Raw genomic sequence first — 57,671 nt, forward strand, 5'->3', positions numbered from 1 at the left:
ACACGGGGCTGGACTGGTACTCTGGCGACGACGTTCTCAACCTGCCGTGGTTCTCCCTCGGCGCGATAGGTGTGATCTCCGTGATTGCGCACGCCGCACCAGGGTTGATGAGAGAAATGGTGACAAGCTTCGAGGAAGGCGACCTCGCCCGAGCTCGGGAAATCAACGCCAACACCATGTGCGTGCTTGCTGGACAGCAGGCCGTGCTTGGTGGAGTGACATTTGCAAAGGCAGCCCTGCGCTTGCAGGGCATCGAGGTCGGAGACCCCCGTCTGCCCATCGTCGCACCCGACGAGAAGCAGCTGGAGGCGCTGCGACGTGACATGGAAAAGGCTGGAGTCCTTTAAGTATGAATGAATCCCGTAACCGCTCCCGCAAGGTGTCCCGCAAGGCGGGCCCGCCAGAGGCTGGCGACCAGCAACCGGTGTTCCAGACCCCGGACACCCCGCCCGCCGACAACAATGCCGATGCCGGCAACGACCGTGGGGGCCGGGATAACCAGGGCTCCAACAATAACGGCGGCGGCAACGGCAAGAACGACAACGGCGGCAACGGTGGCGGTTCGAACAACGGCGGTAACCGCTCTGGCAACAACCGCGGCGGAAACGGTGGCAACGGCGGAAATGGCGGCGGTGGCAACAACCGTGGCCGTGGACGCGGACGTGGCGGCCGTGGGGGAGGCCGCGGTGACAACCGCCGTAACCCAATGAAGTCGATGCAGGGTGCGGACCTGACGAAGCGTCTGCCCGCCCCGCAGAAGCCGGCAAACGGTGCGCTGCGTATTTACGCGCTCGGCGGCATCTCTGAGATCGGCCGCAACATGACCGTGTTCGAGTACAACGGCCGCCTGCTCATTGTGGATTGTGGTGTGCTCTTCCCGTCTTCGGACGAGCCGGGTGTGGATCTCATCCTGCCGGACTTCGGTCCGATCGAGAACAAGCTGGATAAGGTTGACGCGCTCGTGGTCACGCACGGGCACGAGGACCACATCGGTGCGATTCCGTGGCTGCTCAAGCTGCGCCCGGACATCCCGATTTACTCCGCGCGCTTCACCAACGCGCTCATCGCGGCCAAGACCCGCGAACACCGCCAGAAGCCGAAGCTGCACGAGGTCAACGAGAAGTCGGAGATCACAGCAGGCCCGTTCAACCTGCGCTTCTGGCGCGTGGGCCACTCGATTCCGGACTGCCTCGGCGTGGTGATCAAGACCGGTGCCGGCACCGTATGCATGACCGGTGACATCAAGCTGGACATGACCCCGTACGACAACAAGCCGACGGACCTGCCCGCGCTGGCCCGCTACGGCGACGAGGGCATCGACCTGTTCCTCTGCGACTCCACGAACGCCACCATTCCGGGCATCTCCAGTTCGGAGGCTGGCATCGAGGAGACACTGATCCGCCTAGTCCAGGGTGCGAAGCAGCGCGTCGTCCTCGCATCCTTCGCCTCGAACGTGTCCCGCGTGCAAATGGCGATCAACGCTGCGGTGGCGTCGGGCCGCAAAGTCGCGTTCAACGGCCGCTCCATGATCCGCAACATGGAGATCGCGGAGAAGATGAGCATGCTCAAGGCTCCGCGCGGCACGATCATCCCGATCGAAGAGGCCGCGAAGATGGCCCCGCACCGCGTCATGCTCATCACCACCGGTACGCAGGGTGAGCCGATGGCGGCGCTGTCGCGCATGTCGCGCCGCGAACACCGCCAGATCACGGTGCGTGACGGCGACCTGATCATCCTGTCCTCCTCGCTCATTCCGGGCAACGAGGAAGCGGTTTTCGCCGTGATCAACAACCTCGCCCAGATCGGTGCGACGGTGGTGACCAACGAGGACGCCCACGTTCACGCGTCCGGTCACGGCTATGCCGGTGAGCTGCTGTTCCTCTACAACATCGCCCGCCCGCGTAACGCCATGCCGGTCCACGGCGAGTGGCGTCACCTGCGTGCCAACAAGGAGCTGGCAATTGCGACTGGCGTGAAGCCAGAGAACACTGTTCTGGCGCAGAACGGTGTGGTCGTGGACATGGTCGACGGAAAGATCACGGTCGCTGGCCAGTACCAGGTTGGTCACCTCTACGTCGATGGCACCACGATGGGCGATGTCGACCCGGATGTTCTGGCAGACCGCACTTCGCTGGCATCCGGCGGTGTCATCTCCATTACCTGCCTGATCGACGACCGCACCGGCAGCCTGATCGAGAAGCCGAAGGTGTCCACCACGGGTCTCATCGACGATGATCGTGGTGTCGTCCCGGTCATCCAGGAGCTGGTGGAGACCACCATGTCTGACCTGGCTGCGGAGGGTGAGAATGACCCGTACCGCATGGTGCAGCAGCTGCGCCGGCGCATTTCCCGCACCATCGAGCAGAAGTACAAGCGCGAGCCGGTCATTTTGCCGACCGTGGTGCCGATGAACACCGACGACATCACCCCGGCGTCGCCCGAGGAGATCGCGGAGTCCCGCGAGTCGCTGTAGACGAGCATTGCTTATCGACGCGCCCTGCCGTAGTAACGGCAGGGTTTTTCCTTGTCATCTGGGCGCTAAATGCGCACAGACTCGCCTGCCCCAGCCGCGCTAGGCTGGGGCGCATGTCGTTTCAGCAAAAAGAACGCGAGAAGCTCGCCGAACTCATGCTCGAGCTCGGCCCCGACGCCCCGACTTTGTGCGAGGGCTGGACTACCTATGACCTAGCAGCCCACCTGTTCATCCGCGAGCACCGCACGCACCTCGCGGGTGGGTACGTCGTATCGGCCCTCAAGGACCTGACTCGATCTGCACAGGAGAAAGCCAAGCAGCAAGAGTCGTATGAGCACTTGGTCAACGAGTGGGCGGCGGGACCACCGCTGCACATCAAGCCTCTGGACAGTTTCATGAACGTCTCTGAGAACTTCATCCACCATGAGGACGTGCGCCGCGGTTCCGGCACCGTAGAACCGCGTGAGTTCTCTCGCGCGGTCGAGACGAAGTTGATGGGCGCAGCCAAGATGATGGGGAAGATGGCTCTGACATCCTCCGACGTGCCGGTGGTGCTCACCCCGCCGAACCACCCGCCCGTCACGCTCGGCGGCAAGCGCGGTGTCGCTGAGCAAGGCGACCGCGTCGTGCGCGTGAAAGGCGAGCCGGGTGAGTTGCTGCTCTGGGTCACCGGCCGCGACGCCGTCCAGGTCGAAATCGAGGGCAACGAGGCGGACATCCAGGAAGTCAGGCGCCAGTTCTAGTCTTTAGGCTTGACGCTCATTCTCAACCATTGAACCGCTGTAACCGGTGTGGCGTATGTGACTTGAGGTGTGCTGGCCATTAACATGGTGTCCATGTCTGTCACCAGTACCCAGCGCCGCGGCGGCGCGCGAGACACCGGCGGAACTCGCCCGTACCGCGGCCGCTCTACGTCCGATTCCACCGGCTCCACACGTGCAGCCGACACCGCCAACGAGCGTGTCGGCTCTGCTGTCGGCGCCGTCGGGCGCGGGCTGGGCAACGCTGCTCGCGGGGCCACCAGCTCATTCCGGGCCGTTGGTGGGGGAGCCAGCGGTGGGCGCGGCCGTAAGCGCCGCGACGAGAACTTGCTTGACGACGATCAACCCACCACCGGCCGCGGATCCCGCGCCTTGACCCCTGAAGAGGCATACGCCGACGAGACCACCCCGAAGTCGACACGGCGCAAGCGGACGACGCGCGACACTTCTCCCGCAACGGAACCGGCAGCTGATTCCCGTTCTGCTGACGCTGATTATGCCGACGACGCTGTGGGGCTCAACGGCCGACGCGTTGACGCGATCGGCCTTGTACTCATCGGCCTAGCGGCGATCCTTGGCGCTTCGGTGTGGATGGACATTGCCGGCCCGGTCGGGGCGGCCATTGCGAACGGGACCCACTGGGTCATTGGTGCCGGCGCTCTCGTGCTGCCCGTGATCCTCGTCTGCGTTGCCATCGCGATCATGCTCCGCCTGGGGTCGAACGCGTCCGGGCGCGCGCACAGTGGTCTGGGTCTGACCATCATCGGCATCTGCATGCTCGGTCTGATCCATATCTTTGCTGGAACGCCCGAAACATGGGAAGGTCGACGCGTCGCCGGCGGTGCGATGGGCGCTTTCGTCGGTGGCCCGCTCAGCGCAGGCTTCAGCCCGTACGTCGCTGTGCCGCTGTTGATTCTCGTCATCGTCTACGCCGCGCTGTTGGCTACGGGCATTACGGTGCGTGAATCCTTCGACTACATCCGCGCACTGTTCCGCAGCATCGCTGACAATGCGCGCACGCCCGACCCGGAGGACGACCTCGCCGAGGATGACATGTACGGCCATGTCGAAGACGACCTCGAAAACATCGCCGAGGGTCGCTCACGCCGCCCGCGCGCGTCCAGCGCTCGCGTAGAGCCCACGCTTTTCGACGTCCCCACCGACAGCAACTTCGACGACGACTACGACGACTACGACCAGGTCGACCGTGGCGCCGGCGCTAACCGCACCCAAGTACTGGACCCGCAGGCAGAACCACCGCGGAAGAAGCGTTCGACCCGCAAGAAGGTCGCTGTCGCACCGACCACCGTGGACGACGACATCGAGGGCACTGACATTGACGGTGCCGACACCCACGCAACGGACACCGCTGACGCTGCTGACTCTGCAGACCCTGTCGCGCAGTCGCGCGAGCAAATGCGTCAGGCGATCATCGCCCGCTCCGGCATTGATGCGTCGGCTGTGCCCGCATCTACTCCGAACTCGGAGAAAGAAAAGGCGCAGTCCGGACAGACCGGCAAGGGTGACACTGTTGACCAACCTCAGGCGCGTGAGCCGGAGACGTGGTCGCAGACGGATTACACGGTGCCGTCGACAAGCTTGCTCGTGGCAGGCCAAGCGCCGAAGGCACGCACCGAGGCTAATGACCGGATGATCGAGGCGATCACCGACGTGTTCGAGGAGTTCAATGTCGACGCGCGCGTGACCGGGTTCTCGCGTGGACCGACAGTCACGCGGTATGAGGTCGAGCTCGGCCCCGGTGTGAAGGTCTCCAAGATCACCAACTTGCAGTCCAACCTGGCGTACGCTGTGGCAACGGACAACGTCCGTTTGCTCACCCCGATCCCCGGCAAGTCCGCCGTGGGTATTGAGGTCCCGAACGCCGACCGCGAGATGGTCCGCTTGCGCGACGTGCTCGAAGCGCCGAATGTGCGCGGCGACCATGACCCGATGCTCATCGGCCTGGGAAAGAACATCGAGGGCGATTTCGTCTCCGCCTCTGTGCAGAAGATGCCGCACCTGTTGGTGGCTGGCTCAACCGGTTCCGGTAAGTCGGCGTTTGTGAACTCGATGCTGGTGTCACTGCTGACGCGCGCGACGCCGGAAGAGGTGCGCCTGATCCTCGTTGACCCGAAGATGGTCGAGCTCACCCCGTACGAGGGCATCCCGCACCTGATCACCCCGATCATCACGCAGCCGAAGAAGGCAGCCGCCGCGCTGCAGTGGCTCGTGGAGGAGATGGAGCAGCGCTACATGGACATGAAGTCCGCGCGCGTGCGCCACATCAAGGACTTCAACAAGAAGGTCCGCTCCGGCGAGCTACAGGCGCCTCCGGGGTCCGAGCGTGAAATGCGTCCGTACCCGCTCATTGTCTGCGTTGTCGACGAGCTGGCCGACTTGATGATGACCGCGCCGAAGGAGATCGAGGATTCCATTGTCCGCATCACCCAGAAGGCGCGCGCGGCGGGCATCCACCTGGTGCTGGCCACGCAGCGTCCGTCTGTCGACGTTGTCACCGGCCTGATCAAGACGAACGTGCCGTCGCGCCTCGCCTTTGCCACGTCTTCTCTGACGGACTCCCGCGTCATCCTGGATCAGGGCGGCGCCGAGAAGCTCATTGGTATGGGTGACGGCCTGTTCATCCCGCAGGGCGCTGGCAAACCGCAGCGTCTGCAGGGTGCGTTCGTGTCCGACGAGGAAATCCAGGCCGTCGTCGATGCCGTCAAGGAGCAAGGCGAGCCGCACTACACCGAGGGTGTCACCGAGGAGAAGGCCGCCGAGAAGAAGGACATTGACGAGGAGATCGGCAAGGACATGGACGACCTCCTCGAGGCCGTCGAGCTTGTGGTCACCTCCCAGCTCGGCTCCACGTCCATGCTGCAGCGCAAACTGCGCATCGGCTTTGCCAAAGCCGGCCGCTTGATGGACCTGATGGAAAGCCGCGGCGTCGTCGGCCCGTCCGAGGGTTCAAAGGCCCGCGAGGTGCTGGTCAAGCCGGAAGAGCTGGACACCATCTTGTGGATGATCAAGGGTGCGGATCCAGCAGACGCGCCCAAGGAGGTGCTCGAGGAGCAAGCACTGCAGGAGGAGAGCTCCTCCGATGCTGACTCCGTTTCGAACGACGGCGCCGACACCGATCCCCAGACCGTGAAGGCCGCCTACAATCCGACCGGTGGAGCATTCTAAATGGGAGTCGATGGCTCCCGTCTGCGGGTGTCGGTCGTTCTGTTCGACGATGTCGAGCTACTAGATGTCGCCGGACCTGTCGAGGTTTTTTCCAAGGTCGACGACATCGAAGTGGAGATGCTGTCGGCGGACGGCGCGTCTGTTACAACCTCCCAAGGGGTTCGCCTAGGTGTAGACGGGGAACTCAGTGCGAAATCTGGAGACGTCCTCTTCGTCCCCGGGGGTCTGGGTACCCGCCAGCTCGTGAAAGACGAGAGTTTTCTGACCGACTTGAAGTCTTTGGCCGCCGATTCGCAGATCTTGATGTCGGTATGCACCGGTTCGGGACTATTGGCGGCCGCCGGGCTACTCGAAGGATACGCTGCAACGAGCAATAAGAATGCGTTCGCCTGGGCGACCACGTTCGGCAGCGCTATCGAATGGCGTCGCTCCGCACGGTGGGTTCATGACCGTGATCGGTGGACATCGTCGGGAGTCACTGCCGGAATCGATATGGCGGCCGCCTTCATCGCGCATCGTTTCGGCTTTGATGCCATCGCTGAGGTTGCGGGCTCGATTGAGCTGCGACTTAATCTTGACCCCGAGGATGATCCGTTCGCTGTTTAAACCACAGTGCAGCGGGCCAGGGCGTGTGGCGGCCGCGACGATCAAGTAGGGTTGCTTCCTGTTGGAGGGGAGTACCCCGAAAGCGCCTCGGATCGTCAACACGGTTCGACGGGCGGCCGTATGGTCGCGCGTTGCCCGGTCCAGGCGGCCCGCCGTCGCAACGCGCAGGTGGGGGAGACCTCCGGTCCGTACCCGTTTTGACCGGAGGTCACATCATGCACGTCCCTTTGTGGATCTGGCTTGTCACGTCGGCAGTCATCCTCGGCTTCTTCATCTTTGACTTCGTCTCCCACGTCCGCACCCCGCACGAGCCCTCCATGAAGGAATCGGGTGGTTGGGCTGCGTTCTACATGACCATGGCGGCGATCTTCGGCGGCATTGTCTGGTGGCAGTGGGACGCGGAGCACGGCGTGCAATTCTTCACCGGTTACATCACCGAGCTGTCGCTGTCGGTGGATAACCTCTTCGTCTTCGCGCTGATCATGGGCGCCTTCAAGATTCCACGCGCGTACCAGCAGAAGGTGCTGCTCATCGGAATCGTCATGGCGCTCGTGTTCCGCCTGATCTTCATTCTGCTGGGCGCTGTGATCATCTCGGCGTGGTCGTGGGTGTTCTACATCTTCGCCGCGTTCCTGCTCTACACGGCGATCAAGCTGGTGTACGACGAGGCCACCGATCAACCGGAGACCGACCCGAACGACATGCTGGTGGTCAAGACGCTGCGCAAGGCTATTCCGGTGACGCAGTCCTACCACGGCGACAAGCTCATGTCTGTCACCGAGGCAGGTAAGAACGCCGTCACCCCGCTGTTCGTGGCCCTGCTGGCGATCGGCTTCATCGACGTGATGTTCGCCTTCGATTCCATCCCAGCCATCTTCGGTATCACCACCGAACCGTTCCTCGTCTTCACCGCAAACGCTTTCGCGCTGCTCGGCCTGCGCCAGCTGTACTTCCTGCTCAACGGCCTGCTGGACAAGCTGGTGTACCTGCCGTACGGCCTCGCTGTGGTGCTCGGGTTCATCGGTGTCAAGCTGCTGCTCCACGCCCTGCATGAGAACAACCTGCCGTTCATCAACGGCGGCGAAGGCTTTGCAGTGCCTGAGATTGGCACGGTCACCTCGCTCGTTGTGATTGTCGGCGTGCTGGCCATTACCGCCATCGCTTCTCTGATCAAAGAACGCCAGATGGTCAAGAACGGCGAAAAGGACCCGAACGGCCCGCAGTTCCACATCGATTACGACGACCACGGCAACCGCCGCAAGGTCGACCCGGACGGCAACCACCTCGAGTGGATTGATGACCCTGCGACGTCCGGCAAGGGCGACCACACCGCCACTGGATCGCGCGACACCGGCCACCTCGACGTCTCACGCGGCGGCCAGCAAGCGTAACCGTCGCAGGCGGAGCTAGAACGCGTTGATCACCGGGTTCCACTCGCGGATTTCCCGGTCTGCGAGCGCTCCCGCCTCGGTGTAGGGGTCCGCGGCGAGAATCTCCTCGAGAGCCGCCCGGTCCGCCACGCGGAAGAGAATAAGCGACTGGGCGTCGCCCTCGAACGGCCCGGCCGCGACCACGATGCCGTCGTCCTTCAGGGCGGTCATGTAGTCGCGGTGGCGTGGGCGGGTGGCGCTGATGAGCGAGCGCTCACCATAGGTGTAGGTCACTGCGTAGTACTTCATGGACCCCGAGTCTAGGGATGTAGGGTTAGAACTGTGACCGAACCAGCACCCAAACAGTCCAACTGGAACCTGCCCAACATTCTGACCTCGCTGCGTATCCTGTTCACGCCAGTTTTCGCGTGGCTGGTGCTTTCCCAGCAGTGGTGGTGGGCGTTCGGGGTGTTTGTCGCACTCATGATCACCGACAAGCTCGACGGGGACATCGCGCGTTCACGGGGGCTGATCACGGACTTCGGCAAGATCGCCGACCCCATCGCCGACAAGGCGCTGATGATCACGGCGCTGGTCACCTTGAACATCGCCAGCAACCTGCCGGTGTGGATCACCGTGGTCATCTTGGTCCGCGAACTGGGGATCACGTTCTGGCGGATGTGGATGCTCCGGCAAGGCAAGGTGGTCCCAGCGTCGAAAGGCGGAAAGCTCAAGACCGTCCTGCAGACCGTCGGTGTGGCTATGTACCTGTGCCCGCTGCCTGGCTGGATGGACATTCCGACGCTGGCGGTAATGCTCATCGCGGTCGCGGTCACCGTGGTCACGGGCGTGCAATATCTTGTCGACGGTGCGCGGGCCAACGCAGCAGGTAAGGCCTCCGCATGACCCGCTCCCTAGTCCCCCGGATCGAACAGGTCGATGTCGAGCGCAGCGTCCAGATTCGTGTCGCGGAGGCACTCGCAGCCGACATTATCGACGCGCTGCGTCGGCGGAAAGAAACTCTGGCGCTTTGCGAATCTCTCACGGCCGGGCTGGCCACCGCCACCGTTGCCTCCGTGCCGGGCGCGTCCGATGTGCTGCGCGGCGGCCTGGTCACCTACGCGACAGACCTGAAGGAAACACTCGCCGGTGTGCCCGAGGCGGTGCTGGATCTGCACGGCCCGATCCACTCGGCGACGGCACGCCACATGGCGCGCGGCGCGAGAACAGCGTGCGGTGCCAACTGGGGCGTAGCGCTGACCGGCGTCGCAGGACCCGACAGCCAGGACGATCACCCCGTGGGAGAGGTGTACATCGGGGTATCGGGGCCGCGGCGTACCGCCGCGACGAGAGCCGCCGGCATTCTCGCGCTCGACTACCCGAACGCGGTGCGGTACTCGCTCGTCCCGTGGTCTGCGACCCCGCAGCGGGTCGTGGCAGGGAACCGTCAACAAATTCGCGAGAACGCTGTGCTCGCCGCCATGTTCGCCCTGCGCTATGAAATCGAGGGTGTGAGCAGGCGCTAGACTGTCGGGAACACGACGGGAACAATATCTGCCGACCAACCGTTGAATAACACGATGGCAACTACAACAACGCTCAAATACCAGCCCGCACATGCTGCTCCGGTGGAGCAGCCGGCGACGTCGACACGCATTCGTGAACCGCTGCTGCGTGAGGCGCTCGGCATGTCCCTGCGCGCTTTCCGTGCAGATAAGGGAGTGACCCTGCGCGAACTGGCCACGCAGGCGCGCGTGTCGCCGGGCTACCTCTCCGAGCTCGAACGCGGCCGGAAGGAAGTCTCCTCCGAGCTGCTCGCCTCCGTGTGCCTGGCGCTTGATACCACCGTGTCCGATCTGCTGCTCGAGGCAGCAGCGAACCTGTCGCTGCAGGCGATGGCCGACGAACTGGCTCACACCCCGCCGGCAGCCGCCGAGGTCTAAGCGCTGCCTGTTCGCCGCGTTCTCCCGCGCACGGCTGGCACCACTCGGCTACCATGTAGGCGTTAAAGATTCTTTAGACATCGCCGCAGAAAGGCTCGAACACTCATGGCTAACCCGTTCACCAAGTTCTGGAACTACCTCATGGCCCTCTTCGATAACAAGATCGAGGAGAACGCAGACCCGAAGATCCAGATCGAGCAGGCGATTGGCCAAGCCCAGCGCCAGCACCAGGCCCTGAGCCAGCAGGCAGCTGCCGTGATCGGCAACCAGCGCCAGCTGGAGATGCAGCTCAACCGCCGTCTGGCGGATGTCGAGAAGCTGCAGGCGAACACCAAGCAGGCGCTGCAGCTGTCCGACAAGGCACGGTCCGAGGGCGACATGCAGAAGGCCACCGAGTACGAAAACGCGGCCGAGGCTTTCGCCGCCCAGCTGGTCACCGCGGAGCAGGGCGTGGAGGACACCAAGGTTCTGCACGATCAGGCGCTGCAGCAGGCACAGCAGGCTAAGCAGGCCGTCGAGCGCAACTCCATGCAGCTCCAGCAGCAGGTCGCTGAGCGCTCCAAGCTTCTGTCCCAGCTGGAGCAGGCCAAGATGCAGGAGAAGGTCGCCGAGTCCCTGCAGTCCATGAACTCCATCACCGGCGGCAACCAGCCGAACCTGGACCAGGTCCGCGAGAAGATCGAGCGCCGCTACTCCAACGCACTCGGCCAGGCTGAACTGGCACAGAACTCCGTCCAGGGCCGCATGGCTGAGGTGGAGCAGGCAGGCATCCAGATGGCCGGCCACTCCCGTCTCGAGCAGATCCGCGCAGAAATGGGCGGTGGCGCTCTCGAGTCCGGTCAGCAGCAGGCTCTGCCGCAGGCCAACCAGGCGCCGAGCCAGCAGCCGCAGATTCAGGGTGGCTACCAGTCCAACACCGATGCGCCGGACGTGTCTAGCGATGCTGTCGCAGAGCGCATGCGTGAGCTGCGCGGCGATCACTAAAAACCCCTGCGGCGAAGCCGCTAATCGACGGCTCCTCGCGCCATGAGCGCCTCACCCGTGAGCTGAGCGCGGCGAACGCTGCGGATCACCAGCGGAGTCCCGAAAGCCAGGAGCGACGTATTCGCGCCCCTGGCTTTTCGCGCGTCTAGGGACTCATTGGCGGTGTTGAACAGCAGCGGGATCTGACGGATGGTCAGGGCGATAGCCAGGCTGATCGTGTCCACCGGCACCCCGATGCGTGCGAGCGGCGCCATGTTCGACTCGAGGGCCTCCATGAGTTCCTCGATGGTGGTCGTCAGGGTCAGCAACGTGGCCGCCATGAAGGTGGCAATCAGCCCGACCAAGGTGGTGAGCATGTTCATCCACCCGTTCTGCCACCACATGAATGCGCCGAGGAACGCCATGATCGGCAGGACCGGGGCGACTTGCCGCCATGCTGTGTCCACCGGAATGCCGGCAATGGCGTAGAAGCCGAAGATGCCAGCAAGGACACCCAGCGCATGCCACGGCTGGGTGGGCAGCCACACCACGAGGATGATGAACACGACGAGCGCGACGAACTTCGCAGTTGGGGACGCGCGGTGCAGCAGTGTGTCGCCGGGCACGTAAACACCGAGCGGGAGTTCTCGCAGGCTCATGGCGTGCGCTTCATCAAATCGCGGTAGAACGCGATCGCATCAGCGGGTGCGCCGTCGTAGACGAGCTCGCTGTCGTTGATGCACAACACGCGGTCGAAGTTGTCGAGCATCTCCAGGTCATGCGTGACGACGATCAACTGCTGGTCCAACCCCTCCAACTCCTGAATAATCCGGCGCCGGTTACGCAGGTCCAGAAGGGTGGTTGGTTCGTCCGCGATGATTGTTTCCGGTTCGATGACGAGCACCGCGGCTAGCGCGAGCATCTGTTTCTCGCCGCCGGAGAGGGTGTGGGGCGAGTTTTCGGCGCGGTCGCCAAGCTGGAAACGTTCCAGCATCTCGTCGACTCGGGCGTTGACCTCCTGTTTGGGCAGTTTGAACCGGCGCAGAGAGAAGGCGATGTCGTCGCGGACCCGCGGCATGACGATCTGGGCTTCGGCGTCGGAGAAGATGAACCCTACCCGGCGGCGGATGTCTTTGCCGTGGGAGTGGGTGGCTAGTCCGTCGTAACGCACGGCGCCCGACGTCGGCTCAATGAGACCGTTGACCATGCGCACCAACGTCGACTTGCCTGAACCGTTGGAGCCGATGATGCCGATGCGCTGCTCAGACAGTTCGAAGGACAGCGGCTGGAGAATGACCGAGCCGTCGTAGGCGACGCACGCGCGGTCGAACGTGATTGTGGGCACGGTGCACGCCTAGCTGCGGCGCAGTTGCGGGAATGCCGCGTGGACAGCAAGCGCGATGGCGATCATGACGGCGAGCTTGCCCAAGTCGGGGAGAACGAACGCCCCCTGGGCGGCGATCGCCGCGCCGAAGCTCATGTCCGCGCGCCACATCATGCCCAGCGAACCGAAGAGGTACTGCAAAGCGAGGGCGACCACGCCGGCGAGAATGAACATGGCCACGGTCGCCCCCTTCTTTGCCCAGGGGGAGCGGTAGGCGATCAGGCCGGCGACGAAGGCACTGATGAGGTAACCGACCAGATAGCCGAATGTCACGCCCGCGAAAGCTTGAATGACGGTGCGGCCGCCGGCGAGAACCGGAAGAAAAAGTCCCACGAGAAGGAACAGGCCGGTGGCAAGGAACCCCCGACGGGCACCGAGGACGAGGCCGGCGAGGATGGTGGCGGCGTTCTGCAGGACAATCGGCACACCGGCAGCGCCGACCGGGATGGCCAAGAAACCGAGCACGGCGATCAGGGCGGCGAAGACTGCGACGTAGGCGATGTCGAGCGCGGCGGAAGAGCTGCCGGTGCCGCGGGCAGAAGTGTCAGTCGTTGTCGTCATGGACAACACAATAGCGGACCCAATTGAACACCGTTCAAGAGGTGCTGCGCGGGGAACCCTGCGTTAGCTCGCTGCGGCGTACTGCACGGTGCCGAAGAGCGCGTCCATTGCTCCGTACGGATGCTTCGTGTTCGTCCGCGGGTAGCCCCTCGGTGAGACGTACACCGGGCGGCCCGCGCGGATCTCGATGCGGCCGCGCTTGCTGATGTGGGGATCATCGTCGTTGACGCGGTTGTGGTACTCGCAGACGATGGCCAAGTTGTCAATGTTGGTGACACCGCCGTTTTTCCACGGGTCGACGTGGTGGACTTGGCAGAGGTCGGCGGGCATCCGGCAATCCGGGTTCGCGCAGATAGGCTGAGTGATTTTGGCCAGGGTGCGCTGCTTCTCCGACGCGAAACGCAGGTCCCGGTAATGGTTGAGCGGGCCCTCGGTTGGGTGGAACAGGGCGGCCTCAAGGCCGTAGGCGGGATTCTGGAAGTACTGTGCCAGGAAGTCCTTGCCAGTGATGGTGGTGCCGTCGGTCAAGCCTAGGAGGACGTCATCACCCTTGCCGGCGTGAATCTGCGCCAGGTCAGGGGCGGGGACGATGATGGTCGGCCGCGGTGCCGCCTCGGGGACTCCTGCGCCTGAGCGCATCAGCTCTTCGAAGGCGTCGGCCATCTGCGGCGCGGCCGGCAAATCGCGAGAAATGTTCGAGCGCAGCGTCGCTTCGAGCGCCGCCATGACGTGCTCGCAGGCGGTGATGACTGCCGTGCGCATCCCCTTGACCGATGCGCCGAATGACACGCCCTTGCGCGGGTTGACTTCTTTCGCCGGAAGAATCGCCTTGGCGTAGCGCGCCAGCCCCGCACACGTTGTTACGGTGCTGGCAGCCGCAGCGATGAGCTTTGCCCGGAACCCGGCGCGCTCGACGTCGGAGGTGACGTGCTTGATGGAGCGTTCGATCTGGGCGAGCATGTCGACGCACACCCCGCCCGACCGGGCGGCGTCGGCGGCGTCGCGCTGCGCCACGGCTAACGACGACGACCGTGCTGGCCCGTAGTAGGCCGCATGCACCAAGGTCAGCTCGGCTACCCGGGCTGGTGCAAGGCCGGCCGCGAGGAAGGCATCGCGGTCGAAACCCGCGAGGTCGTCCACCCCGATGCTGGTGAGGAAGTCAAGTAAGTTCACGCCCTCACGCTAAGTGGGCCTCACCATGGCTGGCAAGGGATGTTTGCGCACTACAGTGAGCAAACTCAAAGAAAGTGTTCCGTTGCCGGGCAGTCTTATAAGGGGTTGGGCAATGGCCGTCGATAAGCGAACGGCGGTGCGCGTATCCTTGGCCGCATGCGCTTGACGGAATTCCAGCAGCTAATCCACGACGAGTTCGGTGACGCGAAAGGCCAGTGGGTCGTGTCATCCCACGTCTTTCCCGGGGTGGGTAAGACGGCGGAGGAGCTGATCGAAAGTGGAGTCGATCCGCGCTACGTGTGGGAGGGGCTGTGCGAGGCGTTTGACGTGCCGGAAGAGCGCAGGTGGGGCGTGGATAAGCCAGGGGAGTGACGCGACGGAAACTTTCTTTTCGAACATTCGTGCGTGTATGTTCGAAACAATGTCCGTTGCCGAAGTAGATTGAGTTTCTGACAACGGGGAACCGGAAACGGGTCTTCGGCGGTCTAACGAAATATGCAGACCGCAACCGACCCAGATAACAGCACAGACAGCAAAGTTATTAGCGAAAGGACTGACCACGCGATGGCGACGAAGAAGAAGGCAAGCAACACAGGCAACGACCGGCAGAACGCGCTCGACGCGGCAATGGCCATGATTGAGAAGGACTTCGGCAAGGGCGCCATTATGCGCCTGGGCGACGATAACCGCCCGCCGATCCAGGCGATTTCCTCCGGCAACACTGCCGTCGACGTGGCGCTGGGCATTGGCGGGTGGCCGCGCGGCCGCATTGTCGAGATCTACGGCCCGGAGTCGTCCGGTAAGACCACGGTGGCGCTGCACGCGATCGCAGAGGCGCAGCGCGCGGGCGGCATCGCAGCGTTCATCGACGCGGAGCACGCGCTGGACCCGGAGTACGCTAAGAAGCTCGGCGTGGACACCGACAACCTGCTGGTCTCCCAGCCGGACACCGGTGAGCAGGCGCTGGAGATTGCGGACATGCTGGTGCGTTCCGGCGCGATCGACATGATCGTCATCGACTCCGTCGCCGCCCTGACCCCGAAGGCTGAAATCGAGGGCGAGATGGGCGACAGCCACGTCGGCCTTCAGGCCCGCCTGATGTCTCAGGCGCTGCGCAAGATGGCCGGTGCGCTGTACAACTCTGGCACCACCGCGATCTTCATCAACCAGCTGCGCGAGAAGATCGGCGTCATGTTCGGCTCGCCGGAGACCACCACCGGTGGTAAGGCCCTGAAGTTCTACGCGTCCGTGCGGTGCGATGTCCGCCGCATCCAGACGCTCAAGGACGGCCAGGACTCGATCGGTAACCGCACGCGCCTGAAGATCGTGAAGAACAAGGTTTCCCCGCCGTTCAAGGTCGCCGAGTTCGACATCATGTACGGCGAAGGCATCTCGCGCGAGTCGTCGATCATCGACATGGGTGTGGACAACGGGATCATCAAGAAGTCCGGTTCGTGGTTCACCTACGAGGGCGATCAGCTGGGCCAGGGCAAGGAAAAGGCGCGCGTCTTCTTGAAGGAGAATCCGGAGCTGGCGAATGAGTTGGAGCGCAAGATCTTCGAGAAGCTCGGGGTGGGCGAGTTCGCTGGTCAGGACCAGCTGTCCGACGACCCGGTGGACATGGTGCCCAACATCGACTTCGACGACAATGAAGCCGACGAGCTCGCCGGCGCCGCTCAAGAGTAGTGCCGGACTATCCCGCGCCTGACCCGGAGAAGCTGCGCAAGCTGCAGGAAGCGCTCGACGAGTATGCGGCGGGTCAACACGCCCCGCTTATCGACGAAGCCCACGAGAAGGAAACCTCGCGCATCCGCGAGAAAGCACTGCGGTTGTTGGACCAGCGCTCCCGCTCACGCCACGAGCTGCGCGAGCGGCTGGTGGGCACGGGGCCAGAGCCGCAGTTCGAGCCGGACCTCATCGACGAGGTGCTGGGCGCCTTGGAGTCGAGCGGGCTTATCGACGACGCATCCTTCGCCCACGAATGGGTCCGCCAGCGCGCTACTGCCCGGGGCAAGTCCGCTCGCGCCCTTGACCTCGAGCTGCGGAACAAGGGCGTTGCCGAGCCGCTGCGTGCCGAAGCGCTCGCGCAGATCACGGCCGAGGATGAGGAAGCTCAGGCGCGGGCCGTCGCGGAAAAGAAAGTCCGCGAAGTGAAATCAGCGCCGTTGGATCGCGCCGAGTACGACAAGGTGCTCCGCCGCGTCGTCGGCGTGTTGGCTCGTCGTGGGTATAACTCGGAGCTGACCATGCGCGTTGCGCGGGAAACGCTCGACGCGCGCATCGCTGAGGTGGGCTGAGCCCGGGCGACGCCGGCAGTGCTAGTTCAGGAAGGACATGTCGCCCGGGGTGTCCGCCTGCACGGCGGCGTCGGAGGCAAGGTGCTCGTCGACGAAGCGGTCGAAGGAACCGTCTTCGTGCATTTTCTCCAGCGCCTCATTGACGGCTGAGACGCTGGCATCATTGTCGCGGGGGAGGCCGAGGCCGTAGTGCTCGTCGTTAAGCGGTGCGCCATCGCGCTCCAACGGGACGAGCTGGAACACCCCTGGCTCGTGCGCGGAGAACCCGGAGAGAATCGCCGCGTCGGTGGACAGGGCGTCGACCTCCCCGGCGCGCAGAGCGTCGAGGCACGCGGTGTAGCTGTCGTATTCGGCAAGGACCACGCCCGGAATGTCCTCACGCAGTGTTTTCGCGGCCGTCGTGCCGGTGACAAAGCACAGGTTCTTGCCGTCGAGCGACTCCAGCCCCGTGATGTGAGACCCGTCCACCGTGAGTAGCGCCTGGTGGGTCAGCAGGTACGGCCCGGCGAAGGAGACCTCCTCGGCACGCTTGGCGTCGATGGAATAGTTCGAGGCGACCATGTCCACGTACCCGTTGTCCAGCAGTGACGCACGTTGGCCGGGCGGGGTCTCGCGCCATTCGATCTCGGGGTGGTCCCACCCGTTGTCGTCGGCGATCGAGTTGATCACGTAGGTGGCGATGTCGATGTCGAGGCCGGCAGGGGAGCCGTCGTCACGCATCATGCTCAGACCGGGATTTGTGAACGCGGAGCCCACATCGACGCGGCCGGATTCGATCTGGGACAGAAGATCCTGATCATCCGGCGAACCGCACGCACTGAGTCCACTGACTCCGAGAACCGAGACGAGCGCGGCAGCAAGGTGGATCGAGCGCATGAGACCAACGTTACGCGGTTAGGACTCTCTCGGTGCGCGGAATACACTGTGTCACCGTGACACTAGCGACGAGCACCGTAAACGGAACCAGCCAGCACCCCCGCACCTACGAGGTGCGCACGTTCGGCTGCCAGATGAACGTGCACGATTCCGAACGGCTGTCTGGCCTGCTGGAAGACGCTGGATACGTCGCGGCGACTGACGACAACGCCGACCTGATCGTCTTCAACACCTGCGCCGTCCGCGAAAACGCTGACAAGCGCCTTTACGGCACGCTGGGTGCGCTGCGCGACAAGAAGCGGCACCACCCGGGCATGCAAATCGCGGTCGGCGGATGCCTCGCGCAGAAGGACCGCGACACGGTGGTGGAGAAGGCGCCGTGGGTTGACGCGGTGTTTGGCACGCACAACATGTCGGCGTTGCCGGCACTGCTTGACCGCGCCCGTGTTGAGGAGGAGGCGCAGGTCGAGGTCGTCGAATCCCTCGAAGTCTTCCCCTCGGTGCTGCCCGCGAAACGCGAATCGTCCTACGCCGGCTGGGTGAGCGTGTCGGTGGGGTGCAACAACACGTGCACGTTCTGCATCGTGCCGTCGTTGCGCGGCAAGGAACAGGACCGCCGCCCCGGCGACATCCTGGCAGAGGTGCAGGCGCTCGTGGACCAGGGTGTGTCCGAGGTGACGCTGCTGGGCCAGAACGTCAACGCGTACGGCGTGAACTTCGTCGACCCGGACATGCCGCGCGACCGCTCGGCGTTTTCGAAGCTCCTGCGCGCGTGCGGCGAGATCGAGGGCCTGGAGCGGCTGCGGTTCACCTCCCCGCACCCGGCGGAGTTCACCTCTGATGTCATCGACGCGATGGCCGAGACGCCGAACATCTGCCCGCAGCTGCATATGCCTTTGCAATCCGGCTCCGACAAGGTGCTCAAAGACATGCGCCGGTCGTACCGTTCGAACAAGTTCCTCGGCATTCTCGACGAGGTCCGCGCGAAGCTGCCGCACGCGTCCATCACCACGGACATCATCGTGGGTTTCCCGGGTGAGACGGAGGAGGATTTCCAAGCGACGCTCGACGTCGTCGAAAAGGCACGGTTCACCTCGGCGTACACCTTCCAGTACTCGCCGCGCCCCGGCACGCCCGCCGCGGAAATGGACGGCCAGGTTCCCAAAGAGGTCGTCCAGGAGCGTTTCGAGCGCCTGCTCGCCCTGCAGGAGCGGATCAGTTACGAAGAGAACCTCAAGCTCATCGGCACCTCCCAGGAGCTTCTCGTCCAGGAGACGAACGAGAAGAAGGCGGACCGCGCGCAGAGCACGCGACTGTCCGGGCGCGCACGCGACGGACGGTTGGTGCACTTCGACGCCGGTTCGCTTATCGACGCCGTCCGCCCCGGCGACATCGTCCACACCACCATCACTGACGCCCGTCCCTTCTATCTGATCGCGGACTCCCGCGTGACGGCGCACCGCCGCACGCTCGCCGGCGACAACTCTGAGGCCGGCCAGGTGCCCACTACGGCGCCGGTCGGCGTGGGGTTAGGCATGCCGAAGATCGGAGCGCCGGTAGCTGCGCCCGCTGCAGCTGGCGCGGCCGACGCGGGCGGGGCATGCGGGAGCTGCGGATAGGAGGATCATGAGCAACCCGACGCAGACCGAACTCGCCCAGCAGGAGAAGCACTCCGCTGACACCCTCGATCTAGGCTGGCACCAATGGCTACTGGTCGGTGCGATCGTTGTTTACGTGGTGTCTCTGTTCCTACCCTTCGCTGGCGACACCACGGGCCTTCAGATGCTCACGTTCACCGAGGCGGACGGCATGTCGATCGCGGTCACGGAGCGGCTATTCACCATGTTATCGTTCCTCTGCTTGATCGTCTTCACGCTGCTGACGGTGATCCTGCGGCGCACGTCGTTAGCCTTGCTGGCGTGGATGGCCGGTTGCGTCGCGTTAGTCATGGCGCTGCTGGGCTTGTGGCTGCGCCAGACCAGCTCGGCAGCCGCCGCGGGGGTGACATCTGGGGCCGGTATTTACGTGGCAATCCTCGCGGTCATTGTGGCTATTCCGGTGCTGTCGGTCGCCTGGATGCGCCGCACTCCCGAGCAAAAACGCCTGGAGGAGCAGCGGCGCGAGCAGACGGAGTTCAACCCCGTCGCTGATCTGCAGACGGATGCGGCGACGCAGGCCGTGCGGCGCACAGACGGCGCGGGCTCCATTGTCGACGACCGCCGCCAGCGGGCAGCCCAGCGCCACCGTCAAACCGGGCACGCGCACGACTAAATAGGGGCGGGACGCAGTACGCAGAGCATAGGCTCACCGCCCGGGATCGGTTCAACCACCGCAGCATCGGGAACTTTTCATGCTGACGCAGCATTCCACTTCCAGAGTGTGAATGGTCGGAGTGCAGCGTGAACGAGCAGCGAAGAAGGTTAGAGAAGCCGACATACGGTGGCGGTACCGACACCCGTCCGGAGTACCGCATTACCCCGAACGGGTTGGAGCCTCCGGGCAAGCTGAAGCCGTGGACCATGTTGTACATGGGCAACATGGTGTTGCACCGACCCATGGGCCTAGCGTTCATGTACTGCTTTGCTGCGGGATTGCCCTACGTCGGTAATTCTGGGTGGTTGGGTTTGACCTACGGTGGTGCGCCGTCGGAGCCTGCGGCCGCGAATCTAGCGGAGACGATCTCCTTCTGGGCGGGTCTCCTCGGCATTTTGCTCGTGATGCTTGTCGCAGCGAATTTTCGGTTCTACTTCCTCATCGTCACAACGACACTGACGTGTGCTGTTTCCACTGCATGCTGGTGCATCGGCGCATTGCAGCGATTCGCCGAGTCGATGAGTAACCCATCTTCTGCGGCAGCCAACCAGGTGCACATTGGTTACTTCCTGCTGCCCGTGCTGACGGCGAGCCTCACACTGATGCTCGGCAGCGTGTGGAAGGGATGCGAATGGGCCACCCGTCCGAACGGCAACCAGTTGTACGAGCGGAACCGCTATGCGTGGGACCGCCGCTACTTCAAGATGGATGAAATCAAACGGCCTTTCGAACGGGTCCCGCGTCGTGAGGTCGGCGGCAAGCGATGGCTGCTTCTCGGATGTGTGGGCGCGTTCGTTTTCTTTCTGTCCGCACCGGTGGTGGATGGCTTGAACACGTTTGATGTCTTTTCCGTCGTGGGCGATAACCAGCCCATTAGCAGTACCGGAATCGAGCTGATATTCCTCGTACTTGCCATCGTTGGAGTCGTTGGTTTTGGCATGTGGGTGGTTCTGAGCAACCGTGCCGGCAATGCCGTTTACTGGGCGTGGTTGTTGTCCTGCTCAGCTCAGTGGTGGTGGATGTTCGGCCTTGTCATACAGGAGAAGGAAGGCTGTACCGGCGGAACAGGGAGCTGTTACGACTACGGGTACTACTGGCTATTCTTCACATCTATCGCTGCGTCGATTGTTCTGTATCTGATCAACAACGACCGCGATGCCCACGAGTCTGCGAACGCCCAGTGGCGCCAGGCACAACGACACGAAACGATGATTCGGTTCAACGTCTACCTCGGGTAGGCATCGTTCTGCGGTTCTACCGGGGCACTGGAATCTTTGTCTTACCTGTGCTGGGTTCGCACAGGCAGCCGGAACTCGTCGGGTGAGGCGTGGCGCCAGGCTTCGGACCATTGGTCGGGGGCGTCGTCAAGCAATTGCCCGGGCTCGAGCCAGTCGAACAGTGCCTCGTAGGAAAGCGTGACTCCGGGCTCGATGACTTTGCGCAGCATCGCTGGGGTGAGGTCGTCCGGGTGGGATGCGCCGCACGCCGCCATCATGGTGGTGGCTTGGCGTACGGTGGCCTGCTGGAAACGCTGCACGCGTTGGGCTTTGAGGTCGACGTCGATGGCGCGCTGGCGCCAGTTGCTCTGGGTGGCCACGCCGGAAGGGCACTTGCCGGTCTGGCACTTCTGGGCTTGGATGCAGCCGACGGCCATCATCATTGCGCGGGCTGAGTTGGTGTAGTCCGCACCCTGGATAAGTCGTTTGACGATGTCGTTCGACGCCGCCACCTTGCCCGACGCGCCGAGCTTGACCTTGTCGCGCAGATTCGTGCCGACGAGCGCATTGTGCATCATCTGCAAGCCCTCGGTCAGCGGGAGCCCCATGTGGTCCTCAAACTCGAGCGGGGCGGCGGCGGTACCGCCTTCCGCGCCATCGATAGTGATGAAGTCTGGCGCGGTCCCCACCTGCTCAATTGCTTTGCAGATTGACAGCACGTCGATCATGGAGCCGACGCACATCTTGAAGCCGATCGGCTTGCCGCCGGAGACCTCCCGGATGTGGGCGATGAACTCGATCAGCTCGACCGGGGTAGAAAAGACACGGTGACGGCTGGGGGAGAGGCAGTCCTCGCCGACGGGGATGTCGCGCACGCGGGCGATCTCCTCGGTCACTTTCGGGCCGGGCAGCATGCCGCCGAGGCCGGGTTTGGCACCCTGCGACAGCTTCAGCTCGATCATCTTCACCTGGTCGATCTGCGCGATGTCCTTGAACTTCGCCTCGTCGAAGCCGCCGTCTTCGGTGCGGCAGCCGAAGTAGCCGGTGCCCAGCTGCCACACGATGTCACCGTTGTTCTCCAGGTGGTATTCGCTCAGGCCACCTTCGCCGGTGTTATGGGCGAATCCGCCGAGCTCAGCACCCTTGTTCAGCGCGCGGATGGCATTGGCGGACAGTGCGCCGAAGGACATGCCAGAGATGTTCATCAGCGCCATGTCGTATGGTTGCGAGCACTCCGCACCACCGATGTTCACCCGCGGCGGGTCCTCCGGCACCTCCGCCGGGACCACCGAGTGCACAAGGTACTCATAACCCGCCTGCGACACTTCCCTCTCGGTGCCGAAGGACCGTTCCCCATCGGTGCCGTCGGCGCGCTGGTTGATCACTTCACGGGTTTGCGCGTCGAACGGTTTGCCGTCGGCTTCGCCCTCGATGAAGTACTGATGGATCTCCGGGCGGATCTCCTTTGCCAGGTAGCGCGCGTGCCCCAGCACAGGGTAATTGCGCAGAATGTTGTTTTTCGGCTGGATCAAATCGTTCGCAGCAAGGCCCGCGGCCGCGGCCGCCACAGCGCCAGCCACTGTTTTGCCCGGGTTGCTGCCTACAAGTTTGCTTATCGACGAAAATCGCTTACCCACTAGCCATCACCTTCAATGATCACGGGATTGTTCCGCTCACCAACGTACCTATTCGCCGCTGCGCTGTCTGAGGAGCAATTCCCTCGCCTAGGAAAGAGGTCTGCGGAAAAGTTGACGTGCCCGATGCGTCCCGAAACTGCGCTCGCTGGTCAGAGCGTTGCGGATGGGTAAACGGAAATCCAGTTTGTCAACTTTTCCGCACGTGCTTCTGCCACGCGGTCGCATACGAGATGATGTCGGGAGACAACGGCCCGGGAAGCCGTGCAGCAGGTTCGCTGTCGGCAGGGTAGGAGGCATACGCTGTCTCGACCTTCGGCCATTCGGTCTTCGCGGCAGCGAGGAGATTTTCAAGCATCCGCTTTGCGGCGCCCTGGCCCCGATACTCGGGAAGCACGTAGATGAGCCCGAGCTCCATGAGTCGGTCGTCGTCGACATCGTAGTGGACGGCTTCTGCCATCCCGATCACTTTGCCATCAGGGGCGTGGGCGACCGCGGTGAGTTGGGTCCCGCCCCGGTCCATCAAGCGGGCGCTCGCGTCACGGAGACGCTGCTCAGTCCAATTGATCGAGTCGAGGATGAGGTCACCGCGCGGATAATCCCGCGAAGAACCGGACAACAATGCCCGCAGCGATGGTAGGTCATCAGGGTTGAAGCCCATGTTGCGGACAACGGAGATGCCCGGGCCTGCTGCCTCCGCCGCAACCGCGCCCAGCGAGAACGTCGCCTGCGCCTCGTGGTACGCAGCTGAATATCCGTGACTGGTGAGACTCAGTTCGGGTTCAACTAGAGGCTCGCCCGAGTGCGTGACCCACACTTGCCGGATGGGGCGGTCGAAGGAGGCGGAAAGGGCGTCGATAAGCGAAAGGGCGGCGACCCACGGCTCACGCGGAACGGGCTCTCCGGACCCGGGGACGGGCGCGACGGCGGCGTCGAGAGTGACGGTCGCTTCGATCACGCGTGTGTCCTCGAGTAGGGGCAGGGAGATGAAGACCCACGCGGCGATGTCGGCGAGATCGTCGACATGCACCTCCGGATATCCGAGCGGGCCGAGCGGACGCGGTGCCTGCAGGTCAGTTAGCGCGAACAAAAAAGCCTCGGACTCCGCGGAGCCCTCGAGGCGCTTCGCCATGTGGGCGGCGCTCACGCCGGAGTAGGGGCTGCCGGTGATGTCCTGGATGGCGAGGGTCGCTGAGAACACATACGCGCCCACGACGTCGCCGGAGTCGCGGCCGCCGTGGGCGTAGATGAGGGGAGTGAGCAAGCTAGTCGTTCAACGCCTTCGCGGCGACATCAGCGAACTCCTGCCACTGCTCCGCCTGCGCGCGCAGCTCCGCGGCCTGCTTTGCATTGCCCTTGGCTTCGGCGGCGTCGGCCTTGGCGCGGAAATCGTCCGCCTTGACCTGGAACTGGTTGGCCTTGTCCTGCTGGACCGGGTTGGACTTGCGCCACTGGGCTTCCTCGGCGTCGGACACGCGCTGCTCGATGTCGCCGATCTTGTCCTCGTATTCGCGCATCTTATTGCGCGGGACGTAACCGATCGCGTCCCATTTCTCCTGCAGCTCACGGAGTTTAGACTTGGCGGCGCCGAGGCCCTTCTCCGGGTCAATCAGTGAGTCGTACTCAGCGATGAGTGCATCCTTGGCCTGCGCGTTGGCTTCGTACTCGCGGTCGCGCTCGTCATTGACAGCGTTGCGGGCAGCGAAGAAGTGGTCCTGAGCGGCACGGAAGCGGTTCCACAGCTTGTCGTCGACGTCGCGCGGGGCGCGGCCGGCAGCCTTCCACTCCGTCATCAGGTCACGGTAGGCGCGGGCGGTGTCGTTCCAGTCGGTGGAGTCCTTGAGCTTCTCGGCACGCTCGATGATCTCCTCCTTCTTCGCCTTCGCGGCGGCGCGGCCGCGGTCAAGTTCGGCGAAGTGGGCGCCACGGCGGCGGTTGAAGGAGTCGCGGGCCTTGGAGTAGCGCTTCCACAGCCCGTCATCGGTTTTGCGGTCGATGCCGCGGATGGTCTTCCATTCCTCGAGGATGTCGCGGATACGGTCGCCGGCTGCCTTCCACTCAGTGGAGTTCTCGGCCAAGTCTTCGGCCTCCGCGGCGAGGGCTTCCTTGCGCTGAATAGCCTCGGCGCGGCGAGCCTCTTTGGCTTCTTTCGCCTTCTCGCCGGCGGTGTCGGCCTCCTCCAGGAGGGTTTTCAAACGTGTTTCAATCGCGTCCAAGTCACCGACGACAGCCTGCTCATCGAGGGAGCCGATGAGCAGCTGCGCCTGGGTGCGCACCGAGTTCGCGTCTTCCGGGCGGGTGCGCAGGCGGTTTTCCAGCACGCCGACCTCCGTGGACAGATCAGCGAAGCGCTGGGCAAAGTGCTTTAGGCCCTCCTCGGGGCTGCCAGCCTGCCAAGAACCGACGGCGCGTTCAGCACCGCCGCGGATGACGTAGACAGTGCCGTCTTCATCCACGCGACCGAACTCAGCGGCCTTCGCGGTGCCAGCGGCAGAAGCGGGCACAGGGCTCGGCGTGGACGGGGCACCAGCGGGAGCAGCGGGACGTGCACCAGGGCGCGGGCCGGGCTTCGGTGCCCGAGAAGGCATTGCGCCGGGGGAGGGAACCGGCGAGGGCCGGTTGTTCTCAGGGGTGGGGGGCTGCGTCATAGTGGGCCGTCCTTTCATCCTGTGCCGCGCGTCGCGGCTGCCGTTATGCCCCAAAACAATACCGCGACGGGGAGCGCAATGTAACGGTTCGGCGCACACGCACTCTTCTATAGGGTGAGGTTCATGCGCGGTTTCAATCTGCTTGTCGTTCCGGGGTCCCCAGCAGTAGTCGCTGAGCTGTCTCCGCAGGATGCGGCGGGGCGCGCAATCGTAGCCAAAGCTCGCGAGCTGACCGAGGGAGATACCCGCCCGGTTGAGATCGTCGGTTCGCGCGATCCGCGGTGGCGCACCGAGCACACTGGCAGCTTCCGTGCGTGGGGTGCTGATGTGCACGTCGGAGGCGGCAACTACCTGCCGGAACTCATCGCACGCTACATCCTGCCGGGCCGCACCATTGGGGATTCCCGCGAGCACATCCAGCCGCTCAACCCCGACGCGCTCACCGTGGTGGTCGTCGATGGCTCCGCCGGACTCACTCCCCGCGCACCCCTTGCGCTTATCGACGGCGCCACCGACACCCACGACGCCATGACCGCCTTCCTTGACGGCACCGGCGAACTCCCCGCCGATCTGCCCGGGGTGATAGAGCAGGGGTTGTGGGAGGAGCTGGGGGCGTTGAAAGCGTCGAAAAGCGTGCTGTCAAGCGATGACACGCTCGGCGTTGGACGCTTCCTCGCGGCGTGGGAGGTTCACGCATGATCAGGCCTATCGCTGTCGTCGGCCCCACCGCGTCCGGGAAATCTGATCTCGGGCTGGCTCTCGCGCACGAGCTCGGCGGGGAAGTGGTCAACGTTGATTCCATGCAGCTCTACCGTGGCATGGACATCGGCACGGCGAAGCTGTCACTGGCTGAACGTGAAGGGATCCCGCACCACTTGCTGGACATCTGGGATGTCACGCAGACCGCATCCGTTGCCGAGTATCAGGCACGCGCGATTGAGGTTGTCGACGCCATCGCTGCGCGGGGCAGGGTTCCCATCCTCGTCGGCGGTTCGATGATGTACGTCCAATCGCTGATCGACGACTGGCAGTTCCCGCCGACCGATCCCGCCGTCCGCAATAAATACGAGCAACGGCTGGAAGACGTTGGTGTGCACGCGCTCCACGCAGAATTGGCTGAAGTTGATCCAGAGGCCGCGGCCATCATTGAGGACAACGATCCGCGCCGAACGGTGCGTGCGCTGGAGGTCATTGAACTGACGGGCAAACCGTTCCAAGCCTCGCAGCCGCCAAAGGATGCGGCGCCACGGTGGGCCACGCGGATTCTGGGGTTGCGGACGGACGCGGAGTGGCTCAACCCGCGCATCGATAAGCGCACCGAGTTGATGTTCGCTGCCGGGTTCGTCGACGAGGTGCGAGGGTTGATCGCCGAGGGACTGGTCGCGGAGTCCACCGCCGGCCGCGCGATTGGCTACTCGCAGGTTCTCGGCTACCTTGCCGGCGCGATCACCCTCGAGGAAGCTCAGGAGCGGACCGTCACGGGGACCCGCCGCTACGTGCGCCGGCAACGTTCCTGGTTCAATCGCGACAAGCGCATCACCTGGCTCGACGCCTCCACAGCCGACAAGGGCCGCGAGGCGATCCTCACCGCCGCGCTAGACTCGCTGGCGTGAACGAGAACACCCCGCAGCCGCAGACGACCCAGGCACCGGAGAACCTGTCCACCCTGCCGTTCATCAAGGCGCACGGAACAGAGAACGACTTCGTGGTGCTTATCGACGTCGACGACCAACTAGAACAACTCGGCATCCTCGACGATGACCTTGTCGCCTCGCTGTGCGACCGGCGTGCCGGCGTAGGAGGCGACGGATTCCTGCGCATAGTGAGCTCGGATGCTCACGATGCGCAGGGTGCGAACGGCAACCGCTGGTTCATGGATTACCGTAACGCCGACGGCTCCATCGCGGAAATGTGCGGAAACGGCATCCGCGTGTTCGCCCACGTCCTCGTCGCCCAAGGCTTGGAGCAGGCTCGCCAGTTCGACGTGGACACCCGCGCCGGGGTCAAGCACATCACCATCCACTCCCTGACGGGGGAGGACCCGAACGGCTCGACGCACGCAGTCGTGGAAGTGGGCATGGGCCCCGTCGGCGTGACCGGGGTATCCACAGGCCGCATGGGGGACTTCGAATTCGCTGGACTAGGCGTGGATGTGGGCAACCCGCACCTCGCTGCCGTCATCCCGGGTTTGACACCTGTGCAGCTGGCGGAGCTGGCCTTTGAGCAGCCGGCCTTCGACCACGAGTTCTTCCCCGAGGGCGTGAACGTGGAGATCGTCACCGACCCTGAAACCGCCGGCGGTGAAATGCGCGTCGGGATGCGTGTGTGGGAGCGCGGCGTCGGCGAGACCCGGTCGTGCGGCACGGGCACGGTCGCTGCGGCACGGGCAGCGCTTGCCGATGCCGGCGTGGAGAACGGCACCATTACCGTTGACGTTCCGGGCGGCACACTCACCATCGCGATCAATGACGGCGAGGCGACGATGACGGGGCCGTCTGTCATTGTCGCGCGCGGCGAGGTCTCGCTGAAATCGCTGCGCAAGGACTTCACGTAATTAGCGCATTGCGCGTTGGAAGAACGCGACAGCGTCCGTCTTCTCCTGCGTGATGTTGGTTAAGTCGGCTTCGAGCAGAGCGATGTCCTCCAGCGTGGGCGCGCCGGGCGGGCTGTCGACGTCGGTGCGCACAGGCAGGTAGTTCAGCTCCGCGGCGGTGGTCTGCCCTTGGCGGGAGACAAGATAAGACACGAGCCGCTGGGCAGCCTCGCGTGACGGCGATGCCGCAAAGACCGCCGCGGGCTGGGTGATGTACGGGGCGCCGTCGGCGGGATAAACGGCCTTGATGGGGGAGCCCTCGTCGGCCAAGTCGCGCACACGGTAATCAGTGACGATGCCGATAGGGTGGCCGCCAGCAGCGACCTCTTCTGCGACAGGGCCAGCGGACTGCGCGATCATCGGGCGGTTTTCGCCCAGCTTGTTCACCCAGTCTTCGCCGAGCTCGGGAGTCTGCAGCCACACCGCCGCATTGAACGCGGTGGCGCCGGACACTGCTGGGTCGCCGAGCACGATCTCGCCCTTGTACTTCGGGTCGGTCAGGTCGCCCCAGGATGTGGGAGCCTCGTTCTCCGGGACCCGGTTGGAGTTGTAGGCGATGATGGTGGGCATCATGCGGGTTCCTACGTAATAACCGTCGTCGTCGATCGCCTCCGGCAGGATCGCGGTGAGGTCGATATTGGTCAACTCCGCCAGGTCGCCCTCCTGCTTGTACACCTCGAAGGTGGGGGCGTCGGCGCACCACAGCACGTCGCCCTCGATCCCGCCGGTGGCTTTCTCGGAGGCGACGCGGGCGACAAGCTCGCCGGTTCCTGCGCGGTACATCTTCACCTTGATGTCGGGGTTGAGTTCCTCGAACTCGCGGATCGCGATGTCCGCCTTCGCTTCCGGCTCGGAGGTGTACAGGGTGATGGTGGTGACGCCGTTGCGCATGTTTGGCGAGCGTTCGCCCTCCGCGGGCGGTTCGGCGCAGGAGGACAGGAACGCCAGTGACGTTGCGAGAACGGCTGACACGAGCGAGGTGCGGCTGCGGGCGAGGTTTGCAGAAAAGGTCACGGTGCGGTCCTCTCGTCGGCGGCGGTCCTGTCATCCACCGGGTAGGCGAGTACCCGTTCTGTGCGCACACCGACGGTCTCGCCAATGCGCGGGCGTCGGCCGCGGACCCTGGCACGGAAGGTTGTGCCGTCGACATCGAGGGTGCCGGAGTGCCCGTCGAGCTCGAACAGAGCGGATTCGATCGTGCCGCGCGCGGCATACGGGTCGGAGGAGTCGACGACGCGGACGGCAGCTGGCAGGACCGCGATGTCGATGACCTCGCCGAGATCCTCCATTCGGCCGCCGACGGTTACCAGATTGGATTTATGGAAGCTCATAGCCGGGTCCTGGCTGACGTATTCGAATCCGTTGCGGCGAGCGCGCAACACGGTCGCGTCGGAGAAGAACTGTGCGACCCAGGCCGTGGCGGGTGCGGAGTAGAGCTCATCGGGGGTGGCGACCTGTTGAAGTTGCGCATCGGCAAGCACTGCGATGCGATCGGCCATGGCCAGGGCTTCGCCGCGGTCGTGCGTGACATGCAGCGTGGTCAGTCCGTGGGTGCGAGTCAGAGCCACAAGTTCACGCCGCAGCACGTCGCGTAAGGGTTCGTCGAGGGCGGAGAGGGCTTCGTCGAGAAGCAAAACGCGCGGATCGCCCACAATGGCGCGCGCGAGCGAGACGCGCTGACGCTGGCCGCCGGACAGGGCGTCCGGTTTGCGTTCCTGGAGGCCGTCGAGTCCCACCAGTTCAAGTGCGTCGGTGACGCGGCTTGCGCGCTCACGCTTATCGACGCCCGCCCGCACCAGCGGGTACTCCACATTCTGGGCGACAGTCATATGGGGCCACACCGCGTGCTGCTGGAAGACCATGCCCATGTGGCGGTCCTCCGGCGGAATGCCGGTCATGTCCTTGCCGCCCACGTAGATGGAACCGGAGCTCGGCTCGACGAACCCTGCGAGGGCCCGCAACAGCGTCGTCTTGCCCGAGCCGGACGGGCCGACGAGCGCGAGGAATTCGCCGGCTTCGATGTCGAGGGTCACATCGCGCAGGCCCTGCGTGCCACCCGGGAACGTGACGCTGACGGTGTCGAAACGGATGTCTTCCACGGTCTACCTCCTAGCGGATGCCGAGCCACGGGAAATGCCCGCGCTGGCGAGGACGAGAACGATAAGCCCACCGAGCGTGAACATGAACGCCAGCGCGGAGGCTTGGTTATAATTTCCGGCTTGCTGCAGGTTGAACAGTTGCACACCGAGCGTGGTGGTGCCGGGAGCGATGAGCAGGACCGAGACCGTCAACTCGCGGATCGCGGTAACGGCGACAAGGACGGCACCCGAGACCGCGGCGGGGATCGCCATGGCACCCGAGGTGTTGAAGATGGCGCGCAGCGGCCCCGCCCCGGAGATACGCGCGGCCTCTTCCATGGCGAGTGGAGTGCTTTTCAACGGCGCGCGGACTGCCTGCAGCACCGTGGCGGTGTAGGCGCACAGGTAGGCGGCGAGAATGATCCACGGGGTGTTGTAGGTGCCGGTGTAGCGGCTGATGATAAGCCAGCCGACACCGATGATGAGCCCCGGAAGGGCGGTGGGTAACAGCGTCACCAGGGTCAACAGGGTGTTGTCGCGGCTAATGGTACGGGTGACGAGGATGCCGATGAGCCAGCCGAGCACACCGCACAGCACCGCCGCGGTGAGCGACATCCACAGGGAGTTAGCGAAGCCGTCGATGACGCGCGGGTTCTGTAGGGTGCGTTCGAAGTTGCGCCATGTCAGCGTCTCCCACGTTAGCGGCACACCCGGAGCGGGCAGGAGAGCGCGGTAGATCAACCCACCGACGGGTAGCAGGGTCACGGCGAGGCCAGTAATCCAGGTGGCCACTGTCACCGGCCACGTGGCGGCGCCGAGCTCGAAACGCAGCGGTGCGCCAGCGTTCGTACCGGAGCTGGCGGCGCGCTCGGCGACGATGTAGTCCGCGATGACTGCCAAAATGCCCATCACCAGCAGCACAACACCGATTGTGGACACCACCTGCAACGGGTTAGGCACCGTTCCGGATTCGACGAAGCGGTACACCATCGTGGCCAACGTTTCGAAGCGGGCAGGTGATCCGACCAGGGCCGGAATGCCGAAGTCCCCCAGGTTGGACACGAACGTCAAGGTGAACGCGCTGAGCAAGGCTGGGCGGACCAGCGGCAAGGTGATGGTGCGCAGGGTGGTCCAGGTATCAGAACCTGACAGGCGCGCAGCGAGCTCTAGATCGCGCGGGATTTTGCGCAGCGCAGCGGCCATGATGACGTAGACGATCGGGTAGGCGTGCAGCGTGAGCAGAAAAATGACGCCGTCAGCACCGTAGATGTTCCAGATCGGTCGATCGAAGATGGCGTTGAAGCCCTGGTTGCGGCCGAAGAGCTGCAGCCACGCGATCGCGCCGACAAACGGCGGCACAAGCAGCGGGGACAGCAGCAGCAACCGCGCCACGTGGGCACCGGCGATGGTGGTGCGCTCCACGATGACGGCGGCAAGCGTTCCCACGACCACCGCGAACAAAGACGACAACAGCGTCGAGTAGAAGGAGTTCCAGGCCGCCCGGCCAAGACCTGATTCAATCAGGACGGGGATCTGGTTTCCGCCCAGAGCAAGGCCCACCACGAGGTACAGCGGCGCGATGAAGAATCCGGCGGCAATGAGCCACATTCCGGCCCGGAATAGCTTGGGCATTGCTCAAAGATACAACATGCCCGCCTGCCACAGCAGCGCTGTGCAGGAGTTCTATGCAGGCCCGTAGTCGCGCGCGGCTCGGCGGGCATCCGTCCACGACTCAGCAAGGTCCGCTGCCCGCTGGTCAGCGATGGAGAGCATGCGTTCGAGGGAGGTGCGGTCGAGATCGTCGCTCAGCAAATGCGTGTCAACGCGCGCGAGGAAACGCTTCGCAGAGCTGCGCCGCAAGTGGAAATCTTGCACCTCCGCGAGCCGCGAATGCGGGTTGGCCAGCTCGGGGTAGTGCAGGGTGCGGTCGGCGAGAGCGTCTGTGGAGGGGCCTTGGAGCAGGTCGTCGTACTCGCCCAGGACCTGCTCGATGTCGTCGCGCGCGACACGCAGCGATGCCCGGAGGGATTCAATCTCCGGGTCGGTGGTGCTGTTGCAGAAACCGATGAACGCGACGGCCGCGACGACACCACCGAGGATCAGCCCTAGCCAGCCGAAGCGTGCTCCGAGCAGGATCGCCACAACCAGCGCGAGGGTGAGCCATATGGCTGCCTCGACGCTGCGTCGCGGTTTGTGGTTCTGCGCCATCACAATGTCACTGGCCGGGTTCTTTTTAGGGGGACTAGTGGCCGCCGCAGCCTCCAGAGCCGCATCCGCAAGCGCCGCCACCGCAGCCGCGACCGGTGGCCATCATGACGGAGCCGGATAGGACACCGGTGCCAGCGATGACGGTGTTGCGCTCGGGCAGCGTGTCCGCGTTGGGGAGGACCACATCGAAGGGGAACGCGCCGTCGACAGAGACGTGGATGAACTGCTCACCGGTGAGCATGTTGGTGCGGTACTCGGATTCCAGCACGCGGGCAGAGAACTGGGCACCTGCATCCGGGCTGGCCGGGGCTCCCGTGGAGACGATCTCCGCACCCTTCGAGGTGATGGTTCCCATCACCCCGCCGGTCTCGGACAGGTAGTGATCAACACTGTCGTACCGTGCCACGTCCATCCCGAGGATGGTGAAGCCCATTTCCTGCCAGGTGAGGGTGGATTCGTCGACAAGCAGCGGGCCCTGGGCGATGTTGGCCGTGACGGAGGTGAGCACCGTGCCGGTGGGATCGATGATCTCGCAGAACCCGACGACATCCGTGACCATGGTGACGTTCGCGTACGTGCGGGTGGTGGAGTCGAAGCCGGCGAATGTTGCGAACGGCTCGACTGCCAGGATGTTCAGCTGCGCTCCGGAGATGTCGGCGAACTGGATGAGCTGGCCCCCGCGGACCTCGCCGGTAACGGCAAGCTGATTCGAGGCGATCGCCGCCTCCACCGCGTCCTGCCATCGCGCATAGTTCATGCCGATGCTGGAAAGATCCGTGCTGATCGCTTGAGTCATGTCTCCAGATCCTACAACTGCCGTCAAAGAATCCCGCATACGGAGGGAACAAGCTGGATGGCTGGGTTGTTGAGGTAGAAAACTACTGTGCAACAATAAGGACTCAATGACCACTTCTTCGCACGCAAGTTCTCAACCCAGCCATGACGAGCTGCTCGCCCAGGCTTTCCGCCACAATGCGCCGCAACCGACCGATCGGGGCCGCGACGAGGCCCATGAGCCGTCTGTCGGCACGCTGGACTTGGCCGAACGCAATGCTTTTCGGCGTGTCACCCGCGAGACCGAAATCCGCTCCGAAGAGCACAAGGATGTCTACGAGGTTGAGTACCGAAAGCTCCAGCTGGAGCAGGTCATCCTCGTCGGCGTGTGGACGGAAGGGACGACGGCCGAAGTCGAGGCAAGCATGACCGAGCTCGCGGCTCTGGCTGAAACCGCCGGCGCTGAAGTGGTAGAGATGATCTACCAAAAGCGCGACAAGCCGGACCCGGGCACCTACGTCGGTTCCGGAAAGGTGAGCGAACTACGCGACATTGTGCACGCCACCGGCGCCGACACCGTCGTGTGCGATGGTGGTCTCTCGCCGGGCCAGTTGGTGGCGCTTGAGGAAGCCCTGAAGATCAAAGTCATCGACCGCACCATGCTCATTCTGGATATCTTCGCCCAGCACGCGAAGTCCAAAGAGGGTAAAGCGCAAGTGTCCTTGGCGCAGATGGAATACCTCTACACCCGTACCCGTGGTTGGGGTGGCAACCTGTCGCGTCAGGCTGGCGGCCGGGCAGGCTCCAACGGTGGTGTGGGTCTGCGTGGTCCTGGTGAGACGCGTATTGAGGCCGACCGTCGCCGTCTGCGCACTGACATGGCTAAGCTACGCCGCGACCTTTCCGGGATGAAGACCGCCCGCGACATCAAGCGCGCTCAGCGCCAGCGCTCGACGCTGCCGAAGATCGCCATCGCCGGGTATACGAACGCCGGCAAGTCCTCGCTAATCAACGCGATGACCGACGCTGGGGTGCTCGTCGAAGACGCACTGTTTGCCACCCTGGATCCCTCCACGCGACGCGCCGAGCTTGCTGACGGCCGCACCGTCGTCCTGACCGACACTGTCGGCTTCGTCCGCCACCTGCCCACGCAGCTTGTCGAGGCGTTCAAGTCCACCCTGGAAGAGGTGGTCGGCGCTGACCTCATGCTCCACGTTGTCGATGGCTCCGACCCGTTCCCGTTGAAGCAGATCAAGGCCGTCAACGATGTCCTGGCGGAGATCACCCGGGACACGGGCGAGGAGATTCCGCCGGAGATCATCGTGGTGAACAAGATCGACGAAGCGGACCCCGTCGTGCTAGCCGAGCTACGCCACGCGTTCGCGGATTCGAAGCACAATGTCGTCTTCGTCTCCGCCGTGACCGGCGAGGGGATTGACGAGCTTGAGGGCCGGATCGAGATGTTCTTGAACACTCTCGATGCCCACGTGAAGCTGCTCGTCCCGTTCACCCGCGGCGATGTTGTCTCACGCGTCCATGAGGAGGGCACTGTGCGCAGCGAGGAGTACAACGAAGAGGGCACGCTTATCGACGTCCGCCTGCCCCGCGTCCTCGCCGAGCAGTACGCAGAATTCGTCGTAGCGTAGAACCGAGTTAGTGGTCTGGGTCGGTTCGGACTACGTCGATGCCGTGTTCAGACAGCTTCTGCACCACCTCATCCGAAGCGTCCGCGTCAGTGATGAGCACGTCGATGCTGTCGAGCGGGGCGTAACTGACTACCGCTTCCTGGCCGAACCGTGCGGAGTTGCAAAGAACCACGACCTTCTCAGCGTTGATCACCATTGCCGACTTCACTGCGGCTTGTTGGGCATCATCCGTAGACAGGCCGTGGTTGACGGTGAGAGCGTCGGCATCGATCACGGCGACCTTTGCCCGCATCAACGCGAGCGTACGCAAGGTCGTGTCACCAGCGGTGGACTGTGCCGCGTAGTTCACGGAGCCGCCCAGGAGCTGAACATGTGTACCGGCTGTGCTGGATAACTCCAGGGCGACAGGAATGGAGTGCGTGACAAAGGACAACGCCGCTGCGTTGCCGGTGCCGCTTGATGTCACCGCCTCTGCGAACGATTGGGCCACATGCACGGCCATTGCACCGGAATCAACGAACACGACGCCATCGTCTGGCAGGTGCGCCAAAGCTGCTCGAGCGATAGAGGAGCTCGCCCGAGAGGCCGATTGCGAGCGCGGGTCAGCAGACTCCACATGCCCGTGGGAGGCGGTGAGCTGGCATCGCTCTTCGGCGTTCATGGGTCTTCCTTACCTGCTCAAAGGGGACATGGTCTAGAGCTTACGGAACACGGAGACAACGAGCCCCATGATTTCAGCATCATCCCCCTTGATCGGGGCGAAGGCTTCGTTGTGGGGGAGAAGCCACACACCGGAGGAATCCCTGTGGAACTCCTTCACCGTTGCTTCCCCCTCAATAAGCGCCGCGACGAACTGACCTTCCTCCGCTACCGGCTGGGTACGCACGGCAACCCAATCGCCGTCGAGGATGCCCGCGTCGCGCATGGACTCACCCACGACTTGGAGCAGGTAGAGATCACCGTCGCCGACGAGTTCTTCCGGCAGAGGGAAGTAGCCGTCGACGTTCTCTTCAGCGAGAATCGGGTTGCCCGCAGCAATCTGCCCGACGACGGGGATGTAGCGCGGCGGTGCCGCATCGTCCGGTTTCGGATCAGCCTTGCGCTTCTTCCGGCCATTCTCCGGCAGGTGACGCAGATCAACGGCGCGGGGCTTGTTCGGGTCGCGGCGAAGAAAGCCCTTCTTCTCCAATTCCTTGAGCTGGTAGGCCACAGACGACGTTGACTGAAGGCCGGCGGCATCGCCGATCTCCCGAATGCTCGGCGGGTAGCCGCGGAGCACCACCGCATCCTGAATGACTTCGAGAATGCGGCGCTGCCTCTCTGTCAGGGTCTTAATGTCCGGTTTCTTGTCTGCGCTCTGGGGCATGTTCCTGTTCTCCTCTGATCGGTTGACCTCGGTGCCTTGTTCCTATCGGTGTGGCGAGAAACCCGAAGCTGAAATTCCTCACCAATGTTCGACGACACGCGGCACCGTTCGGTTCCCTTATGTCCACTTTTACCATGCGTAGGCAAATTTGTTCGATATTTCTTGACCACGTCTAGACAAACTCTACGGCCCTTGCTATAAATCGAACATAGGAACTATCGAACATTCTAGCGATCATTGCAATCGAACATGTCCGGTGCGGTTCGTAGAATCAAATCCGAACCAAGAAAGGAAGAATGATGACTATCTCTCTCGCCCGCCCTAACAGTGCTAATACTACCGATAACCTCCGTTCTGCTGAGGTTGAGCCAGCGGATGTTTGGGACCTTGACCGTGCACCGGTGATTCGTGCCTCGCACCGTCATGTTCGAACGCTCGATGGGCATAATCGAATGAATGAATCACCCCTGCGAGCGCGCGCAGAGGATCCGGACAGCCCGAACACGGCTCTCGAAACTCGCCGCGAGAAGCGCGCGGCCACGCTTATGGGCGCACTGCTCGGCCTCGGTCTCGTTGCGGGTTCTATCTTCGGCGGCGCGTTCTCTTTCGAGGACGACGGTTTCAGCCCGGAGCAGGTGAACGAGTCTGCGAATCTCCAGAACGCCGTTGCAACAGTGAACAACCGCTAAAGATTTTTCTGGGGGGGAGTAGAGTTTGAGGGGTGCACTGCCCCTTTTGCCAGAACGATAGCTCTCGGGTTTCTGACTCGCGCCTAGTCGACGCAGGATCGGCCATTCGGCGCCGACGTGAATGCACCGTGTGCGGTGGTCGTTTCACTACGGTCGAGAAAGCTGTCCTGACCGTGGTCAAGCGCAACGGAGTCAGCGAACCCTTCGACCGTGACAAGCTCATTGTCGGCGTACGCCGCGCGTGCCAGGGACGCGATGTCTCCGATGACGCTTTGAAGCGCCTCGCCCAAGAGGTGGAAGAGATTGTCCGCGCGCAGGGAAGCTCGCAGATTCCGTCGAACGAAATCGGCCTTGCCATCCTCGAGCCGCTGCGCGCACTCGACGAGGTCGCCTACCTGCGCTTCGCGTCCGTGTACAAGTCCTTCGAAAGCGCCGACGACTTCGAATCCGAGATCAGGCTCATGCGCCGCAAAGACCGCGGCATGGAAGGCATTTAGAGCTTATCCACCATCTTCTCGATCCGCCTCGGGCTTACCGGTTTCGCCGTACCGAGCCGTTGAGCGAATAAGCTCACACGCAGCTCTTGGATCCGCCACAGAATGTCCTTGACTGCCCGGGATTTACGGGCCGCCTGCGGTAGCCGGGCCAGTTTGGCATCGAGGTACTTCTTCACGTCGTCGACTACCGATTGGCGGTCTGCATCGCGGTCGGGGTCGCGGTTCATCTCCTCGAGCCGAATCTGGATCGCCGACATGTACCGCGGAAGGTGTTGAAGATTCTCCATCCCGTGCACTGTGATGGCGTTCTTCGGTAGAAGGAAGTTCATCTGCTGGCGGATGTCATCGATAGCTGGGCCGTCCCAGTTCTGAAGTTCCGCCGCAGTGTTGATGTATTCGACCACACCACCGGCGACGCCGACGACCGTGCGCCGAACCATGCCGGCCACCTCGGGCTTGACCTTGTTCAGTAGCGCATCGAATTCTGCAGGTGTACGCACGGGTCCACCGTGGGCGAACATGAGATCGCGGATCGCGGCGACGCGCGCATCTTCGACCAGCCCAGCGGCACCACCGTGCGGATACTTATCGACGGCCACACGCTGCCGCAACGGCAGGCCTTTCACCATCTGGGAGACCGAGACGTCGATTTGGCGCATGAGCATTGCCAACGTCGCCGTCACCATGGATTGATCAGCAGCGGCCTTTGTCGGGAACACCTTCACACGTACGCCGTCATTGGTCGCCTCCAAGGCGGGGAAAGCATCGACGTTGTTGCCTTCGATCTTTGTTGTCACAGTTTCCGGCACATCACCAAGGGTGTCTTCCGTCCACTTCGTAACTGAGTCGGATTCAGCCTTCTTGGTCGCCTTTGCTACAGACGAGGTGATTTGGCCGGCGCGGCGCTTCTTCAGCGCGGCCAGCGACGTGTCGTGGTCGGTGATCTTCCCTTTACGGTCGATGGAGGCAAAGGTGATCTTCAGGTGAGGCGGCAACGCTTCGGGCCGGAAATCGGATGCGTTAATGCCGTGCCCTCCGAGGGAGCGCAACACCTCGGCGAGCTGCTCGTTCAACGGAGATTCGTAAGGAACGAGCTTGTCTAGGGCGCGCGCGGCAAACTCTGGTGCAGGAACGACTGTCTTGCGCAACGCCTTTGGTAGGGAGCGGATGAGCTCTGTGACTAGTTCTTCGCGCAAACCGGGCACGAGCCAGTCGAATTCGCGCTCCTCCAGACCCGCTAACAGGGGAACAGGGACAAGGACGGTGACGCCGTCAAAGGGGTCGCCCGGTTCGAACTTGTATTGCAGGTCGTAGTCAATGCTTCCCTGGCGGATCTTGTCGGGGAAGGCGTCTTCGCTGGTGTCGGCGTCGGAATCGTCGATAAGTGCGCTCGGATCGAAATCGAGGAAAGCGGGGTCCTCGTGCTTCTTCCACCAGGCGTCGAAGTGGCGGCCGGTGCCGATATTGTCCGGCAGGCGCTCGTCGTAAAAGTCGAACAACGCCTCCTCGTCGACAACGAGACCGCGGCGGCGCACCTTCTCCTCGACTTTGGCGGCCTCTTCGAGGAGCTTGGCGTTGTGTTTGAGAAAGGCGTGGTGGGCGTTCCATTCGCCGTCGATAAGCGCGTGCCTGATGAACATGGTGCGCGCAGCATCCATGTCCACGCGGTGGTACGGCACCAGGCGATCAGCGACAACCGTGACTCCGTAGAGCATGGACTTCTGGTGCACCATCGGCGCGGCCCGCTTGATGGACCAGATCGGCTCGGAATAGTTGTGCTTGAGCAGGCCGCCGGCGACTTTCTCCACCCAAGCGGGATCGATAGCGGCGACATCACGCGCCCACAGACGAGACGTTTCGACGAGTTCGGCAGCCATCACGAACTCCGGCGGCTTCTTCGCCAGCACCGAACCGGGGAAGATCATGAAGCGTGTGCCGCGTGCTCCCTTGAACTCCTTCGAATTGCCGTCGCGGGCACCGATATTGGACAACAGGCCGGTGAGCAAGGCCTGGTGGATGGACTTGGGGTCGCGGTCCCGCGAGTCATCGTGATCGTCCGTTGCGGTGGCGGTGCGGGCCCAGCCGAGCTGCCTCTCCGCCTCACGGAGCTGGCGCACAAGGTCGAACCACTCGCGGATGCGCATGTAGTGGAGGTACTCCTTCTTCATGCGCTTGCGGAAGGCGTTGCCGGACAGTTCATCCCGGGAGTCCTTGAGGTAATCCCACAAATTCAGCGCAGCGAGAAAGTCGGAAGTCTTGTCCTTGAAACGCGCATGGGCCTGGTCGGCTTGCGCCTGGAACTCCAACGGACGTTCGCGGACATCCTGGATGGTCATGCTGGCGACAATGACAGTGACATCGTCCAGTACACCGAGGCGGTGTGCCTCCACCAGCATGCGGGCCATCCGCGGGTCGACAGGAATGCGCGCGATGTCGCGGCCGATGCCTGTGAGCACCGGCATGTCTTGGTCTTCCTTATCGGTGATGGCGCCGAGCTCGTGCAAGAGCATGAGGCCGTCGCGCACAGCCTTCTTGTCCGGTGGCTGGACGAACGGGAACTCCGCGATGTCGCCCAAGCGCAGGTTCGTCATCTGGAGGATGACGCTGGCCAGGTTGGTGCGCAGAATCTCGGGGTCGGTGAATTCGGGGCGGGCGTGGAAATTGTCCTCTGAATAAAGGCGGATCGCGATACCGTCCGCGATGCGGCCGGAGCGGCCCGAGCGCTGGTTGGCGCTGGCTTGCGAGATCTCTTCGATGGGGAGGCGCTGCACCTTGGTGCGCGTGGAATAGCGGGAGATGCGCGCCAGGCCGGTGTCCACCACGTAGTGGATGCCGGGGACAGTCAGTGACGTCTCCGCGATGTTGGTGGCTAGCACGATGCGGCGCCCGGAGTGCGGGGAGAATACCCGGTGCTGTTCGGCGTTGGAGAGTCGGCCGAACAGGGGAGTGACCTCGACACCGCGCCAGCGCTGCTTTTCAATGAGCTCCATTGCGTCACGGATGTCACGCTCGGAGGCGAAGAAGCACAGGATGTCGCCGTCACCTTCCGCCATGAGCTCCTTCAAGGCTTCAATCAGCCCGTCGAGCATGTCTGTGTCGACGACCTTCGTGCCGCCGTCTTTCGTGGGCACCTCCGTCTCAAGCGGACGGTAGCGGATCTCCACTGGGTAGGTGCGCCCCGAGACTTCAATGATGGGCGCCGGGTTACCGTCACTGTCGGCGAAGTGCTCCGCGAACGACTCTGGGTCGATCGTGGCGGAGGTAATGATGATTTTCAGGTCCGGCCGGTACGGCAAAAGCCGCTTGAGGTAGCCCAACAAGAAATCGATGTTGAGGGAGCGCTCGTGGGCCTCATCGATGATGATCGTGTCGTAGGCGTTCAGGTAGCGGTCCCGCTGCATCTCGGCGAGCAGGATGCCGTCCGTCATGAGCTTGACCGCGGTCGTGGCAGACACACGGTCATCGAAGCGGATGGCGTAGCCGACGGAGCGCCCAATGTCCTGGCCGAGCTCGTCGGCGATGCGCTCAGCGACAGTGCGCGCAGCGATTCGCCGCGGTTGGGTGTGGCCGATCAGCCCACGCCGGCCACGGCCCAGTTCAAGCAGCATCTTCGGGATCTGGGTAGTTTTACCAGATCCCGTTTCACCTGCAATGACGACGACTTGGTTGTCCCTGATGAGGTTCTTGATGTCCTCGCGTCGGGCGGAGACAGGAAGCTGCTCCGGGTAGGTGATCTGCGGGACCAGAGCGTCAATCGCGGCGACCTTCGCAACTTCTTCTTCTAAGTCGGTGTGGATCGCGGCTAAAGCGTTCGGAGCCTTCGCCTTCTTCAGGCGCCTGTCAAAGCGGCGGACTTGGGCAATCGGCAGCTCGTCGAGACGCGCTTTGAGGGCGTCGCGGGTGATGGGCGGGGAAGACTCGGGGGTGCTCATAATCAACGGCTGATCTTACCCGCGCAGCAGGTAAAGGCAGAAGCTGCTGAGAGCGAACAACCTGAGCGAACGGGACTAGACAGTGAGACCCAGCGGTTCGCCTTCGGCGACAGTGTTCTCGTAGGCCTCTGTGATCGCGGCGCCCAGCGCGGTGAACTCCGCGGCGCGGGTGGAGGAGGAACGGTAGACCAACCCCACGTTACGTTCTGCCGCCACGGCAGTATCGAACTCAGCCACTGTCACGCCGGGACGGGAGCATTCGGCGGAGACTGCTGACACCGGCAGCAGCGTGGAGCCGAAACCCGCTGCGACGAGCTGAATGATCGTGGTTAGTGACGATGCCCGGGTGACGGACTCGGTGACCTCGGTCAGGCTGATCTTGGCCAGACGGCACAGGTCCATGATTTGGTCGCGGAGACAGTGGCCGTCATCAAGCAGCAGCAGATCAAGGTCGTCGAGCACGCTGAGCTCGAGGTCGTGCTTGCCCGCCAACGGGTGGTCGTCTTTGACCGCTACCGCGAAGTTCTCGGTGTACAAAGGGATTTCGCTCAATCCGGCCACGTTGGAGGGGAACGCGATAAGAGCGACGTCGAGGCGCCCGTCGCGCAGCTGGTCCAGCAGCGTAGGGGTCGTTTCCTCCACGATCTTCGGGTTCAGTGCCGGGAAGCGTTCGTGAATAATGCGCAGCAGCTCCGGCAGAATGTACGGCGCGATGGTGGGAATGATGCCGATTGCTAGCGACCCCGTCAGCATGCCCTGTGCACCGCGTGCCCGATGCACAAACGCATCGGCAGCCTCCAAGGTGGCTTTGGCGTAGGGGAGCAGCTCTTCGCCGCTGGGGGTGACAATGACTTTACGTGTGGAGCGCTCAATCAACTGGATCTCCAATCCCGACTCCAGCGCGACGAGCGCCTGGGACAGTGAGGGCTGGGAGATATTCAGCTTGGCCGCGGCAGAGCCAAAGTGGCGGTTCTCCGCGATCGTGACAAACGTGCGCAGCTGCGCAAGCGTCGGACGATACTCCTTATTGTTCATACCTATTAGGCTACAACCGGCAATAGGTAGAAATGGCCTATTTGGGATTCTTGTTTTCCAGCCCTAAGGATGAAGGTCTCCGTAGACGGTTTATACCTGCTTCATCTCCAGCGAACTCAAACGCACTTCACCGGCGGCGTCTGATGCGTCGAGGTCCACCGTGCCATGCAGCTGGAAAGCATTGTCGCCTTCTGGGTCTTTGAGAATCTGCACGACTTCCCACATTCGGGTGTCGTCGCCGGAGACGCTGAAGTAGGACGGGCCGCGGGCATCGTTGTCCAACTCCACATCCTCGTACTCGTCGAAGTAATCGTCCATGAGCGCCGGCCAGTCAGGCTGGTCCGCAAAGTCCATATAATCGAGCATCTCCTCGAGCTGCTTCTCCTTCTCGTAGGCGAAGAGCTCAACCAAGCGGAAGAAATAATTGCGCACCATGATGGTGAACGCACGGCGGTTCGCCGTCAGCGCTGTCGGGTCCTCCACGCCGAAGGCCAGCTCTCGTTCCAGGTCGGATTGAGAGATCGGGGTGGTCTCGTCGGTCATGTGGGCCCATTCGTCGATCAGCGAGGAGTCGACCTGGCGGATAAGCTCACCGAGCCACACGATGATGTCGTCAAGACGCTGCGTCATGTACGCCTCTGGAATGGAGTGTGACAACGTGCGCCACGCGTCGGTGAGGTAGCGCAGCACCACGCCTTCACTGCGGGCGAGACCGTAAGTCGCGATGACATCGGAGAAGGTCATCGCATGCTCAATCATGTCGCGCACGACCGACTTGGGGCGCAGCTCGAACTCCTTGGCCCACGGATTGCCCTGCACGAAAGTCTCGTAGGCGTCTTCCAGCTCCTCGCGCAGTGGCTGCGGGTAGGTGACGTCTTCGATGAGCACCATGCGTTCTGTGTAGTCCACACCGTCAGCCTTGAGAGCCGCGATTTCCTCACCGCGAGCCGCCGACTGCTGGGCTTGGAGCAACTGGCGCGGATCATCCAGGATCGCCTCGAACGCGGAGATGACATCCAGGTCGTACGCCTCGCTCTCCGGGTAAAGCAGGGTGAGAAACGCCAAAGCGAAGGGGGACAGCGGCTGGTTGAGCGCGAAATCGCGGTCAAGCTCCGCCGTCAACGTGTACGGACGGAACGCGGGCGAGTCCGGGGTTCGTTCCACCACACCGGCGTTGATCAAGCCGCGGAACAGGTCAAGGGCGGTGAGAATATCGCGGTTCTGCTTTGCACGGGTGTCGTGGTTGGTGCGCAGCAGATGCTTCATGTGCTCATACCCGTCGCCTGGGCGGGCGACCACGTTGAGCAACATCGAGTTGGACACCGTGAACTGGCTCTGCAGCTCTTCCGGCTCTGCCTCGGTCAGCCGCAAATACGTTTTTTCTGACCACGACACTTCACCGTCGCGCGCGGACTTTTTACGGATCTTCTTCAGCTTCTTCGGATCGTCGCCGGCCTTGCGGCGCAGCTTGACGTTCTCGATCTCGTGCTCGGGCGCTTCGACGATCACCGTTCCTTCTGTGTCGTAGCCAGCGCGTCCCGCACGTCCCGCAATCTGGTGGAATTCGCGGGATTTCACGATGCGCTGCCGGGTGCCGTCATACTTCGCCAGCCCCGTCATGAGCACCGTGCGGATCGGGACGTTGATGCCCACTCCGAGCGTGTCCGTGCCGCAGATGACCTTCAGCAGACCAGTCTGAGACAGTCGCTCGACCAGACGCCGGTACTTCGGCAGCATCCCAGCGTGGTGGATGCCGATGCCGCGGCGCAGCAGCTTTGACAGCGTCTTGCCGAAGGTCGTCGTAAAGCGGAAATCTCCTATCGCTTCAGCGATCGCGTCCTTCTCGTCGCGCGTGAGCATGTCGCTTATCGACGTTAAAGCCTGCGCCCGTTCCGTCGCCTCCCGCTGCGAGAAATGCACCACGTAGATCGGCGCTTTTCCGTCTTCGAGCAACTCCTCAATCGTCTCGTGAACGGGGGTGAACACGTAGTGGAAATCCAGCGGGACCGGGCGCTGTGAACCACCCACGAAGGTCGTCTCGCGGCCAGTGCGGCGGGTGAGGTCCTCCTCCAGCCAGGCCGTATCACCGAGGGTGGCGGACATGAGCAGGAATTGTGCTTTCGGCAGCTCCAACAGCGGCACCTGCCACGCCCAGCCACGCTCCGGGTCGGAGTAGTAGTGGAACTCGTCCATGACCACCTGGCGGATGTCGGAGTTCTTCCCCTCGCGCAAGGCGATGTTGGCGACGATTTCCGCAGTGGCCGCAATGATGGGCGCATTGCCGTTCACGGTGGCATCGCCTGTCATCATGCCGACGTTCTCCGGGCCGAAGATCTCGCACAACGCGAAGAACTTCTCACTCACCAGCGCCTTGATCGGAGCGGTGTAGAAGCTGCGCTGGCCGCGGGCCATGGCGATGAAATGGGCGGCGTTGGCCACCATGGATTTTCCTGATCCGGTGGGGGTAACCAGAATGACATTGTCTCCGGCCAGAATGGCCAAAGAGGCCTCCTCCTGCGCCGGATAAAGGGAGATGCCACGGTCGGTGGTCCAGCGGATGAAGGTGTCCCAGACGGCGTCGTCGAAAAGCGACTGCGGGACGTCACTCAAATCCGCAAGGCTGTCACCGAGCGTGGGGTCACTCATCGTCGTCGGTGAGATCGATCTGGTCGTTGTCCTGCCACATGCTGGACTCACCCGACTGGCCGGTCTGGTCTGACTGGCCAGAGCCAATGCCCTTGTTCAGGCCGCGATCCCTGTCGTCGATAGCGGCGAGGAAGTTCTCAAACGCCTCACCGATCTCGTCGCCGGACGGCATCTGAGCTTCACCCGGCATCATCTTCTGCGGGTTCTTGTCGCGGTAGGACGCCATCTCAGAGTCGTAGTGCTGCTCGAGCTGGGAGACCACTTGCGCGATTTCCTCGGACTCGTTCGTCTGCTCCGCCAGCTGCTGCTGGACGCGCGCGATGTCCTGCTCGATGGAGCGCAGCGGGAACTGCAGCTTGGACGTGTCAGACACCGACTGCAGGAGCTGGTAGACAGCCTGTGGATACGGGGAGGCTGCGACGTAGTGCGGCACATGCGCGGTGTAGCCGGCGACCCGGCGACCGCGGTTGTGCAGCTCACGCTCGATCATCACAGCGGCAGCACCCGGCATGGAGACCATCCCGTCGTAGGTGAACATCGGGCCGACCAAATCGCGGTCATTGCCGTGCGCCGAGACAACCAGGGGACGCGTGTGCGGCGCACCCATCGGAGCGGCGTACAGGCAGATTGTCTTGTCCACGTTGAACCGGTCTGCGAGATCTGCAACCGCCTTGGAGAATGCCTCCCACCGCAGGTCCGGCTCTGGGCCGGAGAGCAGCAGGAAGGATTCTCCCTTGGCATCGCGCATGACGCGGATGTCCAAGTCGATCTCTTCGATGTCGGTGATTTCGTGCTCGTTCATCGTGATCATGGGGCGACGGGAGCGGTAATCGATGAGCTCGTCGTTATTGAATGTCGCCACCGTGCGGGAATCCAACGCCGCCTTGAGGTGCCCGGCGGCACCTTCGACTGCGTGCCCCGCGTCAGCGTAACCCTGCATGGCCACAATGAGAGTCGGGCCAGAGGAGGTGCCGTCGACAGCTGGAGCGGGGTACTCCAATTCGTACATTTTCCTCTCGTTCGAGGTCATGTCGCATCCTCCTTTACCTATGCGCACCTTCGTGTGAGCTTGTCAGCGTTCGACAATAATCACAACAATGTCGGTTCAGTTAAATTCCCACTCTAGATCCGATTGCCTCCCAGGGGTGGACTGCGTCGGCGATTGTCAGTGAATTGCAGAAACTGTCAGGCCGCAGTCAGCCTCACACGGTTGCGCACTGCAGTGCGCGACGGGCAGGGAACCGTATCGGGGGTTTGGGAAGACTAACAAGGGCATGACGCATTCTTCAGATCACCAACACCAAGCGACAGTAGACAACCCTTCAACCATCATTGCGACGGTGCCCGGCACCCTGGGCTACTACCCGCACGAATCAGTCGTCGTCATCGGGCTCATCGCCAGCGAGGACACCGACAGCGTATATCTCGGCCCCGTGCTGCGCGCAGACCTCGGCCGCGTGCGCGAACTGAGTGCTTACCTTGACAGTGCACCCGTGGACACGTGCATTGCCTTCCTGGGCATTTTAGTCACGCGCGTGCCGGGGTCCCGTGCGGCGCTTAACGCCGTCGAAGACTTAGAGAAGTTGGAGCGCACCAACGGCGAGCCGCTTATCGACGTGTTGTGGCACGTCTCCGAAATCGCCCAGGGCACTCCGTACTCCATGGTTTTCGGGCCCGAGCCTGCCGAGTTGGGCATGTTCTGGTCCGAGCTGGCCTGGGAGCATGGGGTCGTGGGCTCTGTCATGGCATCGCCCGCAATGGAAGCAATGCGTGCCAACGGCACACTGCCCGCCTTAGATCGCAACGACACATTTTCCTACTTCGAGCCTGCCGTCTTGTCAGCCGAGGAAGAGAACCGCATCGACTCGCTGACCCAGCAGGCGCTTGCGCGTTCTGCTCAACTCCAGGTGGAACTTGCCCGGGGCAGCTCCCGCCCAGCGAGTGTCGTGCATCAGGCGTGCACGGCTTTGATCAATGCCCCAGCGCAGCCCATCATCGGGGCCGACGAGCCGCTCAGCATCGCCGAAGCTGTTCCGGATCAGAACTGTCTTGCTGCTCTCGCTACCGTTCTCGCGCGTCCCACGCTGCGCGATTGCGTCATCGGGGAGGCGGTCCGCCACCCACAGGAATCCGCCAGTGCGCTCCTCGCCGTCGCGCGGTCCTTCCGGGGCGTCATCCGAGCAAATGCATTGAGCATCTGGGCGCTCGCGGCCATCTCCCGCGGTGTGTCGTCGTGGGCATCAGCGGCACTGCATTGCGCTCAAGAGGAAATGCCCGAGCATTCCATGTCCGCGATTTGCCTGGAAGTGTTAGCGCTGGGGGAGCAGAAGAAGCTGGTCACTACCATCCTCGAAGGGTGCGAGCTCGCCTGCGAGAAGCTGCTCGGCCCAGCGGCTCCGCCAATGAAAAAGAGCGCTTAACCCCTCGCCTGGGTGAATTCCCACGCGTCGGTGACAATGCGGTCCAGTTGCGTGCGGGTGGGGTTCCAACCGAGCTCGTCTTTCGCGCGCTGCGAGGAAGCGATCAGGGTGGCTGGGTCGCCTGCGCGACGCGGAGCTACTTCGGCGGGGATGTCGTGCCCGGTCACGCTGCGGCAAGTCTCAATGACTTCTTTCACGGAGTAGCCGTCGCCGGAACCGAGATTGAAGATCTTGTGGGTGCCCGGTGTGTTCGCCTCCAAGGCGAGCATGTGCGCGTCCGCCAAATCGCGGATGTGGATATAGTCGCGCACGCACGTGCCGTCCGCAGTAGGCCAATCGTCACCGAAGATGAGGATCTTCTCGCGCTGTTCTTGAGCCACCTGCAGCACCAACGGAATCAAGTGAGTCTCCGTGGCGTGGCGTTCACCGTAGCCCGCGTAGGCTCCAGCGACATTGAAGTAGCGCAGGCTGGTCGCACCGAGCCCGAACGCCGCGGCGTAGGAACTAATGGCGTAGTCGATGGCCAGCTTCGACGCGCCGTACGGGTTCGTCGGTGCCGTGGGCATGTCCTCGGTGATCGGCACGTGCTCCGGTTCGCCGTAGGTCGCCGCGGTGGAGGAGAAGACCAGCGAGTTCACATTGCGGTCGCGCATCGCGTTGAGCAGTGTCAGTGAGGTGACAAAGTTGTCGCGCCAGTACTCATCCGGCTTTTCCACAGATTCACCCACCAGGGACCGTGCCGCGAAGTGGAGCACACCATCGACCGGGCCGCCGCTGCGGTCGCTCAGCACATCGTTGATCACATCGGTGATGGTGCCTTCCACCAAGGTGGCTTCCGGGACGACTGCGTCGCGGTTGCCCGTGGAGAAATCATCGATGATGGTCACATCGTGGCCAGCTTCTACAAGCACCTTCGAACAGACGCTGCCGACGTATCCAGCGCCGCCAGTGACTACGAGACGAGCCATTGATTAACCTTCCAGCGGCTTCACGCGCAGCGCGTGAGCCAAGTCGGGGGCGAGATCCACGTGGCCATCGTTACTGGTGATCACCGTGATAATGCCGTTGCTCTTTTTCTCCAGAGTGACCACTGACCCGCGATCGACACCATAGCGGCAGATCGAAGAGTACTGCTCCGAGTCGAGCTGCAGAATCTCATTGATCTGCACGACTTCAGCCTTGACCGGTTCACTGAGATCCAGTTCGGTGGCACGGGTGCCCAGAGTCTCTCCGCCAGCGTCGGAGTATCCCAGCTCGTCCAACGCCGGGATCGGGTTTCCGAAGGGAGAGCGGGTGGGGTCGTCGAGCACGTGGATGAGGCGGCGTTCCACCTCTTCACTCATCACGTGCTCCCAACGGCAGGCTTCAGCATGGACTTGGCTGATATCCAAGTCGAGAACGTCAGTCAGCAGACGCTCCGCCAAGCGGTGCTTGCGCATGACCGAGGTGGCCAACTCACGGCCGCGCTTGGTCAGGCTGAGAGAACGATCGTGCTCGACGACAATGAGGCCGTCGCGCTCCATACGGGCGACGGTTTGGGATACGGTCGGGCCGGACTGGTCGAGGCGTTCCGCTATGCGCGCGCGCAGCGGAGTAATGCCTTCTTCCTCCAGCTCATACACCGTGCGCAGGTACATCTCAGTGGTGTCGACGAGGTCTCTCAAAACTGCATTCCTTACCTACTTGACCAACTCAGTCGGTCCGGCCTGCGTGGCCCGATACATGCCCAAAACTCGGGACCATGGTAGCGCACTCACGCGCCCATGGCCGGTACTCGAATTACTGGGCGTAATCGCGGAGGCGATCTGCGCGCTCGCCGACGCGCAGCTTGCTCATCACTTCGCGCTCAATCTGGCGCACACGCTCACGCGAAAGGCCGAACTTGCGGCCGATCTGGTCGAGGGTGCGCGGCACACCGTCATCCAGGCCGTAGCGCAAACGAATAACGTCCTGCTCACGTTGCTCAAGACCGTTAATGATGTCGTGAATGTCGTCGTGGCGCAGCACGGAAACAACAGCATCTTCTGCGTCTGCGGCCTCAGCATCTTCGATGAAGTCGCCCAACGGTGCTTCCTCGTCAGCGCCGACCGGCATGTCCAAGCTCACCGGGTCGCGGGACTGGCGCAACAGCATCTCGATCTTGGACTCATCAATGCCAGACTCCTCCGCCAACTCCTCGTTGGAAGGCTCGCGGCCAAGAGACTGGTACATCTCGCGACGGATGCGGGAGAGCTTGTTCACCTGCTCCACAAGGTGGACTGGGAGACGGATGGTGCGCGACTGGTCAGCCATGCCGCGGGTGATCGCTTGGCGGATCCACCAGGTGGCGTAGGTGGAGAACTTGAAGCCCTTGGAATAGTCGAACTTCTCCATCGCGCGAATCAGGCCTAGGTTGCCCTCCTGGATGAGATCCAGCAATGGCATGCCGCGGCCGGTGTAGCGCTTGGCCAGGGAGACCACCAGACGCAGGTTCGCCTCCAGCAAGTGGGCGCGGGCTTTGCGGCCCTGCTTGGCCAGGATCTTCAGGTCGCGCGACTTCGCGCGAGTCAGCTCGGTATCAGGATCGTCGAGCAGGTGCTGCGCGTACAGACCGACTTCGATCTGCTGGGCCAGTTCAACCTCTTCCTCGGCGTTGAGGAGTGCGGTCTTGCCGATGCCGTTCAGATACACACGGACAAGGTCTGCAGACGGATTATCGTTCGTCTGGTTCCGGCGGCTTCCGCGGTCGACCTCTTCTTTTTCATCGACATGATCCACATCGGGTTGAGTCATGAGATGGTGCTCCTTCAAATCTCGCGAATCTAACCTACTAACGCCGGACAAAGCGACATTGTTCCCGCTGTGAAACCTCAGCGCGGACTGAAGAGTTTGTGCAGTTCAGAGGCGTTGCTTTACGGGAGCGGATGCACGGTTGCCGTGCATGGAACTCTAGCAGTTTCTGCCTAACATTCAACCAATAGCGTAAAGGGGCCGGAGTTGACCGAGCTGACCTCCATCATCGCTCCGAAGCGGCCTTCTTCGACCTGAATTCCACGCTCACGCAACGCCTGAGCGATCGCTGCGATGACTGGTTCTGCTTCATCCCCGGGGGCTGCATCTGACCACGATGGGCGGCGGCCTTTCTTGGTCCTGCCCATGAGGGTGAACTGGCTGACCAGAAGCACCGGCGCTCCGGCTTCTTCGACCGACACTTCGCCGTCGAGCATGCGCAGTTCGGCAATCTTGCGTGCCATGGTTTCCCACGCGTCGTCGGCGTCCTCCCGGCCGACGCCCACGAGCGCCAGGACTCCGCCTGTGTCGGGACAGTCGATCGCGCCGACCACCTCTCCGTCAACCGTCACAGATGCTTGGGTCACTCGAGTCAATACTGCTTTCACGGCAGAACCACCTCCTGGGGGAGTATCAGGCCGTGGCGGATCAGGTCCACCACCACACTGGCGGCTTGTCGGGTCAGGGTCTCTTCGTCGGCGTCATCAAGCCCTTGCGACGCGGCGAAGATAGAGACGATGTCGCGCAGCGGAAGCCCGTTCGGGTTGAGGCCGGAGACGATTGCCGCGACAGCGTCGTCGATCTCGTGGGTGAAACGTGGGCCGTCGGTACGCGTGAGGCGCTTCACCTGCGTCTCAAAGCCCATGCCCGTCTCAGAGTCGGCCACAGCGACATCCTCGAGCGCCACACCGGGACGCACGGTGAAGCGTGAGTCGAGGATGTCGTTCGTGGTCGTGGTGCGCAGCCAGTCCATTCGAATGAAGTACTCTTCGACCTCCGGGCCGAGCGGATCGGTGAACGGTTGGTCGAGAGTTTCAAATGTTGCTTCGGTCGGGGCATCTCCGATGTCGCGAAGGAAAATCCAGCCAAAGCCCACGGCACGCACTCCGGCTTGACGGAAGCGATCCAGCCAACGACGCGTGCGATCCACGCCCTCCTTCGAGCGTGGATCGATCGACTCGTCCTTGAGCCACGTGGACACATACAGTGCCGGGTCAACGACATCTCGCTGGCACACCCAGGCAGAAACTCCCTTGGGAGGCAGCCACGCAGCGACGCGGTGCTCCCACGGCTGGTCATCCGTGTGGACCCAGGCCCCGAGAATGTACGCAGTCCCGTCCGCGGCGAGATGCTCAGGGGCTTGCTTGACGACGAGCTCCGTCGCCCCGTCCAGATCCAACCCCGAATCACGGTAAACGTGGCCGACCTCCGGCGGACCAACCACGAACGGGGGATTGGCGACGATACGGTCGAAGCGTTGCCCTGCCACCGGGTCGAACCACGGTCCTTCCCGCAGCTCAACGTTGGTGATGTCGGCGCCAGCCATGGTGGCAGCGGCGAGGTCGAGCGCCCTTGGATGAACGTCGGTCGCAGTAACGTGTTGTGCCGTACCCGCCTGCGCCAGCGCCTGCACGCCTGAACCGGTGCCCAGATCCAGGACAGTCCCCACCGGTGTCAGCGGGGTCGCGGAGAGCAGCGATAGGCTCGCCGCGCCCACACCGAGCACGTGGTCTGTCCCAGGGACGTGCTCTGTGACCGATGCGTCCATGTCAGAGAAGATGAACCGGTCCGCACCGGCAATGATGTGCGGACGGACATCCAGGGCGACTTCGATGTCGCCGGAGGGGGAGCGGGTGGCCACAGAAGCGTCGATAAGCGAAAGCACGAGCCGCGCCGGGAGGAACCCAGCCAGCTCTTCGGCGCTCATGGGCTGGCGCAAGAGGAAGAAGCGAATGAGCCCGGAGAGGACAGAATCGTCGCATGCTTCAAGCACCGCGCCGGGCTCACCGCGGTGGAGCGCTTCCGTCGCATCCGGGCCCAGGTGGGCGGCGATGGTGTCGGCGGTGAAGCCAGCCCGCTCCAACTCGCGGGTCAATTCTCGTGCGATGTCAGCCGGATTCATCCTCATCCTCCTGCTCGTCTACTCTTCGTGCTCGATTGTGCCCGGCCCCGCCGCGTCTGGGCGAGGCGCAGACTGCAGCTGGGCTTGCTGCTGGTAGGCCAGCGCGGCCTGCCGGGCGGCGGCCGGCTTGTACACGTTGGCGGTGCGTTTGTCCCGGATCTCATTGCTGTCGTTGGCAATGACAACGGAAATCCACGGCAACGGGATGGAGATGCAGAAGAAGATCAACGCCAGCCACCAGTTCTCCCACCACAGCACAGCGGCAATAGATAACAGCACGAACGGGATGCGCATGCCCTGCAAAATCAGGTACTTGATCTCGCGCTCTTTGCGGTTTTGGGCGGGGGAGCGTTGGGCGGAGGTGATCAGTTCAGCCCGCTTGCGGGAGAACTTCCTGCTTGGCCGTGAATCGCGCGCATCTTCGGCCTGGTCCACGGTCTCGTGGTCACCGAAACTGCTCGCTGTGCTCATGATCTTCTAGGGTAGAGCACATTGCATTCCGGTAGGCACCTTGAGGCATGATGGGGAGCGTGACGCACATGAGCCAGACCACCACGAAGACGATCGAACGCCCCGACGTCCGGGAAGACACGTCGCAGGACAACGACACCCCGAAGTTCTTCCACTACGTCAAGAAAGACCAGATCGTGCACTCCGCTGTCAGCGGTGACATGGTGGTTGCCCTGTGCGGCGAGACGTTCCCTGTGCGTAAGCAGGCGAAGCCCGGCTCACCCGTGTGCCCGGATTGCGAGAGGATTTACAAGGGGCTGCGTCGGCGGTGACGTCAGTTCCAGGCACAACGAAAGGGCCTTCGCTCCGCCAATGGCAGCAGGAGGCCCTCGATCTTTTCCTCCAGCGCAAGCCGAAGGACTTCATGGCCGTGGCTACCCCCGGCGCAGGAAAGACCACCTTCGCGCTGACACTTGCGTCGACGATGCACGCAGAAAAGACCGTCGAGCGCATCATTGTCGTCGTTCCCACGGAGCACCTGAAGATCCAGTGGGCGCAGGCAGCGGCGCGCTTCGGGCTGTCGCTGGATCACGCCTTCACCAACTCGTCTGCGGTCAATCCCGCCTATGACGGTGTGGTGGTCACCTACGCGCAAGTGGGCATGCACCCGTTCAAGCACCACGCTGTGGCATCAGCACGCAGGACCATGGTCATCCTCGACGAGATCCACCACGCCGGCGACGCGAAGAGCTGGGGTGACGGCGTCCGCGAGGCGTACAACGACGTTGAACACCGTCTCGCGCTGACCGGTACGCCGTTCCGCTCCGACGATTCTGCGATCCCCTTTGTCACCTACGACGATGACGGTGAGGGGCATCTGGTCTCCCGCGCGGACTACACCTACGGGTATGCCGAAGCGCTTCGCGATGGCGTTGTCCGCCCCGTGGTCTTCCTTGCCTATTCCGGTGAGGCGCAGTGGCGCGATTCAGCAGGAGAGGAGTATTCGGCACGCTTGGGCGAGCCCCTCGACGCCGCGCAGACCACCCGCGCCTGGAAGACTGCATTGGATCCGAAGGGTGACTGGATCGCGGCTGTTCTGCAAGCAGCCCACACCCGCCTGACCAAGATCCGCGCCAACATGCCGGATGCCGGCGGACTGGTCATCGCTACCGACACCACGACCGCACGCGCCTACGCGAAGATCCTGCGCACGATCTCGAACACGCCTGTCACCGTGGTGCTTTCCGACGAGCCCGGTTCCTCCAAGCGCATCGAAGAATTCTCTGCCTCCCAGGATGAGTGGATGGTGGCTGTGCGCATGGTCTCTGAGGGCGTGGACGTGCCGCGTCTCGCGGTCGGCGTGTACGCCACCTCTGCCTCCACGCCACTGTTCTTTGCCCAAGCAATCGGCCGTTTCGTCCGCTCGCGCATGCCGGGGGAGTCAGCATCGATCTTCTTGCCGTCTGTTCCCGTGCTGCTTCGCCTGGCCGAGGAGATGGAGGTCTCCCGTGATCATGTGCTCGGCAAAGCCCACCGTGAGTCCGGCTGGTCCGATGAACTGCTCGAGCAAGCGAACCGGAAGGAAACCGAGCCTGATGAAGCAGCGGCCTATCAGTCGATCGGTGCGTCTGCAGAGCTTGATTCGCTCATTTTCGACGGCTCGACCTACGGAACGCCGACCCTCACTGGCTCCGATGAGGAACAGGACTTTCTGGGCTTGCCGGGGCTCCTCGACGCCGATCAGGTGAAGCTGCTGCTGAGCAAGCGCCAGTCTGACCAGCTCGATGCGCGGGAAGCCGAGGCGAAGGCCGAAAAGGCTAAAGCCGAACAGGAAAAGGTGCGGAAGGAGAAGATGGGTGCGTCGATAAGCGATGCTCCCTCCGCAGGTCCCGGCACGGGCGTGGCCTCCGAAGACATCCCCGCGCTGCGCCAGGAGCTCAACGCCCGCGTGGCAATCGTTGCGTCGCGCACGGGCCGGCCCCACGGGGCAATCCACACGGAGGTCCGCAACGCCTGCGGCGGCCCGCCGACGGCGCTGTGCTCTGCGGAGCAACTGCGAGCGCGCATTGACTATCTGCGTGACTGGTAATCGCTGCTAGGCTAGCGGGCATTATGGTGCATCCCAATCCTTACGGCCCGCAGTACCCCCGCAGCCCCAGGGACCCGATGAACGAACCATACGGCGGCTACAGCCACGAGCAACGGGGACAGCTAGACGGCTACGGCCAACCATTTGAAGCTGGTCCTGTCGACCAGTGGGGGCGCTACAACCCGCACGGGTCGAACGCGTACGGTACCGGATTCGTGCCCCACGCGTACGCGCCGGTACCTGCAGAGAAGAACCAAACAGCCGTCGCCGCTTTGGTGGTCGGCCTTTGTTCGTTCGCGATGGTGTTCATCGCTGGGCCGTTCGCCCTGCTGCTCGGGATTTGCGGCATCATCTGCGGCATCATGGGGATCAGCAACAGCCGTCGCTTCCCCGGCTCCAACGGTATGGGAATGGCCATCACCGGCCTGATAGCGAGCATCATCAGCACCCTTATGGCGATCGCTTTTCTCGCATTCATGGCATTTGCCATTTATGAGCTGGAACAGGAGGTGGACTCTGGCTCTGGCAGTAATAAAGGGCCGGAAAGCAGCAGCGAGAGTGTGCTCGAGCGCACAGCGGACCGCGACCGGGCGTATATAGAAAACACCTAGCCAGACACTCCCGGTTGAGCCGGGCTGTCTGGCTAGGTGGTGGCGAGGGGTCTCGCTGCTCTAGTCCAGGTAGTCGCGCAGCACTTGCGAACGCGACGGGTGGCGCAGCTTCGACATCGTCTTCGATTCGATCTGACGGATGCGCTCGCGCGTGACGCCGTAGACTTGTCCGATCTCGTCGAGGGTGCGCGGCATGCCGTCGGTCAATCCGAAGCGCAGGCGCACAACGCCCGCCTCACGCTCGGACAGCGTGTGCAGCACGTCCTGGAGCTGGTCCTGCAGAAGCGTGAAGGACACAGCGTCGACGGCCACCACAGCCTCAGAGTCTTCGATGAAGTCGCCGAGTTGGCTGTCGCCCTCATCGCCGATGGTCTGGTCCAGGGAGATCGGCTCGCGCGCGTACTGCTGGATCTCAAGGACCTTCTCCTCAGTGATGTCCATTTCCTTCGCCAGCTCCTGCGGAGTCGGCTCGCGACCGAGGTCCTGCAGCAGCTCGCGCTGGATGCGGCCGAGCTTGTTAATGACCTCGACCATGTGCACCGGGATACGGATGGTACGGGCCTGATCTGCCATCGCGCGGGTAATCGCCTGACGGATCCACCATGTGGCGTAGGTGGAGAACTTGTACCCCTTGGAGTAGTCGAACTTCTCCACGGCACGAATCAGGCCCAAATTGCCTTCCTGAATCAAGTCCAAGAAAGCCATGCCACGGCCGGTGTAGCGCTTTGCCAGGGACACCACGAGACGCAGGTTCGCCTCAAGCAAGTGGTTCTTCGCCTTGCGGCCGTCGCGGGCGACGGCGCGCAGATCACGCTTCACAGCCGGGGTGAGCTTCGCGTCCTTGTCGCCTTCGTCGGCGGCGCGCTGCATCTCATCCAGGCGGTGCTGGGCGTAGAGACCGGCCTCGATGCGCTTGGCCAGAGAGACTTCCTGCTCAGCGTCAAGCAGCGCGACCTTACCGATCTGCTTGAGGTAAGCACGCACCGAGTCCGCAGAGGCGGTGAGCTGGGCGTCTTTGCGTGCTTGGCGCAGAGCAGCAGACTCTTCGATGTCCCACACTGACGGGGGAGCGGCATCATCTTCGTCATCATCGTCGCTTGCCGGAGCCGAGGCCGCGGCCTCACCCTCTTCACCGAGTTCCGGCACGAACTCGTCAGAGTCCTCCTCGCCATCCTCCTCATCGGTGGCAGTGGCAGCATCGACGACAGCTTCGCTGTCGAGCTCCTCGTCTTCTTCGAGCTCCGGATCGAAGTCGTCGCCGTCCATGTCCTCGTCGGCCAGATCCTCATCCAGGTCGCCGTCGAGCATGTCGTCGTCGCCGAGACCGTCCACGTCGTCGACATCGTCTACGTCATCGGTGTCGTCGGCGTCAGCGGACTCGTCCTCGTTCTCAGCTGCGTCGGCCGCAGAGGCTGCCTGTGCGGACTTGCGCACGGTCTTCTTCGCGGCCGTCTTCTTCACCGTCTTCTTGGCGGCTTTCTTCGTGGTCTTCTTCGCAGCCTTCTTGGTGGTCTTCTTAGCCGCAGTCTTCTTGGCGGCCTTCTTAGCCGTCTTCTTCACGGCCTTTTTCCGCGCAGGCTGAGACGCCTGACCCGCGTCTTCCTCGACAGCGGCATCAGGGCTGTTATTGGTGGATGGGGTGCTAGCTGCCACGTACGACCTTTCGTGCACTCATCGCTTGACTACGTTGGTGTCCCACCACGATACGCAAACCTGCATAATCAAGTCGGTAGCGGGGTGAGCCGGTTGATTTCCGATGACGTTAACCGCGGAAAGCGGAAGGCTATTCCTCCCACCATGACGTAGACCGCTCCTACGCGGCCTTTGCGGTAACCCTACAGCATAGGCACGGCTCCCCGGTTCCCGCCACCCCCTCCGGCGAATTATTTTCGCGAATGCGGGGGTTTTAGGGCGCGACGTGCTTCCACACAGCCATCGCGGCACCGACGATTCCCGCGCGATTGCGCAGTTTGGCCGGGATAACGGGCGTGTCCACGGTAAGCAGCGGCACCCACTTATCTGCCTTGCGCGAGATGCCGCCACCGACGACGAAGGCGATGGGATTGAACAGCCGCGCGTACTCTGTCAGGACTTTGTCGACGCGCTTCGCCCACTGTGAGTAACTCAGTTCTTCGCGGTCGCGGACAGCCGAAGACGCCTGGTGCTCGGCCTCCTTCTTGCCCACAAACATGTGGCCAAGTTCCGTATTGGGGAACAGATCGCCGTCCATGAGCAGCGCCGAGCCGATTCCGGTGCCGAAGGTCAAGAACATCACAGCCCCGGTGCGACAGATCTCGTCACCGAAGGCGACTTCGGCCAGGCCGGCTGCGTCAGCGTCATT

General features: G+C 63.1%; 54 protein-coding genes (2 of these 54 running past the window's edge). 26 read left to right on the top strand and 28 right to left on the bottom strand.

Annotated features, from left to right (window positions below; translation table 11 throughout):
- The 6 genes from dapA to KBX17_RS02835 form a co-directional block, all read left to right on the top strand.
- A protein-coding gene (gene dapA, locus KBX17_RS02810; protein ID WP_256018442.1) for a 4-hydroxy-tetrahydrodipicolinate synthase crosses the window boundary here: on the top strand, window positions 1–347 show its 3' portion. Its footprint begins 544 nt before the window's first position; the window shows 347 of its 891 coding nt (coding positions 545–891); the start codon falls outside the window, past its left edge; its stop codon occupies window positions 345–347.
- 2 nt (window positions 348–349) lie between these two features.
- Window positions 350–2,473 (top strand): ribonuclease J, encoded by a 2,124-nt coding sequence (locus KBX17_RS02815; RefSeq protein ID WP_005289760.1) that lies wholly within the window; start codon window positions 350–352, stop codon window positions 2,471–2,473.
- 113 nt (window positions 2,474–2,586) lie between these two features.
- Complete coding sequence (locus KBX17_RS02820; protein WP_256018444.1) at window positions 2,587–3,216, top strand: TIGR03085 family metal-binding protein; 630 nt, start codon at window positions 2,587–2,589, stop codon at window positions 3,214–3,216.
- A 93-nt stretch (window positions 3,217–3,309) separates the two neighbouring features.
- Entirely contained in the window at window positions 3,310–6,420 is a 3,111-nt protein-coding gene (locus KBX17_RS02825; protein ID WP_256018445.1) for a DNA translocase FtsK, read from the top strand.
- Window positions 6,421–7,026 carry a DJ-1/PfpI family protein gene (locus KBX17_RS02830; protein WP_255998372.1) on the top strand — a complete coding sequence of 202 codons (606 nt, stop codon included), beginning with the start codon at window positions 6,421–6,423 and terminating at the stop codon, window positions 7,024–7,026.
- Window positions 7,027–7,241: 215 nt separating this feature from the next.
- Window positions 7,242–8,417: a TerC family protein gene (locus KBX17_RS02835; RefSeq protein ID WP_256018447.1), complete on the top strand. Its 1,176-nt coding sequence runs from the start codon at window positions 7,242–7,244 to the stop codon at window positions 8,415–8,417.
- A gap of 15 nt (window positions 8,418–8,432) precedes the next feature.
- On the opposite strand, the gene KBX17_RS02840 is transcribed toward KBX17_RS02835, so the two are convergent.
- A complete protein-coding gene (locus KBX17_RS02840) occupies window positions 8,433–8,705 on the bottom strand; it encodes a YciI family protein (protein WP_255995008.1) in 273 nt (90 codons plus the stop codon).
- Window positions 8,706–8,738: 33 nt separating this feature from the next.
- Here KBX17_RS02840 and pgsA point away from each other — a divergent pair, with 33 nt between their 5' ends.
- From pgsA to KBX17_RS02860, 4 genes are all read left to right on the top strand, one after another.
- Entirely contained in the window at window positions 8,739–9,302 is a 564-nt protein-coding gene (gene pgsA, locus KBX17_RS02845; protein ID WP_005289769.1) for a CDP-diacylglycerol--glycerol-3-phosphate 3-phosphatidyltransferase, read from the top strand.
- Entirely contained in the window at window positions 9,299–9,922 is a 624-nt protein-coding gene (locus KBX17_RS02850) for a CinA family protein (RefSeq protein ID WP_005289771.1), read from the top strand. Before pgsA ends, KBX17_RS02850 begins: the two co-directional genes overlap by 4 nt.
- A 54-nt stretch (window positions 9,923–9,976) precedes the next feature.
- Complete coding sequence (locus KBX17_RS02855; RefSeq protein WP_005289773.1) at window positions 9,977–10,339, top strand: helix-turn-helix domain-containing protein; 363 nt, start codon at window positions 9,977–9,979, stop codon at window positions 10,337–10,339.
- A 105-nt stretch (window positions 10,340–10,444) separates the two neighbouring features.
- On the top strand, window positions 10,445–11,323 hold the full coding sequence (locus KBX17_RS02860) for a PspA/IM30 family protein (RefSeq protein ID WP_005289774.1): 879 nt from the start codon (window positions 10,445–10,447) through the stop codon (window positions 11,321–11,323).
- A 20-nt stretch (window positions 11,324–11,343) separates the two neighbouring features.
- Here the strand turns inward: KBX17_RS02860 and KBX17_RS02865 are convergent, their stop codons facing one another.
- The 4 genes from KBX17_RS02865 to KBX17_RS11530 form a co-directional block, all read right to left on the bottom strand.
- Window positions 11,344–11,961, bottom strand: a complete 618-nt coding sequence (locus KBX17_RS02865) for an energy-coupling factor transporter transmembrane protein EcfT (protein WP_005289777.1) — start codon at window positions 11,959–11,961, stop codon at window positions 11,344–11,346.
- A complete protein-coding gene (locus KBX17_RS02870) occupies window positions 11,958–12,647 on the bottom strand; it encodes an ABC transporter ATP-binding protein (protein ID WP_256018449.1) in 690 nt (229 codons plus the stop codon). The genes KBX17_RS02865 and KBX17_RS02870 overlap by 4 nt, the downstream gene beginning before the upstream one ends.
- A gap of 9 nt (window positions 12,648–12,656) precedes the next feature.
- Window positions 12,657–13,247, bottom strand: coding sequence for a biotin transporter BioY (locus KBX17_RS02875; protein ID WP_255998382.1), 591 nt, complete (start codon window positions 13,245–13,247; stop codon window positions 12,657–12,659).
- A gap of 63 nt (window positions 13,248–13,310) precedes the next feature.
- Entirely contained in the window at window positions 13,311–14,420 is a 1,110-nt protein-coding gene (locus tag KBX17_RS11530; protein WP_005289786.1) for an HNH endonuclease signature motif containing protein, read from the bottom strand.
- Window positions 14,421–14,576: 156 nt separating this feature from the next.
- Here KBX17_RS11530 and KBX17_RS02885 point away from each other — a divergent pair, with 156 nt between their 5' ends.
- The 3 genes from KBX17_RS02885 to KBX17_RS02895 all read left to right on the top strand — a co-directional run bounded on the left by KBX17_RS02885 (window position 14,577) and on the right by KBX17_RS02895 (window position 16,717).
- Window positions 14,577–14,792, top strand: coding sequence for a DUF3046 domain-containing protein (locus tag KBX17_RS02885; protein WP_255995016.1), 216 nt, complete (start codon window positions 14,577–14,579; stop codon window positions 14,790–14,792).
- 192 nt (window positions 14,793–14,984) lie between these two features.
- Window positions 14,985–16,106, top strand: coding sequence for a recombinase RecA (gene recA, locus KBX17_RS02890; protein ID WP_256002582.1), 1,122 nt, complete (start codon window positions 14,985–14,987; stop codon window positions 16,104–16,106).
- Entirely contained in the window at window positions 16,106–16,717 is a 612-nt protein-coding gene (locus tag KBX17_RS02895) for a regulatory protein RecX (protein WP_256018451.1), read from the top strand. Before recA ends, KBX17_RS02895 begins: the two co-directional genes overlap by 1 nt.
- A gap of 21 nt (window positions 16,718–16,738) precedes the next feature.
- Here KBX17_RS02895 and KBX17_RS02900 read toward each other — a convergent pair whose 3' ends face one another.
- Complete coding sequence (locus tag KBX17_RS02900) at window positions 16,739–17,593, bottom strand: glutamate ABC transporter substrate-binding protein (RefSeq protein ID WP_256018452.1); 855 nt, start codon at window positions 17,591–17,593, stop codon at window positions 16,739–16,741.
- A gap of 32 nt (window positions 17,594–17,625) precedes the next feature.
- Between KBX17_RS02900 and miaB the strand changes: the two genes are divergently transcribed.
- The 3 genes from miaB (at window position 17,626) to KBX17_RS02915 (ending at window position 21,144) form a co-directional block, all read left to right on the top strand.
- Window positions 17,626–19,212, top strand: coding sequence for a tRNA (N6-isopentenyl adenosine(37)-C2)-methylthiotransferase MiaB (gene miaB / locus KBX17_RS02905; protein ID WP_370687579.1), 1,587 nt, complete (start codon window positions 17,626–17,628; stop codon window positions 19,210–19,212).
- A gap of 7 nt (window positions 19,213–19,219) precedes the next feature.
- The gene (locus KBX17_RS02910) at window positions 19,220–19,864 is read left to right on the top strand and encodes a hypothetical protein (protein WP_256018456.1); all 645 of its coding nucleotides are present in this window, start codon (window positions 19,220–19,222) and stop codon (window positions 19,862–19,864) included.
- Window positions 19,865–19,992: 128 nt separating this feature from the next.
- Window positions 19,993–21,144, top strand: a complete 1,152-nt coding sequence (locus KBX17_RS02915; protein WP_256018457.1) for a hypothetical protein — start codon at window positions 19,993–19,995, stop codon at window positions 21,142–21,144.
- 41 nt (window positions 21,145–21,185) lie between these two features.
- Here KBX17_RS02915 and KBX17_RS02920 read toward each other — a convergent pair whose 3' ends face one another.
- The 3 genes from KBX17_RS02920 to KBX17_RS02930 form a co-directional block, all read right to left on the bottom strand.
- Window positions 21,186–22,760 carry an FMN-binding glutamate synthase family protein gene (locus KBX17_RS02920; protein ID WP_256018459.1) on the bottom strand — a complete coding sequence of 525 codons (1,575 nt, stop codon included), beginning with the start codon at window positions 22,758–22,760 and terminating at the stop codon, window positions 21,186–21,188.
- 187 nt (window positions 22,761–22,947) lie between these two features.
- Complete coding sequence (locus KBX17_RS02925) at window positions 22,948–24,021, bottom strand: GNAT family N-acetyltransferase (protein ID WP_256018460.1); 1,074 nt, start codon at window positions 24,019–24,021, stop codon at window positions 22,948–22,950.
- Window position 24,022: 1 nt separating this feature from the next.
- Window positions 24,023–25,345, bottom strand: a complete 1,323-nt coding sequence (locus KBX17_RS02930; RefSeq protein ID WP_256018488.1) for a DUF349 domain-containing protein — start codon at window positions 25,343–25,345, stop codon at window positions 24,023–24,025.
- A 183-nt stretch (window positions 25,346–25,528) separates the two neighbouring features.
- On the opposite strand from KBX17_RS02930, the gene KBX17_RS02935 reads away from it, so the two are divergent.
- From KBX17_RS02935 to dapF, 3 genes are read left to right on the top strand one after another with little or no spacing between them, the layout of a single operon-like run.
- Window positions 25,529–26,104 (top strand): hypothetical protein, encoded by a 576-nt coding sequence (locus tag KBX17_RS02935; protein WP_256018461.1) that lies wholly within the window; start codon window positions 25,529–25,531, stop codon window positions 26,102–26,104.
- On the top strand, window positions 26,101–27,018 hold the full coding sequence (gene miaA / locus KBX17_RS02940; protein WP_256018462.1) for a tRNA (adenosine(37)-N6)-dimethylallyltransferase MiaA: 918 nt from the start codon (window positions 26,101–26,103) through the stop codon (window positions 27,016–27,018). Before KBX17_RS02935 ends, miaA begins: the two co-directional genes overlap by 4 nt.
- Window positions 27,015–27,959 (top strand): diaminopimelate epimerase, encoded by a 945-nt coding sequence (gene dapF / locus KBX17_RS02945; RefSeq protein WP_256018463.1) that lies wholly within the window; start codon window positions 27,015–27,017, stop codon window positions 27,957–27,959. The genes miaA and dapF overlap by 4 nt, the downstream gene beginning before the upstream one ends.
- Here the strand turns inward: dapF and KBX17_RS02950 are convergent, their stop codons facing one another.
- The 5 genes from KBX17_RS02950 to KBX17_RS02970 are packed head-to-tail and all read right to left on the bottom strand — an operon-like array spanning window position 27,960 to window position 33,068.
- Window positions 27,960–29,012, bottom strand: a complete 1,053-nt coding sequence (locus tag KBX17_RS02950) for an ABC transporter substrate-binding protein (RefSeq protein WP_256018466.1) — start codon at window positions 29,010–29,012, stop codon at window positions 27,960–27,962.
- A complete protein-coding gene (locus KBX17_RS02955) occupies window positions 29,009–30,097 on the bottom strand; it encodes an ABC transporter ATP-binding protein (RefSeq protein WP_256018467.1) in 1,089 nt (362 codons plus the stop codon). The genes KBX17_RS02950 and KBX17_RS02955 overlap by 4 nt, the downstream gene beginning before the upstream one ends.
- Before the next feature lie 3 nt (window positions 30,098–30,100).
- Window positions 30,101–31,708 carry an iron ABC transporter permease gene (locus KBX17_RS02960; protein WP_256018469.1) on the bottom strand — a complete coding sequence of 536 codons (1,608 nt, stop codon included), beginning with the start codon at window positions 31,706–31,708 and terminating at the stop codon, window positions 30,101–30,103.
- Between the two features lie 51 nt (window positions 31,709–31,759).
- Window positions 31,760–32,284 (bottom strand): DUF2892 domain-containing protein, encoded by a 525-nt coding sequence (locus KBX17_RS02965; protein ID WP_156774828.1) that lies wholly within the window; start codon window positions 32,282–32,284, stop codon window positions 31,760–31,762.
- A 34-nt stretch (window positions 32,285–32,318) separates the two neighbouring features.
- On the bottom strand, window positions 32,319–33,068 hold the full coding sequence (locus KBX17_RS02970) for a hypothetical protein (RefSeq protein WP_256018490.1): 750 nt from the start codon (window positions 33,066–33,068) through the stop codon (window positions 32,319–32,321).
- Between the two features lie 118 nt (window positions 33,069–33,186).
- Here KBX17_RS02970 and hflX point away from each other — a divergent pair, with 118 nt between their 5' ends.
- Window positions 33,187–34,704 carry a GTPase HflX gene (gene hflX / locus KBX17_RS02975; protein ID WP_255998959.1) on the top strand — a complete coding sequence of 506 codons (1,518 nt, stop codon included), beginning with the start codon at window positions 33,187–33,189 and terminating at the stop codon, window positions 34,702–34,704.
- Window positions 34,705–34,711: 7 nt separating this feature from the next.
- On the opposite strand, the gene KBX17_RS02980 is transcribed toward hflX, so the two are convergent.
- Entirely contained in the window at window positions 34,712–35,365 is a 654-nt protein-coding gene (locus tag KBX17_RS02980; protein ID WP_005289826.1) for a DeoR/GlpR family DNA-binding transcription regulator, read from the bottom strand.
- Window positions 35,366–35,398: 33 nt separating this feature from the next.
- Entirely contained in the window at window positions 35,399–36,070 is a 672-nt protein-coding gene (gene lexA, locus KBX17_RS02985; RefSeq protein WP_005289827.1) for a transcriptional repressor LexA, read from the bottom strand.
- A 452-nt stretch (window positions 36,071–36,522) separates the two neighbouring features.
- Here lexA and KBX17_RS02990 point away from each other — a divergent pair, with 452 nt between their 5' ends.
- Window positions 36,523–36,759: a hypothetical protein gene (locus KBX17_RS02990; protein ID WP_255998957.1), complete on the top strand. Its 237-nt coding sequence runs from the start codon at window positions 36,523–36,525 to the stop codon at window positions 36,757–36,759.
- Between the two features lie 32 nt (window positions 36,760–36,791).
- Entirely contained in the window at window positions 36,792–37,256 is a 465-nt protein-coding gene (gene nrdR / locus KBX17_RS02995; RefSeq protein ID WP_255995041.1) for a transcriptional regulator NrdR, read from the top strand.
- Here nrdR and hrpA read toward each other — a convergent pair.
- The 4 genes from hrpA to KBX17_RS03015 all read right to left on the bottom strand — a co-directional run bounded on the left by hrpA (window position 37,253) and on the right by KBX17_RS03015 (window position 45,899).
- Entirely contained in the window at window positions 37,253–41,188 is a 3,936-nt protein-coding gene (hrpA, locus tag KBX17_RS03000) for an ATP-dependent RNA helicase HrpA (protein WP_256018471.1), read from the bottom strand. The genes nrdR and hrpA overlap by 4 nt on opposite strands.
- A 75-nt stretch (window positions 41,189–41,263) precedes the next feature.
- A complete protein-coding gene (locus KBX17_RS03005) occupies window positions 41,264–42,223 on the bottom strand; it encodes a hydrogen peroxide-inducible genes activator (protein ID WP_256018473.1) in 960 nt (319 codons plus the stop codon).
- Between the two features lie 90 nt (window positions 42,224–42,313).
- Window positions 42,314–44,869: an RNA helicase gene (locus KBX17_RS03010; protein WP_256018474.1), complete on the bottom strand. Its 2,556-nt coding sequence runs from the start codon at window positions 44,867–44,869 to the stop codon at window positions 42,314–42,316.
- Complete coding sequence (locus KBX17_RS03015; RefSeq protein ID WP_256018476.1) at window positions 44,862–45,899, bottom strand: PAC2 family protein; 1,038 nt, start codon at window positions 45,897–45,899, stop codon at window positions 44,862–44,864. Before KBX17_RS03015 ends, KBX17_RS03010 begins: the two co-directional genes overlap by 8 nt.
- 244 nt (window positions 45,900–46,143) lie before the next feature.
- Here KBX17_RS03015 and KBX17_RS03020 point away from each other — a divergent pair, with 244 nt between their 5' ends.
- The gene (locus KBX17_RS03020; RefSeq protein WP_256018477.1) at window positions 46,144–47,289 is read left to right on the top strand and encodes a DUF4192 domain-containing protein; all 1,146 of its coding nucleotides are present in this window, start codon (window positions 46,144–46,146) and stop codon (window positions 47,287–47,289) included.
- On the opposite strand, the gene galE is transcribed toward KBX17_RS03020, so the two are convergent.
- From galE to KBX17_RS03050, 6 genes are all read right to left on the bottom strand, one after another.
- Complete coding sequence (gene galE / locus KBX17_RS03025; RefSeq protein WP_256018479.1) at window positions 47,286–48,257, bottom strand: UDP-glucose 4-epimerase GalE; 972 nt, start codon at window positions 48,255–48,257, stop codon at window positions 47,286–47,288. The genes KBX17_RS03020 and galE overlap by 4 nt on opposite strands.
- Before the next feature lie 3 nt (window positions 48,258–48,260).
- Window positions 48,261–48,953: a metal-dependent transcriptional regulator gene (locus KBX17_RS03030; protein WP_256002624.1), complete on the bottom strand. Its 693-nt coding sequence runs from the start codon at window positions 48,951–48,953 to the stop codon at window positions 48,261–48,263.
- 115 nt (window positions 48,954–49,068) lie between these two features.
- A complete protein-coding gene (locus tag KBX17_RS03035) occupies window positions 49,069–50,061 on the bottom strand; it encodes a sigma-70 family RNA polymerase sigma factor (RefSeq protein WP_005289850.1) in 993 nt (330 codons plus the stop codon).
- Window positions 50,062–50,231: 170 nt separating this feature from the next.
- Entirely contained in the window at window positions 50,232–50,666 is a 435-nt protein-coding gene (gene dtd / locus KBX17_RS03040) for a D-aminoacyl-tRNA deacylase (protein ID WP_256002626.1), read from the bottom strand.
- Window positions 50,663–52,180: a class I SAM-dependent methyltransferase gene (locus tag KBX17_RS03045; RefSeq protein WP_256002628.1), complete on the bottom strand. Its 1,518-nt coding sequence runs from the start codon at window positions 52,178–52,180 to the stop codon at window positions 50,663–50,665. Before KBX17_RS03045 ends, dtd begins: the two co-directional genes overlap by 4 nt.
- Window positions 52,181–52,198: 18 nt before the next feature.
- Window positions 52,199–52,651: a DUF3099 domain-containing protein gene (locus tag KBX17_RS03050; protein ID WP_256002629.1), complete on the bottom strand. Its 453-nt coding sequence runs from the start codon at window positions 52,649–52,651 to the stop codon at window positions 52,199–52,201.
- 50 nt (window positions 52,652–52,701) lie between these two features.
- Here KBX17_RS03050 and KBX17_RS03055 point away from each other — a divergent pair, with 50 nt between their 5' ends.
- The 3 genes from KBX17_RS03055 (at window position 52,702) to KBX17_RS03065 (ending at window position 55,330) form a co-directional block, all read left to right on the top strand.
- Window positions 52,702–52,962 (top strand): DUF3039 domain-containing protein, encoded by a 261-nt coding sequence (locus KBX17_RS03055; RefSeq protein WP_370687024.1) that lies wholly within the window; start codon window positions 52,702–52,704, stop codon window positions 52,960–52,962.
- Window positions 52,959–54,719: a DEAD/DEAH box helicase gene (locus KBX17_RS03060; protein WP_256018480.1), complete on the top strand. Its 1,761-nt coding sequence runs from the start codon at window positions 52,959–52,961 to the stop codon at window positions 54,717–54,719. Before KBX17_RS03055 ends, KBX17_RS03060 begins: the two co-directional genes overlap by 4 nt.
- 77 nt (window positions 54,720–54,796) lie before the next feature.
- Complete coding sequence (locus tag KBX17_RS03065; RefSeq protein ID WP_256002633.1) at window positions 54,797–55,330, top strand: DUF4190 domain-containing protein; 534 nt, start codon at window positions 54,797–54,799, stop codon at window positions 55,328–55,330.
- Between the two features lie 60 nt (window positions 55,331–55,390).
- Here the strand turns inward: KBX17_RS03065 and KBX17_RS03070 are convergent, their stop codons facing one another.
- Both KBX17_RS03070 and ppgK read right to left on the bottom strand, forming a co-directional pair.
- Window positions 55,391–56,983 (bottom strand): RNA polymerase sigma factor, encoded by a 1,593-nt coding sequence (locus tag KBX17_RS03070; RefSeq protein ID WP_255995054.1) that lies wholly within the window; start codon window positions 56,981–56,983, stop codon window positions 55,391–55,393.
- Window positions 56,984–57,236: 253 nt separating this feature from the next.
- A protein-coding gene (gene ppgK / locus KBX17_RS03075) for a polyphosphate--glucose phosphotransferase (RefSeq protein WP_255995055.1) crosses the window boundary here: on the bottom strand, window positions 57,237–57,671 show its 3' portion. Its footprint extends 330 nt past the window's final position; the window shows 435 of its 765 coding nt (coding positions 331–765); the start codon falls outside the window, past its right edge — the gene reads right to left on this strand; it ends in the stop codon at window positions 57,237–57,239.

The sequence above is a fragment of the Corynebacterium sp. CCUG 65737 genome, assembly GCF_024454115.1.
In the GTDB taxonomy this organism is placed as follows: Bacteria; Actinomycetota; Actinomycetes; order Mycobacteriales; family Mycobacteriaceae; genus Corynebacterium; species Corynebacterium genitalium.

Bases quoted from the DNA above. Each gene is read 5' to 3' on its own strand.
- galE (WP_256018479.1), bottom strand. From the start codon at position 48,257: ATGGCTCGTCTCGTAGTCACTGGCGGCGCTGGATACGTCGGCAGCGTC.
- KBX17_RS02930 (WP_256018488.1), bottom strand. From the start codon at position 25,345: ATGCCTTCTCGGGCACCGAAGCCCGGCCCGCGCCCTGGTGCACGTCCC.
- KBX17_RS03020 (WP_256018477.1), top strand. From the start codon at position 46,144: ATGACGCATTCTTCAGATCACCAACACCAAGCGACAGTAGACAACCCT.
- lexA (WP_005289827.1), bottom strand. From the start codon at position 36,070: ATGCCCCAGAGCGCAGACAAGAAACCGGACATTAAGACCCTGACAGAG.
- KBX17_RS02965 (WP_156774828.1), bottom strand. From the start codon at position 32,284: ATGGCGCAGAACCACAAACCGCGACGCAGCGTCGAGGCAGCCATATGG.
- KBX17_RS02860 (WP_005289774.1), top strand. From the start codon at position 10,445: ATGGCTAACCCGTTCACCAAGTTCTGGAACTACCTCATGGCCCTCTTC.
- KBX17_RS02980 (WP_005289826.1), bottom strand. From the start codon at position 35,365: ATGAACGCCGAAGAGCGATGCCAGCTCACCGCCTCCCACGGGCATGTG.
- KBX17_RS03050 (WP_256002629.1), bottom strand. From the start codon at position 52,651: ATGAGCACAGCGAGCAGTTTCGGTGACCACGAGACCGTGGACCAGGCC.
- KBX17_RS02840 (WP_255995008.1), bottom strand. From the start codon at position 8,705: ATGAAGTACTACGCAGTGACCTACACCTATGGTGAGCGCTCGCTCATC.
- KBX17_RS03015 (WP_256018476.1), bottom strand. From the start codon at position 45,899: ATGACCTCGAACGAGAGGAAAATGTACGAATTGGAGTACCCCGCTCCA.
- KBX17_RS02910 (WP_256018456.1), top strand. From the start codon at position 19,220: ATGAGCAACCCGACGCAGACCGAACTCGCCCAGCAGGAGAAGCACTCC.
- KBX17_RS02990 (WP_255998957.1), top strand. From the start codon at position 36,523: ATGAATGAATCACCCCTGCGAGCGCGCGCAGAGGATCCGGACAGCCCG.
- KBX17_RS03045 (WP_256002628.1), bottom strand. From the start codon at position 52,180: ATGAATCCGGCTGACATCGCACGAGAATTGACCCGCGAGTTGGAGCGG.
- KBX17_RS02850 (WP_005289771.1), top strand. From the start codon at position 9,299: ATGACCCGCTCCCTAGTCCCCCGGATCGAACAGGTCGATGTCGAGCGC.
- KBX17_RS02935 (WP_256018461.1), top strand. From the start codon at position 25,529: ATGCGCGGTTTCAATCTGCTTGTCGTTCCGGGGTCCCCAGCAGTAGTC.
- recA (WP_256002582.1), top strand. From the start codon at position 14,985: ATGGCGACGAAGAAGAAGGCAAGCAACACAGGCAACGACCGGCAGAAC.
- KBX17_RS02900 (WP_256018452.1), bottom strand. From the start codon at position 17,593: ATGCGCTCGATCCACCTTGCTGCCGCGCTCGTCTCGGTTCTCGGAGTC.
- KBX17_RS03035 (WP_005289850.1), bottom strand. From the start codon at position 50,061: ATGACTCAACCCGATGTGGATCATGTCGATGAAAAAGAAGAGGTCGAC.
- KBX17_RS02865 (WP_005289777.1), bottom strand. From the start codon at position 11,961: ATGAGCCTGCGAGAACTCCCGCTCGGTGTTTACGTGCCCGGCGACACA.
- KBX17_RS03065 (WP_256002633.1), top strand. From the start codon at position 54,797: ATGAACGAACCATACGGCGGCTACAGCCACGAGCAACGGGGACAGCTA.
- KBX17_RS02875 (WP_255998382.1), bottom strand. From the start codon at position 13,247: ATGACGACAACGACTGACACTTCTGCCCGCGGCACCGGCAGCTCTTCC.
- KBX17_RS02960 (WP_256018469.1), bottom strand. From the start codon at position 31,708: ATGCCCAAGCTATTCCGGGCCGGAATGTGGCTCATTGCCGCCGGATTC.
- KBX17_RS02830 (WP_255998372.1), top strand. From the start codon at position 6,421: ATGGGAGTCGATGGCTCCCGTCTGCGGGTGTCGGTCGTTCTGTTCGAC.
- KBX17_RS02820 (WP_256018444.1), top strand. From the start codon at position 2,587: ATGTCGTTTCAGCAAAAAGAACGCGAGAAGCTCGCCGAACTCATGCTC.
- KBX17_RS03055 (WP_370687024.1), top strand. From the start codon at position 52,702: ATGGGGAGCGTGACGCACATGAGCCAGACCACCACGAAGACGATCGAA.
- miaA (WP_256018462.1), top strand. From the start codon at position 26,101: ATGATCAGGCCTATCGCTGTCGTCGGCCCCACCGCGTCCGGGAAATCT.
- KBX17_RS03005 (WP_256018473.1), bottom strand. From the start codon at position 42,223: ATGAACAATAAGGAGTATCGTCCGACGCTTGCGCAGCTGCGCACGTTT.
- hflX (WP_255998959.1), top strand. From the start codon at position 33,187: ATGACCACTTCTTCGCACGCAAGTTCTCAACCCAGCCATGACGAGCTG.
- KBX17_RS03010 (WP_256018474.1), bottom strand. From the start codon at position 44,869: ATGAGTGACCCCACGCTCGGTGACAGCCTTGCGGATTTGAGTGACGTC.
- hrpA (WP_256018471.1), bottom strand. From the start codon at position 41,188: ATGAGCACCCCCGAGTCTTCCCCGCCCATCACCCGCGACGCCCTCAAA.
- KBX17_RS02855 (WP_005289773.1), top strand. From the start codon at position 9,977: ATGGCAACTACAACAACGCTCAAATACCAGCCCGCACATGCTGCTCCG.
- KBX17_RS02815 (WP_005289760.1), top strand. From the start codon at position 350: ATGAATGAATCCCGTAACCGCTCCCGCAAGGTGTCCCGCAAGGCGGGC.
- KBX17_RS02885 (WP_255995016.1), top strand. From the start codon at position 14,577: ATGCGCTTGACGGAATTCCAGCAGCTAATCCACGACGAGTTCGGTGAC.
- KBX17_RS02825 (WP_256018445.1), top strand. From the start codon at position 3,310: ATGTCTGTCACCAGTACCCAGCGCCGCGGCGGCGCGCGAGACACCGGC.
- KBX17_RS02835 (WP_256018447.1), top strand. From the start codon at position 7,242: ATGCACGTCCCTTTGTGGATCTGGCTTGTCACGTCGGCAGTCATCCTC.